Genomic DNA, 57,671 nt, shown 5'->3' with positions numbered 1-57,671 from the left:
GCGTGTTGGCGCTGGGCTTCGGATTCATGCACTACGTTGGCGTTGACGGCGGTATTCATAGGGGCGATTTCCTTGTTAATTCAATAGGGGCGGGTCAGACCATCATCAGCAGCACGGCGACAAAAATGCTGCCGGCGGAGAAGGTCATGGTCCGAGACGACCAGGTGTTGAACCAACGTTGAAAGCTGGCGAGATCACGGGTCAGGGATGTCGGTTGGCGAGTCCAGGATTGTTGGTCGAGGCGGAAGAACACGTAGATCTTCACCAGCGCACCGACGATCTGGTTGTAATACAGAATCGCTGGGTAAGCCGGGCCGATGCGGTGACCGGAACACGACAACAGCAACGTCAGGATCAGGCGGGTGATGCCGATCCACAGCAGGTAAACGAGGATGAACGCGGTGCCGTATTTGAAGCTGGCGATGAGCGCCACGGTCAGGCCGAGCAAGGAGGTCCACATCGACACGCGTTGGTCGAACAGCACCACCGAGGTGAACGCGCCGAGACGTTTCACACCCAGGCCCAGCGCTCGCGAGTTCTGCCGCAGGTTGTTGCCGTACCAGCGGAACATCAGTTTGCGGCTGGCCTTGATGAAGCTCTTTTCCGGCGGGTGTTCAACGGTGTTGATCGCCGCGTCAGGCACGTAGAAAGTGTCGTAGCCGAGGCGCATCAGGCTGAACCAGCTCGACTTGTCGTCGCCGGTCAAAAACTTGAAACGACCCAGACGCCAGTGTTGCAGCGAGTCGCTTTCAACGTCGGCGATGAATTCCGGGTTGGTCACCACAGTGGCGCGGAACACCGACATACGACCGGTCATGGTCAGTACGCGTTTGGACAGGGCCATCGAGCACATGTTGATGTGGCGCTGGGCGAAACGCAGCTTGTGCCATTCGCTCATGATGTAGCCGCCGCGCACTTCGCAGAACTCGTTGGTGGTCAGGCCGCCGACGTTGCCGAACAGCTGGAACCACGGCACGGTCTTGCGCACGGTGCCTTCGCCGAGCACGGTGTCGCCATCGATCACGGCCACCACGGCGCGGTCGTCCGGCAGGTGACGGGAGATCGCGCGGAAACCATAGGCCAGGCCATCACGTTTGCCGGTGCCGGGAATGCGCACGAAGTCGAGCTTGACGCGGTCGGGCGGATTCATCCGTGCCCACAGTGCCTTGACCAGCAGCTCATCGGACATTTCGACGATCGAGCAGACCACGGTGGTCGGCAGTTCGCAGTCGATGGCTTCGCGGATCACCGAGCTGTAGACCTGCGCGGTGGTGAGCGCGTCGATCCGGAAACTGGTGACCATCAGGAACACATGCGACGGGTCCGCCGCCTTACCCAGCTTGCGCACTTTGCGGCGCAGGTGCGGGTAAACGATGTAGAGAAAAATCATGCCGCGCACAAAGTGCGTTGCACCCATCGAGTAGCGCCAGATACCCACGGCGCCAATCAGGAAAATGAAGTCCTTCGACTCGGAGTCGAATGTGGACGTGGGCAGCATCAAGGCCAGGCCCATCAGCAGACTGAGATAAAAAAGCCAGCCGGCTGATTGCAGAAAAAAATGTTTGAGCTTGCTCATCAGCGTCATCCGAAGGTAAGGGAGGCTTCAAGCTGCAAGCTCCGAGCTGCAAGTCCTGCAGCTCGAAGCTTGTCGCTTAGGTCTGCATTACCAGCAGATACCCTCGGTGCGCGTACCGGCGTCGGTGGCTTTGGCCATGAAGCCGACCAGGTCGATGACCTGTTTGCCGTGCGGCGCTTGCTGGGCCAACGGGCGGAACTTCTCGTCGCGGTTACCAAGGATGATCACGTCGGAGTTGTCGATCACCGAATCGAAGTCCGCGTTGAGCAGGGACGAAACGTGCGGGATCTTCGACTCGATGTAGTCCTTGTTCGCGCCGTGAACTCGGGCGTACTCGACGTTGCTGTCGTAGATGCTCAGGTCGTAACCCTTGCCGATCAGCATCTCGGCCAGTTCTACCAGCGGGCTTTCGCGCAGGTCGTCGGTGCCGGCCTTGAAGCTCAGACCGAGCAGAGCGACTTTGCGTTTGTCGTGGCTTTCCACGATGTCGAAGGCGTTCTGCACTTGCGATTCGTTGCTGCGCATCAGCGAGTTGAGCAGCGGCGCTTCGACGTCCAGCGAGCCGGCGCGGTAGGTCAGGGCGCGCACGTCTTTTGGCAGGCACGAACCGCCGAAGGCGAAGCCTGGGCGCATGTAGTACTGGGACAGGTTGAGGGTCTTGTCCTGGCAGACCACTTCCATCACTTCACGGCCATCGACGCCGACCGCTTTGGCGATGTTGCCGATCTCGTTGGCGAAGGTCACTTTGGTTGCGTGCCAGACGTTGCAGGTGTACTTGATCATCTCGGCGACGGCGATGTCCTTGCGGATGATCGGTGCGTCGAGTTCTTCGTACAGCGATTGCAGAACGTCGCCCGAGGCCTTGTCGAACTCGCCGATGACGGTCATCGGTGGCAGGTCGTAGTCGGCGATCGCGGTGGATTCACGCAGGAACTCAGGGTTGACCGCAACGCCGAAGTCGACGCCGGCTTTCTTGCCCGAGCAGTCTTCGAGAATCGGGATCACCACGTTGGCAACAGTGCCCGGCAGTACGGTGCTGCGCACGACGATGGTGTGGCGAGTGGTTTTTTCACGCAGGACAAAACCGATCTCGCGGCATACCGCTTCGATGTAGTTCAGTTCGAGGTCGCCGTTCTTCTTGCTCGGCGTACCGACGCAGATCATCGACAGGTCGGTGTCGCGAATCGCCTCGGCGAAGTTGGTCGTGCCACGCAGACGACCGGTCTGGATACCCTGTTGCAGAAGTTCGCCCAGGCCCGGTTCAACAATCGGCGATTTGCCGGCATTGATCATGTCGATCTTGTCTTTGGCAACATCGACGCCAACTACGTCATGGCCCCGTGCAGACAGGCAACCGGCACATACTGCGCCAACGTAACCCAAACCAAATATGCTGATGCGCATCGCAATTACCTCTGTATATATCAGGCCTTAGAGGGCCGGAGTTAATGGTGTTCAGCGTTCATTAGTGCACTCGAAAGTGCGGCATACAGGCGCCACAATGCCGTGTGCAGGCATACTAAGTTTCGAGTGTCTAAATAAGTGCACTCAAGATGTGCGTAACCAGGCCTTGTTGTTATGACGTGCCCTGTTATGCATCCGATCTTCTTTGGAGAAGACTCTTGTGCAATCGTCTTGCGCGCTCGATGTCGGGATGAAAGTCCAGTAAATCAAGCGGTTGGGTGCTCAGGCGAGCACGTTTATAAGGGCGCGGCCATGGCCTTTGTAGGGGATATTAATGGTGCGTATCTCCTGTCCATCGTCTGTTTTGAGACTAGTTAGTCATCTAGGCAAGTTGCTGTGACAACTTGGTTACATGGCCATCTGCTCCGCGTAAGTTATCTCGTACAAACTCGGCGAGAATCGTTACCGGTGGTATGAGCTATGCATTCGGACGAAGTTCCTGTCCGCTCATCGCGAAATCTGAAATTTCTTGAAATATTGTCAGAGATGGCACTAGTCTCAATTTGATAGCACTTTCGTTTTCGACCTTTAATAACAGGCGAAAAATCACGTTAGATAGTTTTGTGCCACTACAGTGAAAAAATTTAGGTGCCACTACTGAAAAAAATGATCAGTGTCGAGTGAAACTAATCTTAGAAAAGACAGGGAGGTTTTTCTGACGCCAGTAAAATGGCGAAATGTGGCGAGGGTTTTTTGACATCGTGCGAGCTGCACGACTCTTGATATTAAGAGTCGTGCATTAGGCATGCCTTATTCGGGGGCGTGGTCGCGCAGAAATACCAGATTGTCCGGTTTCGAATGCTCGGCGCTGTAGCGATAACCCTGCACATCGAACTGCTTGAGCATGGCAGGATCGTTGATCTTTTCCTGGATCACAAAACGGCTCATCAGGCCTCGGGCCTTTTTCGCGTAGAAGCTGATGATCTTGTACTGGCCGTTCTTCTGATCCTTGAACTCGGTGTTGATGATCCGCGCGTTCAGGGCCGTGCGTTTGACCGCCGAGAAGTACTCGTTGGACGCAAGGTTGAGCAGCACATCGTCGCCCTGATCGACCAGCGCTTCGTTCAGCCATTCGCTGATGCGCGTGCCCCAGAAAGCGTACAAGTCCTTGCCCCGGGCGTTGGCCAGTTTGGTGCCCATTTCCAGGCGATACGGTTGCATCAGGTCGAGCGGGCGCAGCAAGCCATAGAGGCCGGAGAGCATGCGCAGGTGTTTTTGCGCGTAATCGAAATTGGCTTCACTGAAGGATTGCGCGTCGAGACCGGTGTAGACGTCACCCTTGAACGCGAGCAGCGCCTGCTTGGCGTTCTCCGGGGTGAACGCGGGTGTCCAGCTGCCGAAACGCGCGGCGTTGAGCCCGCCGATCTTGTCTGACACGTGCATCAGTTCGCTGATCTGCGCCGGCGTCAGGTCGCGCAGTTGCTGGATCAGTTCCTGCGAGTGGTCAAGGTATTGCGGCTGGGTGAAGCGCTGGGTCGCCGGCGGTGTTTCGTAATCGAGGGTCTTGGCGGGGGAAATCACCATCAGCATGAAGTCGTCTCCTTTAATCGTGGGGGCGATTCTAGGGGGTTGTCCGAGTTGACTCCAGCTATGGGGGTTATAGGTCGGGGTTAGCAGGGGCATTTGCGACGGTTGGTGGATTTTTTCCCTCACCCTAACCCTCTCCCAGAGGGAGAGGGGACCGACCGTGTTGTTCTCGAGTAATACATCGACCTGAGATATCCAGTCGAACTCAGGTTTGAAAACATGAAGATCGGCTCCCTCTCCCTCCGGGCGGTCCGACGTTTCGGGAGGGCTGGGGTGAGGGCGGCGTCCTTCAGCCTTGCACATCAGCTATAGTGCCGCGCGGGTTTTGTTATGGAGACATCCCTTTTGCGCATTGTTCTTTTATTCACCGCGTGGCTGTTGAGCGTCGGTGCCGTCGCGGCGCCGGGCGATGTGGCGACGCTGGATCGCAGCACATGGCCAGAGCAGCTCAGCAACCCGACGCTGTTTGACGTGGCCTCACGGGCGGAAATCCTCATGTTCGCCCGTGTCCTGCTGGGCACTGAGTCGATGGACGAGGCTGCTCTGGGTCCGCGTCTGGGCTTGCGCACGGTCAACATCGATGCGGTCAATATTCTGCGTCAACGCCTCTGGCAGCGTCTGCTGGCCAACTACAACTACGCCCAGCAAAGCTGTGATCAGGACGCCTCGTTCTGTTTCCTTGTCGAAGACCTGCCGACGCTGCGCGAGCAAGCCGCCAAGTTCGTGGTCAGCGACGACAGTTATTACACCAAGTGGGCCGAACCGAGCCGGATCTTCCATGTGCAATATCTCGACGAGTTGCTGCGCAAGGCCGCTCTGTCCCCACAGACCAGCAACGAATTCGATCGTTTCGGAGACTACGAGCGCAACGGCGACGAGATGCACGACCGCCTGTTTCTGCTGACGTTCGACAGCGCCGCCAACCTGCAACCGGACAACACCGGTTGGCTCACCGAATACCTGCGCAAGGCAAACCTGAGCGGCACATTCTTTGTCTTGGGCAAGGATATTCAGGCGCGGCTGGCTGATCGCTCGGTCAGCAGCCTGCAAGCAGAGTTCTCGAAACAGTGCGTCGGCGTTCAAGGTTGGGAGTTCCGCTCCCACAGCCACTGGCAGGACTGGCAGGATTCAGTGCGGCGTAGCGCTGATCTGGTGAAGAACAAGTTGCCGGAAAACTACGTGCCGCTGTTCCGTCCGCCGGAAGGGCAGCGCCGCAGCGATGCGCAAGGTTTCTTCAACACCCAGGGCCTGCAAGTGGCGCTGTGGGACATCGATGCCCAGGACGGCGCGGGCAAACTCAAGGGCGCGCCGAGTGCGCAGCGGGTGCTGACCCTGATGCTGTTGTGGCGCCACGGGGTAATCAATTTCAACATGAAACAAGACGCGGTGAAGACCTCGTTGCCGTGGCTGATCACGCAAACCGCGCAAAGCGGCATCGGTTGGGAGGACTGTCAGGACGCGTTTCGCTGAGAAACGGCAAAAGCCCGGAAACATTGGGCTTGGGGCGATTTTTTACGGAATTTCGGTGCAGGCGGACTTCCGACTTTAGCGGGCTATGGACAGTCCGCCAAGGGCTTTTCGTCACTCTGCAAAATAAACTTAAAAAAACCGTCAAAGTACTTTTTTATGTCATCGGTTTTGGAGTATTACGAAGACAGACCGCCGAAACCTGCAACACAGGTGGCGTCTTCCAAGACCCGTTTGTTTGCAGTCACTTGAATCTCCGCAGGTGAGATTTCGGCAGTCACTTCGAGGCGCAGCACCGCTCAGGTATTGCGTCTACTGGCTCTGACAAAGGTGACCGAGTATGGATGATCACGGACGTAGCCCTTCCTCCAACCAGCCAATCCTTTATGTACTCGATACCAACGTATTGATTCACGATCCAAACGCCCTGCTGAATTTCGAAGAACACCACGTCGCGATCCCGATGACCGTGCTTGAAGAGCTGGACAAGCTCAAGAGCGGGCATCACAGCGTGGCCGCTGAATGCCGTCAGGCCATCCGGCTGATCGACAAGACCCTGGGCGATGCGTCCCCGGAAGATGTCGAGCTGGGTGTGCCGATCCAGCGCGGCAAAGGCGGGCCGAAGGGCTTGCTGTCAATTCTGATGAGCAAGCAGGCCGAATCGAATCTGATTCTGCCCGAGCACCTGAACGACAACAAAATCATCAACCAGCTGATCGACCTGCACACCCGCGACCCGAAAAAACCGGTGGTGCTGGTCACCAAAGACATCAACATGCGCCTCAAGGCGCGCGCCTGTGGCATCGATGCCGAGGATTACAGCACCGACCAACTGGTCGATGATGTGTCCCTGCTGCCCAACGGCTACCACAACATGACCGGCTCCTTCTGGGACCGCGTGAGCAAGGTCGACACCCGTCAGGATCACGGCCGCACCTGGCATCAAGTGCAACTGATCGACAACCTGCCGGCAGTGCACATCAACGAGTTCATCATTGACGAACAGGGCTTTGTCGGCTGGATCAAGGAGATCGATGAGGCCAAGCTGCTGATCCTCGACCTGCATCAGGAACCGCTGCTGCATCAAGAGGCCTGGGGGCTCAAGCCTCGCGACATTTATCAAAGCCTGGCGCTGTACGCGTTGCTGGATCCGGACATTCATCTGGTCAATCTATCGGGGGCCGCAGGCTCCGGTAAAACCATTCTGGCGCTGGCCGCGGCGATCGAGCAGACCATGGTCAGCAAGCGTTATCGCCGCATCATTGCCACCCGCAGCGTGCAGGGTCTGGACCAGGAAATCGGCTTCCTGCCCGGCACCGAAGCGGAAAAAATGGAGCCTTGGCTGGGCGCCATCACCGACAACCTCGAAGCCTTGCACATGGATGACGAAAACACCCATGGCAGCGTCGATTACATCCTCAGCAAAGTGCCGTTGCAGTTCAAATCGCTCAACTACATTCGCGGTCGCAGCTTCCAGCAGAGCCTGATCCTGATCGACGAATGCCAGAACCTCACGCCGCACCAGATGAAAACCATCATCACCCGTGCCGGCGCCGGTTCCAAAGTGGTGTGCCTGGGCAACCTCGCACAGATCGACACCCCTTACCTGTCCGCGACCAGCTCCGGGCTGACCTACCTGACTGAACGCTTCAAGGATTTCCCCAACGGTGTGCACATCACCCTGCAAGGGGTGCCTCGCTCGATTCTGGCTGAATACGCCGAATCGCATTTGTAACCCTTCACCCAAAACCGGGCGGCCTAACAGCCGTCCGGTTTTTTTATGCCCCTGCACAAATCCCAATGTAGGAGCTGCCGAAGGCTGCGATCTTTTGATCTTGTTTTTAAAAATCAAAGTCAAAAGATCGCAGCCTTCGGCAGCTCCTACACGATGAACACCATATTCGTGCGTGCGGAAATTTGACCCGCAGGTTTACAATCCACGCTCCTGATCAGGAGTAATCCCGTGCTGACTCATCTCGATTCCCAAGGTCGCGCCAACATGGTCGACGTCACCGAAAAAGCCGTGACGTTCCGTGAAGCGACGGCCCAAGCGCTGGTGCGCATGCTCCCCGCAACGCTGCAGATGATCGTCAGCGGCGGCCACCCAAAGGGTGACGTGTTCGCCGTGGCGCGCATTGCCGGCATTCAAGCGGCGAAGAAAACCAGTGATCTGATTCCCCTCTGCCACCCGCTGATGCTCACTGGCGTCAAAGTCGAACTCAGCGCTGATGGCGAAGACACCGTGCGTATCGTCGCCCGCTGCAAACTGTCCGGGCAGACCGGCGTCGAGATGGAAGCGCTGACCGCCGCCAGTGTCGCCGCGCTGACCATCTACGACATGTGCAAAGCCGTCGATCGTGGCATGACCATCGAAAGCGTGCGCTTGCTGGAGAAGGTCGGCGGCAAGAGCGGCCACTTTCAAGCGGAGCAGCCATGAACCTGACCGTGAAGTTTTTTGCCCGTTACCGTGAAGCGCTGGGTGTGGACTCGCTGAAGGTTGAGGGTGATTTCGCTACCGTCGATGACGTGCGAGCACATGTTCTTCAAATGCAGGCGCAACGTGACGGCGCTGAGGTGCTGAGCGAACAAAACCTGATGTGTGCACGCAACGAAGACCTCTGCCAGCTCGACGAACCAGTGACCGATGGCGACGAAGTGGCGTTTTTCCCTACCGTGACCGGAGGCTGAACCATGGCGATTCGCGTGCAGGCCACGCCGTTCGATCCGGGCGCTGAAGTCAACGCGATGCACGCGGCCAATGTCGGCGTCGGCGCAGTGGTGAGTTTTGTCGGCTACGTGCGCGATTTCAACGATGGCCTGGATGTAGCGGGAATGTTCCTCGAGCACTATCCGGGCATGACCGAAAAAGCCCTCGGCAAGATCGCCAGCGAAGCCGAGCAGCGCTGGCCGCTGTTGAAGCTGGAAGTGCTGCATCGCATCGGTGCACTGGAACCGGGCGAACCGATCGTGTTTGTCGGCGCTGCCAGTGCCCATCGCCAGGCCGCCTTCGATGCTTGTGCCTTCGTCATGGACTACCTGAAAACCCGTGCACCGTTCTGGAAGAAAGAAAACACCAGCGACGGCCCGCGTTGGGTTGAGGGGCGGGACAGCGATCATGCCGCTGCGGATCGCTGGAAGAAGTAAATCAAAAGATCGCAGCCTTCGGCAGCTCCTACATTGGGTCGGCATACCCCTGTAGGAGCTGCCGAAGGCTGCGATCTTTTTGCTTCTGCCCCGAATTGACGATTTGTACATATAAGTCCAAGATGGATTTACAAGTACAACATGCTTCAATCTTGCCGCTCGAAGCTCCCCGCTAGCAGCTGCTCTTCTTCATCTTGCCAAACCAACAACAACCCGCGAGAGAACGAATATGAAGAAACTCCCCCTCATCACCGGTCTGGCCCTCAGCCTGTTGGCCTCCGCCAGCGTGTTCGCCGCCGAGCAAACCCTGCGTATCGGCATCGAAGCCGCTTACCCGCCATTCGCCTCGAAAACCGATAAAGGTGAAATCGTCGGTTTCGACTACGACATCGGCAACGCTCTTTGCGCGCAGATGAAGGTCAAGTGCGTGTGGGTCGAAGGTGAGTTTGACGGCCTGATTCCTTCGCTGAAAGTGAAGAAAATCGACATGGCGCTGTCATCGATGACGATCAACGAAGACCGCAAGAAGTCGGTGGATTTCACTCACAAGTATTACTTCACTTCGTCACGCCTCGTGATGAAGGAAGGCGCCACCGTCGACGATCAATACGCCAGCCTCAAGGGCAAGAATGTCGGCGTGCAGCGTGCGACCACCACCGATCGTTATGCCACCGAGGTGTTCGAGCCGAAGGGCATCAACGTCAAGCGCTATAGCAACAACGAAGAGATCTACATGGATCTGGCGGCGGGGCGGCTGGATGCGATTTTTGCTGACACCATTCCGTTGAATGACTTTTTGTCGATGCCGCGTGGCAAGGGTTATGCGTTTGTCGGGCCTGAGTTGAAGGATCCGAAGTACGTGGGTGAGGGGGCGGGGATTGCGGTGCGCAAGGGCAATGCTGAACTGGTCAGCCAGTTGAATGGCGCCATTGATGGTATTCGCGCGAGTGGCGAGTACCAGAAAATTTCCGAGAAGTACTTCAAGTCCGACATCTACGGCGACTGATAGTCCGCTATCGCTGGCAAGCCAGCTCCCACAAGGATTTGCGGCGTACACAAAACCTGTGGGAGCTGGCTTGCCAGCGATGGCGTCAGAGAAATCACCGCAAATTTCTAGCCTTTCAATTCTTTCAAATGCTTGTACACCGTCGCCCGCCCCATGTTCAGCACATTGGCCACATAGTTCGAGGCACTCTTGCCCTTGAACGCTCCCTCGGCGTGTAGCGCCAGCACCAGTTCACGTTTGTGATCGCGAGTCAGCACATTCAGGCTCAGTTGCCGCTCGCGCAGCCAGGCGTGGAGGAAGGTGTTGATGCGCTCCTGCCAGTCATCGCGAAACAGTGAATCCGGTTGCGGGATCAGTTTGCTCGGTGAGAGGAACAGGTCCAGCGCTGCCTTGGCATTCTCGAACAGCGAAATATTCAGATTGATGCACAGCACCGCCAGCGGCAGGCCTTCGCTGTCGCGCAGGACGCTGCTCAGGCTACGGATCTTCTGACCATCCCAGTTAAGCTTTTCGTACGGGCCGATATTGCGGTCGCTGACATCCTCGCTGAGCATGTCTTCCAGTGACGAGTCGTCGCCGATCTCGCGTTTGGACAGGTTGTTGGCGATGTAGTCGACCTTCTGCGTGCGCAGGTCGTGCAGCACCACTTCGGCGTGCGGAAAGAACAGCGTGGCGATGGCATCGGCGATGGCGCGGAAGTTATCCAGCGCCGGGTCGAATTCAGGGGCGGTCATGACAGTGGAGCTCCAGGCAGCGTCAACGCCCCCGTGATCAGGAGGCGCTGCGAGTGTGCCGCAATCCGTTGGGCGCGTCATCCGGGTGGACGATCAGGCGAGGCGGGCAGGGGAGAGCATGGCGCTGCTCAGGCCGAACTGCAGCAAGTGCTCGGGCAGCGGCTGACCACGCACCAACGCCGCGCTGGCCTGGCCCATCGCCGGCGAAGTCTGGATGCCGTAGCCACCTTGCGCGGCGACCCAGAACAAACCTGGCACCTGCGGATCGAAACCGCTGAGCAGATCACCGTCGGCAACGAAACTGCGCAGCCCGGCCCAGGTGCGGGTCGGGCGGCGGATGGTCAGCGTCGTGGCTTCTTCGATCTGGTAGATGCCCATGGCGATGTCCAGTTCTTCCGGCTGCACATCGTGAGGTTCGACCGGGTCGGCGTTGGCGGGCGAGCCGAGGAACATGCCGGCGTCAGGCTTCATATAGAAGGATTCATCGAGGCTGACCAGCATCGGCCAGTGATGGATGTCGACGCCTTCGGGGCCGGCGAAAATAAACGCGGCGCGGCGTTTTGGTTGCAGACCCAGGGGCTTGGCGCCGGCCAGTGCGCCGATCTTGTCGGCCCAGGCCCCGGCGGCGTTGATGATCACGGGGGCGCTAAAGGTCTGGCCGTTGGTCTGCACGTGCCAGTGGCCTTCGGCATCGCGGCTGAGGCCGAGCACTTCGCAATCGGTATGCACTTCACCGTTATTGCGACGGACGCCGCGCAGGTAGCCCTGATGCAAGGCGTCGGTGTCGATGTCGCTGGCGCTCGGATCGTAGATCGCGCCGTGGACTTTTTCCCGACGCAGGATCGGTAGCCGCGCGCAGGCTTCGTCGGCGCTGAGCAGTTGCATCTCAGGCACCGTGGCTTTGGCGCTGAGGTATTGGTTATTGAGTTCGGCGGCGTCACCGCTGAAGTCGACGGTCATTTCGCCGCGCGGGGTCAGCAATGGGTGTTCGCAGAAACCGCTTGGCGGATTGTCGAAGAACGCCCGGCTGGCCTGCGTCAGTGCACGCACTTGCGGTGTGCCGTACGCGGCAGTGAACAGCGCGGCGGAGCGCCCGGTGGAGTGATAGGCCGGGTGGGATTCGCGTTCGAGCACGATCACTTTGCCGTGCGGCGACAGCCAGAAACCGGTGGAAGCGCCGGCAATCCCGCCGCCGATGATGATGAAATCTGCCTGGCTCATGAAAAACTCCAAAACTATCGGGGTTCTCTGGGGATCTGTCATTGGCAACTCCCCAATCGGAATGCGATCCCTGTAGGAGCTGCCGAAGGCTGCGATCTTTTGATCTGGTTTTTTAAGATCAAGATCAAAAGATCGCAGCCTTCGGCAGCTCCTACAGTGGTCAGTTGTTCAGGTGGTAAATCGCATTGGCCAGAGCAATATCTTCCAGGCCCAAGCCGATTGAGCGGAAAAACACGTGGCGGTCGTAATCCGGGCGCTGCACTTTTTCGCTGAGCAGATCGGCGAGGTCGCCGACAATCGAATCCTTGCTCCAGCCATGCTGTTCACTGGCAATCAACATCTCGCCCGCCGAACCCGGCGTGGTCAGACGATAGTCGCAGAACACCTGCATGTCGTTGAGGCTCTGCGGTGGAACTTCGTGGGCGCGTGGGGCGTTGGTGCTGATCGAAGTGATCAGGGCCGGCTTGCTCAATGCGGCAGGATCGATCACCGGTCCGGCAGACGAGGTGCAGAGCATGATCACATCGGCCTCGGCAAGGGCGGCTTCGCGGTTGTCGGCAATGTTCAGATCGGCAACGATGGCTTTCAACCGTGCCTGAGTATCAGCGTCTTCGAGCAGGGACGGTGAATGCACGCTGATGCTCTGCCAGTCACGCAGCGATTTCACATAGTGCAGATGCGCCTGCGCAACCTTGCCACTGCCGATGATTGCCAGTCGTGTGGCATTCAGCGGTGCGAGGGCGTCGACTGCCACTGCGGTAGTCGCTGCAGTGCGCGCGGTGGTCAGTTCACCGGCATCACACAACAGCAACGGCTGCCCGGTTTTCATCGACATCAACAATGTCCACGCGGTTACCAGCGCACCCTGCTCGCGAACGATGTACGGCGAGGTCTTCACGCCGTAAACCCCGTCCTCGGCCAACACGCCCAGATAGTTGATGAAGTCGCCGGCACCCTGCGGGAACTCCACCAGTTGCTGCGCTGGTTGCACGGCGTGTCCGGCAGCGAGATCGCGGAACAGCTTGCGCAGGATCTGCGGCACATCAATGCGCGCCAGCAGCTCGCGGGCCTGATGTTGGTCGATCACGTAGGGCGTACTGGACATATCAGGCTCCGGAGTCTGGGTATAAACTAATTTGTCTATTATGGACTTTTAGTTATCTCTCGCAAGCGCCTGATGAAATGCCGGACGAAAAAAAAGCGCAGTCCGTGGCCGGCTGCGCTTTTCCTTCAAGTGTCGCTTACTGCGGACGCTTGCGCTCGACCGCGCGCAACAGATGCGTCGGTGGCGTTTCGCAACTGATCTTGCGACCGAGCTTCTCTTCGATGGACGGCAACTGATAGGAGTCGTCTTCACCGGCGAAGCTGATCGACACGCCATCGGCGCCAGCACGACCGGTCCGGCCAATGCGGTGCACGTAGTCGTCCGGGACTTCCGGCAGGGTGAAGTTGATCACGTGGCTGATGCCGTCGATGTGAATGCCACGACCGGCCACATCGGTGGCGACAAGCACGCGAATCTTGCCTTCGCGGAAACCTTCGAGGGTCTTGATGCGTTTGTGTTGCGGCACATCGCCGGACAACTGCGCAGCATTCACACCGTCGCGCACCAGACGCTCTTCGATACGGCGCACTTCGTCCTTGCGGTTGGCGAAGACCATCACCCGCTCCCAGCCATTATCGTTGACCAGGTTGTAGAGCAATTTGTACTTGTCGGCACCGGCCACGGCGTAGATGTGTTGCTCGACGTTTTCGCTGGCGACGTTGGTGACTTCGATTTCGACGATGGACGGATCGGTCGTCCATTGCTTGGCCAGGTTCATCACGTCTTCGGTGAAGGTCGCGGAGAACAGCAGGGTCTGGCGCTCGGACTTCGGCGGGGTCTGGCGAATGATCTGGCGTACTTGCGGGATGAAACCCATGTCGAGCATGCGGTCGGCTTCGTCCAGCACCATCACTTCGACCATGTCCAGGTGCACGTCGCCGCGCTGGTTGAAGTCGAGCAGGCGGCCTGGGGTCGCCACGAGAATGTCGCAGTGACGCGCTTCGAGGTGCTTGAGCTGTTTGTCGAAGTCCATGCCGCCAACGAACGTCATGACGTTGAGACCGGTGTACTTGGTCAGGTCAGCGGCATCCTTGGCGATCTGCACCACCAGCTCACGGGTCGGCGCGATGATCAGCGCACGGGGTTCGCCCATGTAGCGTTCTTTCGGCGGCGGCGTTTGCAGCAGTTGGGTGATGATCGAGATCAGGAACGCGGCGGTCTTGCCGGTACCGGTCTGCGCGCGACCAATGGCGTCTTTGCCGGCGAGGGTGAAACCCAGCACCTGCGCCTGGATCGGCGTGCAGTACGGGAAGCCCAGATCCTGAATGGCATGCATCAGTTCTGGTGAAAGATTGAAATCGTGGAAGCGGGTTTTGCCTTCCTGTGGCTCGACAACGAAATCTTCGAGTTTCCACGGAATGACCGGGGCCTTGGGCTTTGGTTCGCGACGCGCTCTGGCCGGTTTCGGCTCTTCACTGCGCGCAGGCTCGGCGGCGATTGGCGCGGCCGGAGCGGGTTTCGGGTCTTGCTTCGGTGCTGCTACGGCAGCGGGGCGGTCGGCCTGGGGCGCATCGTTGCGATGACCGGGGGCGTGCGACGGCGCACTGGGAACTGGCGCGAGCTGCTCAGCCTCGCTTTTACCGAACATTTTCTTGAGTGCTTCGAGCACGGTCATCTCATCAATTGGTTAAGGAATGTACGCCGGCCAGTGTAATGCAAGAAACGGGCGCGGCGTAGTAGGAGGGATCAAAGGGTGATTTTAATCTCGACGCTTAGCGCAGGCGCTCACTCAACCAGACACCAATGTCGCGAATTTCCTCGGGTAACACTTCGTGCTCCATTGGGTATTCCTGCCATGTCACGGTGACACCATGCTTCACCAAATGCTCGTAGGCGCTGCGTCCCATCGAGTTCTGTACCACGCCGTCGAACTGACCGTGCAGGCATATCGCGGGAATCCGCTGCTGACTGGCTGAAAGTTGCATGTCATCGCTGAACGTCGGCGCATAGGTCGACAGAGCAAGTACGCCACCGAGTGCGCCTTGCCATTTCACAAAAGCGGTGTGCAAAACGACAGCGCCGCCCTGGGAAAAACCGGCAAGGAAAATCCGCGAGGCGTCTATTCCGCTGGCGCGCTGGTTTTCGATCAATTCGATGATGCGATCCGCCGACGCTTCCAGCTCATCACGGTCGATCGCTCGCGCCGGGCTCATGGCTTTAATGTCGTACCAGCTGGGCATGGCATATCCGCCATTTATGGTCACTGGACGCGTCGGCGCCTGCGGCAGCACGAAGCGTGTGCTCAGCAGGCTTTCCTGCAACGCTTCCGCTACCGGCAAGAAGTCGTAGCGGTCGGCGCCGAGGCCGTGCAGCCAGATCACGCAGGCGTCTGCGGGCTTAACAGGCTGAAGAATCAAGGGCTCGGTCATGTCTGCTCCAAATATGTGCGGGCGCTCTCAATAAGTGCGTGATTCGAGTGCGCGCCCGGTTGATCCGTTAAGAAGATGTCGCAAGGTTACAAGTTTTGCTATTGACCTGTCGCCGAATCGATTCCGTGACAGGTGTGGTACGGGCTTTGCTATGGAAGGTTCTGTACGAAGCATCCTACGCGTGGCGGTAACACTATCAGTGTACGACCCGCGACGGGATGGCAAAGAATCCGGTGATGGATGTTCGCCAATGGCCGCTACGGGCGCAGCGAACGTGAAAGGGCTACAGCCCGTTCGGCCGATTGGTGAGAAGTGAGTTGTCCATGATGTGGATTTTCTCCTACTAGACTCATAGCGAAGGTCTTACGTCGGTTGACCCCAAAAAAAGCCAACACGGGTCAACAACGCCTCAAAAGGGTGCGACTGGACTCAAGCTCCGACACAACAAGAGCAAAACTGGAGGTTTGAATGAAGATGTTGAAATCCACCCTGGCCATCGTGACTGCAGCAACAGTACTCGGTGTCAGCGGGTTCGCTCAGGCGGGTGCAACCCTGGATGCAGTGCAGAAGAAAGGTTTCGTGCAGTGTGGCGTGAGCGACGGTCTGCCGGGCTTCTCGGTACCGGACGCGACCGGCAAGATCCTCGGGATCGACGCTGACGTCTGCCGCGCTGTGGCCGCTGCCGTATTCGGCGACGCGACCAAGGTCAAATTCAGTCAGTTGAACGCCAAGGAGCGCTTCACCGCGCTGCAATCGGGCGAGATCGACATCCTGTCGCGCAACACCACCATGACCAGTTCGCGTGACGCGGGCATGGGCCTGAAATTCCCGGGCTTCATTACCTACTACGACGGCATCGGCTTCCTGGTGAACAACAAGCTGGGCGTGAAGAGTGCCAAAGAGCTGGACGGTGCAACCATCTGCATCCAGGCCGGTACCACCACCGAGCTGAACGTTTCCGACTACTTCCGTGGCAACGGTCTGAAATACACCCCGATCACTTTCGACACCTCCGATGAAAGCGCCAAATCGCTGGAATCCGGTCGTTGCGACGTGCTGACCTCCGACAAGTCCCAACTGTTCGCCCAGCGCTCCAAGCTGGCATCGCCGAAGGACTACGTGGTTCTGCCGGAAACCATTTCCAAAGAACCACTGGGCCCGGTCGTACGTAATGGCGACGACGAGTGGCTGGCCATCGTCCGTTGGGTTGGCTACGCGCTGCTCAACACCGAAGAAGCCGGCATCACTTCGAAGAACGTCGAAGCTGAAGCCAAATCGACCAAGAACCCGGACGTCGCCCGTATGCTCGGCGCTGACGGCGAATACGGCAAAGACCTGAAACTGCCGAAAGACTGGGTTGTGCAGATCGTCAAACAAGTCGGCAACTACGGCGAGATCTTCGAGAAAAACCTCGGCAAGAGCACTCCGCTGGAAATCGACCGCGGCTTGAACGCCCTGTGGAACAACGGCGGCATTCAGTACGCACCACCAGTGCGCTAATGGTTCTATCACCCGGCGGGCCAACCGCCGGGTGATGTTCTTGTTCCATTTTTTCCGGGGCACTTCATGCAAAATTCAATCGGCGCACCAAAGCAGAGGCTCAGCCTCAGCGATCCACGAGTGCGTGCGTGGCTATTCCAGATCATCACCGTTGTGGCGGTGGTCTCGCTGGGCTGGTACTTGTTCGACAACACGCAAACCAACCTTCAGCACCGGGGCATTACCTCCGGTTTCGGTTTTCTGGAGCGCAGTGCCGGATTCGGCATCGCTCAACACCTGATCGACTACACCGAAGCGGACAGCTATGCCCGCGTCTTTGTCATCGGTCTTCTCAATACCCTGTTGGTGACCGTGATCGGCGTGGTTCTGGCGACGATCCTCGGGTTCATCATCGGTGTGGCGCGGCTGTCGCAGAACTGGATCATCAGCAAACTGGCGACCGTGTATGTGGAAGTGTTCCGCAACATTCCGCCGCTGCTGCAAATCCTGTTCTGGTACTTCGCGGTGTTCCTGACCATGCCGGGGCCGCGCAACAGCCACAACTTCGGCGACACCTTCTTCGTCAGCAGCCGTGGCCTGAACATGCCAGCCGCGCTGGCGGCTGATGGTTTCTGGGCGTTCGTGATCAGCATCGTGGTGGCCATCGTCGGCATCGTATTGATGACCCGCTGGGCCAACAAGCGCTTTGAAGAAACCGGCGTGCCGTTTCACAAGTTCTGGGTCGGTCTGGCGATTCTGCTGGTGATCCCGACCTTGTGCGCACTGATCTTCGGCGCTCCGCTGCATTGGGAAATGCCCGAGCTTAAAGGCTTCAACTTTGTTGGCGGCTGGGTGCTGATCCCGGAACTGCTCGCGTTGACCCTGGCCTTGACCGTGTACACCGCGGCGTTCATCGCCGAGATCGTGCGTTCCGGGATCAAGTCGGTCAGCCACGGCCAGACCGAAGCCGCGCGTTCCCTCGGCCTGCGCAACGGCCCGACCCTGCGCAAAGTGATCATTCCGCAAGCTCTGCGCGTGATCATTCCGCCGCTGACCAGCCAATACCTCAACCTGGCGAAGAACTCCTCGCTGGCAGCCGGTATCGGTTACCCGGAAATGGTGTCGCTGTTCGCCGGCACGGTGCTTAACCAGACCGGTCAGGCGATCGAGGTGATTGCCATCACCATGAGCGTGTACCTGGCGATCAGTATCAGCATTTCCCTGCTGATGAACTGGTACAACAAGCGCATTGCGCTGATCGAGCGGTAAGGAAAAGCGCATGAGTACTCATACTTTCAAACCCGACATGCCCCCACCGAACAGCAGCATCGGCGTGGTGGCGTGGATGCGCGCGAACATGTTCTCCAGCTGGCTCAACACCCTGCTGACGCTGTTTGCGTTCTACCTGATTTATCTCGTGGTGCCGCCGATCCTCAGTTGGGCGATTGTCGATGCCAACTGGGTTGGCACCACCCGCGCCGACTGCACCAAGGAGGGCGCCTGCTGGGTGTTCATTCAGCAGCGTTTCGGCCAGTTCATGTACGGCTACTACCCGACGGAACTGCGCTGGCGTGTCGACCTGACTGTGTGGCTGGCGGTGATCGGCGCGGCGCCATTGTTCATCTCGCGCGTACCGCGTAAAGCGATCTACGGGCTGAGCTTTCTGGTGCTGTACCCGATCATTGCCTTCACCCTGCTGCACGGCGGTTTCGGTCTGACCCCGGTGGCAACCAGCCAGTGGGGCGGCCTGATGCTGACGCTGGTCATCGCCACTGTCGGTATCGCCGGTGCGTTGCCGCTGGGGATTGTGCTGGCGCTCGGGCGACGTTCGAACATGCCGGCGATTCGTGTGGTCTGCGTGACCTTTATCGAATTCTGGCGCGGCGTGCCGTTGATCACGGTGCTGTTCATGTCGTCGGTGATGCTGCCGCTGTTCCTGCCTGAAGGCATGAACTTCGACAAGCTGCTGCGGGCACTGATCGGCGTGATCCTGTTCCAGTCGGCCTATGTCGCCGAAGTGGTGCGCGGTGGTCTGCAAGCGATCCCCAAAGGTCAGTACGAAGCGGCTGCAGCGATGGGCCTCGGATACTGGCGTTCGATGGGCCTGGTGATTCTGCCGCAAGCCCTGAAGCTGGTGATTCCCGGCATCGTCAACACCTTCATTGCGCTGTTCAAGGACACCAGTCTGGTGATCATCATCGGCCTCTTTGACCTGCTCAACAGCGTCAAACAAGCCGCTGCCGATCCGAAATGGCTGGGCATGGCCACCGAAGGCTACGTGTTCGCCGCCCTGGTGTTCTGGATTTTCTGTTTTGGTATGTCGCGCTATTCCATGCATCTGGAACGCAAGCTCGACACTGGCCACAAGCGTTAGGAGTTCTGTAAATGAGTGAAGCAATCAAAAAGCCTGCAGGTTCTGAAGGCATTATTCAGATGCAGGGCGTCAACAAGTGGTACGGCCAGTTCCACGTGCTGAAAGACATCAACCTCAACGTCAAACAGGGCGAGCGTATCGTCCTGTGCGGGCCGTCGGGTTCCGGAAAATCGACAACGATTCGCTGCCTCAATCGTCTGGAAGAACACCAGCAGGGCCGCATCGTCGTCGACGGCGTGGAACTGACCAACGACCTCAAGCAGATCGAAGCGATCCGCCGCGAAGTCGGCATGGTGTTCCAGCATTTCAACCTGTTCCCGCACCTGACCATTCTGCAGAACTGCACCCTGGCGCCAATGTGGGTACGCAAGATGCCCAAGCGCAAGGCCGAGGAAATCGCCATGCATTACCTGGAACGCGTACGCATTCCGGAGCAGGCGCACAAGTTTCCGGGGCAACTGTCCGGTGGTCAGCAACAGCGTGTGGCGATCGCCCGCGCCCTGTGCATGAAACCGAAAATCATGCTGTTCGATGAACCGACTTCAGCGCTCGATCCGGAGATGGTGAAGGAAGTACTCGACACCATGATCGGTCTGGCTGAAGACGGCATGACCATGCTTTGCGTGACCCACGAAATGGGCTTTGCCCGTACCGTGGCCAACCGCGTGATCTTCATGGACAAGGGTGAGATCGTTGAACAGGCGGCGCCAAATGACTTCTTCGATAATCCGCAGAATGAGCGGACGAAGTTGTTCTTGAGTCAGATTTTGCATTGATGGTTTGTGTGTAAAAACAACCCGGCCTTGTGCCGGGTTTGTTTTTTGGAGTCAGGAAACGGTGAGGGTTTCGTGTTCCTTGTGCACGGTGTACTTGAACGCACCTCTCAAGTCAGCCCCTTCGGCCAAGACTTTCGCATCGGCAAGCAAGTGCGGGTAACGATCCAGCAGCCGCATCAAAAGCATCAACGCCTTCGGCGGCAGCAATTCGCCTCGTTCGTACCTGGAAAATGCGTTGTGGCCTCCACCTGACAGCAGTTGCACCGTCTCTTTTTGCGTCAGGTGCAATTTGCGCCGGATGCGCTTCATCTCGGAACCGATCATTTGTCTTGCAGCGATAACCAGCTCATCGCCTGCTTCCGTGTAACGATCAGCGCTATCGGTGCCGTCATCCCACTCGATTTCCCCGCACTGCCGGCATTCCCAGCCAGCGAGATCATCTACGCGGCGCTCCATGCCTTTGACACTCAGGGTCTCACCGCGACCCTCGAAATGCCTCATTCCCTCACGGGCACCACAGCTGAAACATTGCCGGGTTTTCATGGGTTTTTCTCCTTGAAGGAGATTACCGGTGCGCCGCCGGCAGGGCGGTATGTCACCTTGATGTAAATCTCCAGGCCTTTTGAGTTGATGTGATACACGTCCTGCCAGACTCGATGATCGTCATAGGTGGTCATCGATTTGTACAACATCCTGTTCTGCAACTCGAAAACGATCTCCTGCATTTCTGCGAAGCTAAAACCGAGATCGAGACCGGTTTTTTCCGCGGTCTTGGTGAAAGCTTGTCTGCCAAGTCGTCTGACTTCCGCCTTGATCACCGCCAAGTCGTAATGGGGTGTGTTCTTTTCCATAAGAAACCAAAACCCTGTCCCTGAAATTACCCTTAAAGGGTAATTTTGACCAATCGAAAATACCGCTTCATATGTCTCCGATTGACCCTAGGTGGTTGCCGTCCTACACGGGTCTGACTAACATGTCAGAAAATTCATCCTATGATTGGATGAAAGGGCCAATCCTATGTCAGATATTTCTCCACTCGTTAAGCGATCCCTGGTCGATCAGGCCTTGGATCAACTTCGTCAGCGCATCAACAGCGGTGCCTGGCAGGTCGGCGAGCGTTTGCCGACCGAACCCGAGCTGTGCGCCGAACTGGGCATCAGCCGCAACACCGTGCGCGAAGCCATGCGCGTATTGGCGTTTTCCGGGCTGATCGAGATTCGCCAGGGCGATGGCAGTTACTTGCGCGCAGTGGTCGATCCGATGGATACCTTGAAAGCGCTGTCGCAATGCTCGCTGGAACAGGCGCGGGAAACCCGCCACATCCTCGAAGTCGAAGCGATCGGTTTGGCGGCATTGCGCCGCACCGACGAAGACCTCGTCGCATTGCGTGAAGCGCTCGGCACCAGCGGCAGCCACTACCACGGCGATCTCGACACCTATATCGCCTGCGATCTGGTGTTTCACCGCCGTTTGGTCGACGCCGCGCACAACCCGACCCTCAGCGAGCTGTATCGCTACTTTTCCAGCATCGTCGGCGCGCAATTGCGCCAGACCCTGAACATCGTCCCGCGCCGTCAGGAAGTGTTCGACCTGCACATCGCGTTGCTCGATGCGGTCGAGCAACGCGACCCGGAACGGGCCAAAGCTTTGTCGAGGCAGTTGATCAATGAACCTTGAAACCGAGAAATCTATGTCCCGCAACGAGATATCCACAACCCCCAAGCGCACGGCAGAACTTGAAGAACTGTTGATCGACGCCGAGGCTGATGACGAACAAGTGCAACAAAGCCATCCGCTGGTACGCCGACCGTGGTTGTTGCTGCTCGGCTTGATTCTGGTGGCGCTGAACTTGCGTCCGGCGCTGTCGAGCATGGCGCCGCTGCTCAGCGATGTGTCGAAAAGTCTTGGCTTGTCGGCGGCTCAGGCCGGTCTGCTGACTACGCTGCCGGTGTTGTGCCTCGGTTTGTTTGCGCCACTGGCACCGATTCTGGCGCGACGTTTTGGTGCTGAGCGGGTGGTGCTGGGGATTTTGCTGACACTGGCCGGCGGGATCATTTTGCGCAGCAACTTCGGTGAGATCGGCCTGTTCGCCGGCAGCGTATTGGGCGGTGCGAGCATTGGCATCATCGGTGTTCTGCTGCCGGGCATCGTCAAGCGCGACTTCGCCAAACATGCCGGCACCATGACCGGCGTCTACACCATGGCGCTGTGCCTGGGCGCGGCGATGGCGGCCGGTTCCAGCGTGCCGCTCAGTGAGCATTTCGGTGGTAGCTGGGCGATGGGCCTGGGTTTCTGGGTGATTCCGGCGTTGGTTGCAGCGGTGTTCTGGTTGCCGCAAGTCGGGCAGAAACATGGCGCGCACAACGTCGCCTATCGCGTGCGCGGACTGTTGCGTGATCCGCTGGCCTGGCAGGTGACCTTGTACATGGGCCTGCAATCATCGCTGGCCTACATCGTCTTCGGCTGGTTACCGTCGATCCTGATTGGTCGTGGACTGACGCCAACCCAGGCCGGTCTGGTGTTGTCCGGTTCGGTGATCATTCAACTGGCCAGTTCACTGGCTGCGCCGTGGCTGGCCACTCGCGGCAAGGATCAGCGTCTGGCGATTGTGGTGGTGATGGCGCTGACCCTCGGCGGTCTGTTCGGTTGTCTGTATGCGCCGATCGAAGGGCTGTGGGGTTGGGCTATTCTGTTGGGGCTGGGGCAGGGCGGTACGTTCAGTCTGGCGTTGACCCTGATCGTGCTGCGTTCGCGGGATTCACATGTCGCGGCGAACCTGTCGAGCATGTCTCAGGGTTTTGGTTACACGCTGGCGTCGATGGGGCCGTTCGCGGTCGGCGTGGTGCATGACTGGACCGGCGGCTGGAATGCCGTCGGCTGGATCTTTGGCATCATCGGTACAGGTGCGATCATCGCCGGGCTTGGCGCCGGGCGTGCGCTGTACGTGCAAGTGCAAAGCGAGAAGATCTGACGCGGTTCAAACTGTAGGAGTGAGCCTGCTCGCGATAGCTTTATACCAGTCAACGTTGCGCTGACTGACACACCGCTATCGCGAGCAGGCTCACTCCTACATGGGTTTTGTGTACAGCGGGTATTCGGTTTGCGAATGCCGATAGTGTTTCTGCACATTGCAGATTATGGTGCTGGCACTCTGTACCTATCTTGGAGATTGCCCATGAGCGAAGCCCACGCCGCGTTGATCACCCGCTTCTACCAGGCCTTCCAGCGCCTGGACGCCGAAGCCATGGCCGCCTGCTACACCGACGATGTAGTGTTCAGCGACCCGGCCTTCGGCGAACTGCGTGGCCGCGATGCCGGCGACATGTGGCGCATGCTCACCACCCGCGCCAAAGACTTCTCGCTGACCTTCGACAACGTTCGTGCCGATGAACGCAGCGGCGGTGCACATTGGGTCGCAACCTACCTGTTCAGCCAGACCGGCAACGTCGTGGTCAACGATATCCAGGCCCGCTTCGTGTTCCGTGACGGCAAGATCTGCGAGCACCACGATCATTTTGATCTGTGGCGCTGGTCGCGTCAGGCGCTCGGTTTCAAAGGCCTGCTACTGGGCTGGACGCCGCTGGTGCGCAACGCCGTGCGCGCCCAGGCATTGAAGGGACTGAAGGCATTTCAGGCCGGTCGCTGATAAGATCGCCGCCTGTTTCCTACACGTCTAGATCCCGAAGTGACCAGCCTTAGCGAAAAATCTGTCGATGTCGCCGAACCCGTGAGCAAGTCCTGGTTCGTCTACCTCGTTCGCGCCGCCAATGGTTCGTTGTACTGCGGGATCAGTGATGACCCGGTGCGCCGCTTCGCCAAACATCAAAGCGGCAAAGGTGCACGGTTCTTCCTCTCCAGCCCGGCGATGGCGCTGGTCTATACCGAGTTGTGCCGCGACAAGGGCGATGCGTTGCGTCAGGAACGCTTGATCAAAAAGCTCAAGAAAAGCGCAAAGGAATGCCTAGTTGCGTCTTATCAATCTGACTGATTGGTTCCCATCAGGCAGATCTGTAGGCTGCTAAGCAAATGCGCGCTAAGCTGCTGGCTCACTATCTGAGCGGCGGAGCCGAGCATGTCCGAGTTGATTCTGCACCACTACCCGACCTCCCCATTTGCCGAGAAGGCCCGCCTGCTGCTGGGTTTCAAAGGCTTGTCGTGGCGCTCGGTGCATATTTCGCCGGTGATGCCGAAACCGGATCTGACCGCGCTGACTGGCGGCTACCGCAAGACACCGGTGTTGCAGATTGGCGCTGACATCTATTGCGACACATCGTTAATCGCGCGGCGCCTGGAGCAGGAAAAGGCTTTGCCGGCGTTCTTCCCTGAAGGTCAGGAGTTCACCTCCGCGAGTTTTGCCACTTGGGCTGATTCGGTGGTGTTCCAGCATGCCGTGAGTCTGGTGTTCCAGCCGGAATCGGTTGCCGTGCGTTTCGCCAAGCTGCCACCGGAAGCGATCAAAGCTTTTATCGCCGACCGTGCCGGTCTGTTCAGTGGTGGCAGCGCCACGCGTTTGTCTGCCGAACAAGCCAAGCATCAGTGGCCGACGATCATGGCGCGGCTGGAGCAGCAGTTGCAACGCGAGCAGGGTGACTTTCTGTTTGGCGAGCCGTCGATTGCCGACTTCGCATTGGCGCATCCGCTGTGGTTCCTCAAGGCCACTCACGTCACTGCACCGCTGGTGGATGAGTATCCGGCGGTTTCGGCATGGCTGAGTCGAGTGTTGGGCTTCGGTCATGGCGCGGCGAGTGCGATGACCTCCGAAGAGGCGCTTGAGGTTGCACGCAACGCGACGCCGGCGGCTTTGCCTGGCGAGCAGTTTGTAGATCCGAACGGTTTCAAGGCTGGTCAGCAAGTGGCGATTGCCGCGACGGATTACGGGGTTGATCCGGTGGTGGGTGAGTTGCTGTTTGCCGGCAGCGAAGAGTTGATCATTCGGCGCGAAGACGAGCGCGGCGGCGTGGTGCATGTGCACTTCCCGCGTTTTGGATTCCGTATCGAAGCCCGCTGATCTCTCAAGTCTGTAGCAAAACTTTGTAGGAGTGAGCCTGCTCGCGATAGCGGTGTGTCAATCGGCGGATTTATCGACTGACACACCGCTATCGCGAGCAGGCTCACTCCTACAGGTTATTTCAGGGCGGCGAGGATTTCGTCCGGGTCGAATCCGCGAATCAATGTGCCGTTAACGTCAATCAGCGGAATCCCGCGCCCACCCAATGCCTCATACGCCTTGCGCGCCTCGGCATCCTTCTCGATATCGAACTCCTTGAACGCAATCCCCTTGCTGTCGAGAAAGCGTTTGGTCTGCTTGCAGTAGCCGCACCAGTCAGTGGCGTAGAGCACGACATTGGCCTGCGCCCGTGTCTGCTCCGAGACCATTTGTGACGGGTTGAACACCCGCTCGATCTTGCCCCAGTTCTGATAGACCACCACCACCAGCAGAACCAGTGCAACTTTCTTCAGCACATTGCCGAGCATCAGTTACGCCGCTTCAACTGATCGGTGAGCGACGTTGGCAGGCCTTTGATCACCAGGGTGCCAGCCTCTTCGTCGTATTCGATCTTCGAACCCAGCAGGTGCGCTTCAAAGCTGATCGACAGGCCTTCGGCGCGGCCGGTGAAGCGGCGGAATTGATTCAGGGTGCGTTTGTCCGCCGGAATTTCAGGCGACAGGCCGTAGTCCTTGTTGCGGATGTGATCGTAGAAGGCTTTCGGGCGTTCTTCGTCGATCAGCTCGGACAACTCTTCCAGACCCATCGGTTCGCCGAGTTTGGCCTGGCTGCTGGCGTAATCGACCAGGGTCTTGGTCTTCTCGCGAGCGGATTCTTCCGGCAGGTCTTCGCTCTCGACGAAGTCGCTGAAAGCCTTGAGCAGAGTCCGGGTCTCGCCCGGGCCGTCGACGCCTTCCTGGCAGCCGATAAAGTCGCGGAAGTATTCCGAAACCTTTTTGCCGTTCTTGCCCTTGATGAACGAGATGTATTGCTTGGACTGCTTGTTGTTCTGCCATTCAGAGACGTTGATCCGCGCCGCCAGGTGCAACTGACCTAGGTCGAGGTGGCGCGACGGGGTCACGTCCAGTTCATCGGTCACTGCCACGCCTTCGCTGTGGTGCAGCAGGGCGATGGCCAGGTAATCGGTCATGCCTTGCTGATAGTGGGCGAACAGCACGTGTCCGCCGACCGACAGATTCGACTCTTCCATCAGTTTTTGCAGGTGTTCGACCGCGACTTTGCTGAACGCAGTGAAGTCCTTGCCGCCCTCCATGTATTCCTTCAGCCAGCCGCTGAAGGGGAACGCGCCGGACTCCGGATGGAACAGGCCCCAGGCTTTGCCCTGTTTGGCGTTGTAGCTCTCGTTGAGGTCGGCGAGCATGTTTTCGATGGCTGCAGACTCGGCCAGTTCCGTGTCACGGGCGTGCAGAACTGCGGGTGTGCCGTCGGGTTTTTTGTCGATCAGGTGGACGATGCAATGACGGATCGGCATGGGCTTCTCGGCTGTTGGAAGGGAGGAGGGCAGGCTCCCCCGAAAAAGCGCCCAGTGTACCGCAACCACTGGTTTTGGCGCGGGTTGTAGGGCAAAACCGGGGCGCGCTCTGGCGCTTATGCAGTTTTTTACCGATTTAGCGCAATAAAGCTGACCAAATGGGTAGCTAGAGGCGGATATTTCCCCGGCTCTGTGCTAGTTTTGCCCGGTCTTACGCGAAGTCACTGCGTTAAGCGTGCAATCAGCATTTGTCAGGTCGAACCAAACCCTGATTTCGGTATCTATAACCCGACTCGTCGTGGTTATCGCCGAGGGTGCCAGATCCAGAAGATCGGGCTCGATGGCTGACACTGCACTCTGCAATCCATATGAATTTGATAGGGAAGGAACACTACATGGCTCTTACTAAAGACCAACTGATCGCCGACATCGCTGAAGCTATCGACGCGCCGAAAACCACCGCGCGTAACGCTCTGGACCAACTGGGCCAAATCGTTGCCGATCAGCTGGAAAACGGCGGCGAAATCACCTTGCCAGGTATCGGCAAGCTGAAAGTGACCGAGCGTCCTGCCCGCACTGGCCGTAACCCTTCGACTGGCGCTGCCATCGAAATCCCTGCTAAGAAAGTGATCAAGCTGGTTGTGGCCAAAGGCCTGACCGACGCTGTGAACAAGTAAGACGCAGCGATAAAAAAACCGTGCACCGGAGCGATCCGGGCACGGTTTTTTTGTGTCTGCGATTTGGCGAGGAATGACACCGCCTTGTAGGAGCTGTCGAGTGAAACGAGGCTGCGATCTTTTGATCTTGTTCTTCAGGATCAGGATCAAAAGATCGCAGCGTGCCGCAGCTCCTACAGGGGCATCTGCGCAGCTATCAGCGAACCCAGCGCTCGCGGCGCCAGATCTGCTGCTCGGACTTGGTCTGGAAGGTCCAGGCGACGAAACGGCTCTGCTTCTGGCCCTGAGACATCTCCACGACCTGGCTTTCCAGCACTCCGGCCTTCTTCAGCGCGGTTTCAATGGCCGGCAGGTTCGACGCTTTCGACACCAAGGTGCTGAACCACAGCACTTTATGCTGGAAATTCGCGCTCTCGGCGATCAATTGCGTCACGAAGCGCGCTTCACCGCCTTCACACCACAGCTCAGCCGACTGGCCGCCGAAGTTCAGCACCGGCAGTTTGCGTTTCGGGTCGGCCTTGCCCAGTGCGCGCCATTTGCGCTCGCTGCCCTTGGTCGCTTCATCCATCGAGGCGTGGAACGGCGGGTTGCACATGGTGAGGTCGAAGCGCTCGCCCGGCTCCAGCAAGCCGATCAGGATGTGCTTGCGGTTTTCCTGCTGACGCAGCTGGATAACCTTGCTCAGATCGTTGGACTGGACGATGGCTTTGGCTGCGGCCACGGCGGTCGGATCGATCTCCGAACCGAGGAAGTGCCAGCGGTATTCGCTGTTACCGATCAGCGGATACACGCAGTTGGCACCCATGCCGATGTCCAGCACGTTGACGATCGCACCGCGCGGGACCTTGCCGTCGTTCATGCTGGCCAGCAAATCCGCAAGGAAGTGCACGTAATCGGCACGGCCCGGAACAGGCGGGCAGAGGTAATCTGCCGGGATGTCCCAATGCTGGATGCCATAGAACGACTTGAGCAGCGCCCGGTTGAACACGCGCACCGCATCGGGGCTGGCAAAGTCGATGCTTTCCTTGCCGTACGGGTTGGTGATCACGAACTTCGCCAGTTCCGGCGTGGTCTTGATCAGCGCCGGGAAGTCGTAACGACCCTGATGGCGATTGCGCGGGTGCAGGCTGGCCTTTTCACGCGGCTCGACGGTCTTGGCCGGGGTCGCGGTGTCAGGCTTCTTGCGCGCAGGTTTGGGTGTGCGGGGGGCGTTCATGGGCGTGGTCGATTCGGGTATGGCTGAAAGTGGCGGGTATTGTCCCACATTGATGAGCCATGCGCCGAACCTGTGACCCATGACCTTGGACTTGGGGATTTTGATTTATGTAGGAGCTGCCGAAGGCTGCGATCTTTTGATCTTGATCCTGAAAAACAAGATCAAAAGATCGCAGCCTTCGGCAGCTCCTACAGGGGAAGGTGGCGGGAACCATAAAAAAGGGAGGCCACCTGGGCCTCCCTTTTTTATTGCGATTTACCAGTTACAGGCTGGCAATCCGCGCATGCTGCTCGGCCAGTTTGCCCAGGGCTTGTTCAGCCTCGGCCAGTTTGGCGCGTTCTTTTTCGATGACTTCGGCCGGGGCCTTGTCGACGAAACCGGCGTTGGACAGTTTGCCGCCAACGCGCTGGACTTCGCCCTGCAAACGCAGGATTTCCTTGTCCAGACGCGCCAGTTCAGCGCCCTTGTCGATCAGGCCGGCCATTGGTACCAGCACTTCCATCTCGCCAACCAGTGCGGTGGCGGACAGCGGCGCTTCTTCGCCGGCCTTCAGAACAGTGATCGATTCCAGTCGCGCCAGTTTCTTCAGCAGCGCTTCGTTCTCGGTCAGACGGCGCTGGTCTTCAGCGCTGACGTTCTTCAGGTAGATTGGCAGCGGTTTGCCCGGGCCGATGTTCATTTCGCCACGGATGTTACGCGTGCCGAGCATCAGTTCCTTGAGCCATTCGATGTCGTCTTCGGCCGCGGGATCGATGCGCTCTTCGTTGGCCACTGGCCACGCTTGCAGCATGATCGTCTTGCCCTGAATACCAGCCAGCGGCGCGATGCGCTGCCAGATTTCTTCAGTGATGAACGGCATGAACGGATGCGCCAGACGCAGCGCCACTTCCAGTACGCGAACCAGCGTGCGGCGGGTGCCGCGCTGACGTTCAACCGGCGCATTCTCGTCCCACAGCACTGGCTTGGACAGTTCCAGGTACCAGTCGCAGTACTGGTTCCAGATGAACTCGTACAGCGCTTGTGCTGCCAGGTCGAAACGGAACTGATCGAGTTGACGGGTCACTTCGGCTTCGGTGCGTTGCAGCTGCGAGATGATCCAGCGATCCGCCAGGGACAGCTCGTAGGCTTCGCCGTTCTGGCCGCAGTCTTCGCCCTTGTCCAGAACATAGCGCGCGGCGTTCCAGATCTTGTTGCAGAAGTTGCGATAGCCTTCGACGCGGCCCATGTCGAACTTGATGTCGCGACCGGTCGAGGCCAGCGAGCAGAAAGTGAAGCGCAGGGCGTCGGTGCCGTAGCTGGCGATGCCGTCGGCGAACTCCTCGCGGGTCTGCTTCTCGATCTTCTTCGCCAGTTTCGGCTGCATCATGCCGGAGGTGCGCTTCTGCACCAGCTCTTCCAGCTCGATACCGTCGATGATGTCCAGCGGATCCAGGACGTTGCCCTTGGACTTGGACATCTTCTGGCCCTGGCCATCGCGTACCAGCCCGTGCACATAAACAGTCTTGAACGGAACCTGCGGGGTACCGTCCTCGTTCTTGATCAGGTGCATGGTCAGCATGATCATCCGGGCAACCCAGAAGAAAATGATGTCGAAGCCCGTCACCAGCACGTCGGTGGAGTGGAATTTCTTCAGGAATTCGGTCTGCTCAGGCCAGCCCAGGGTGGAGAACGTCCACAGGCCGGAACTGAACCAGGTGTCGAGTACGTCGTTGTCCTGTTGCAGCGCTACGTCCGGGCCGAGGTTGTGCTTGGCACGCACTTCGGCTTCGTCGCGACCGACGTAGACCTTGCCCGACTCGTCGTACCAGGCGGGAATCCGGTGGCCCCACCACAGCTGACGGCTGATGCACCAGTCCTGGATGTCGCGCATCCACGAGAAGTACATGTTTTCGTACTGCTTCGGTACGAACTGGATGCGACCGTCTTCAACGGCAGCAATCGCAGGCTCGGCCAAAGGTTTGGTCGACACGTACCATTGGTCGGTCAGCCACGGCTCGATGATGGTGCCGGAGCGGTCGCCTTTCGGCACTTTCAACGCGTGATCGTTGACGCTGACCAACAGGCCGGCGGCGTCGAACGCAGCCACGATCTGCTTACGGGCTTCGAAACGCTCGAGACCGGCGTACTCGGCCGGGATCTGGCCATCAATGCTGTCGTTCAGCGTGCCGTCGAGGTTGAACACCTGGCAGGCCGGCAGTACGTGGGCGTTCTTGTCGAAGATGTTCAGCAGCGGCAGGTTGTGGCGCTTGCCGACTTCGTAGTCGTTGAAGTCGTGGGCCGGGGTGATTTTCACGCAGCCGGTGCCGAATTCAGGATCGCAGTAATCGTCGGCGATGATCGGGATGCGGCGGCCAACCAGTGGCAGCTCGACAAATTTGCCGATCAGGGCCTGGTAGCGCTCGTCGTTCGGGTTAACCGCGACGGCGGAGTCGCCGAGCATGGTTTCCGGACGGGTGGTCGCGACGATCAGGAAGTCGTTGCCGTCAGCGGTTTTTGCGCCGTCAGCCAGCGGGTACTTAAGGTTCCACAGGAAACCTTTCTCGTCGTGGTTTTCCACTTCGAGGTCGGAAATCGCCGTGTGCAGTTTGGTGTCCCAGTTGACCAGACGCTTGCCGCGATAGATCAGACCGTCTTCGTGCAGGCGCACGAAGGCTTCTTTAACGGCTTCCGAGAGGCCGTCGTCCATGGTGAAGCGCTCGCGGCTCCAGTCAACGGACGAGCCGAGGCGGCGGATCTGGCGGCTGATGTTGCCGCCGGACTGATCCTTCCATTCCCAGACTTTCTCGAGGAATTTTTCGCGGCCCAGATCATGGCGATTCTGGCCCTGGGCTTCGAGTTGACGCTCCACCAGCATTTGCGTTGCGATACCGGCGTGGTCGGTGCCCGGCTGCCACAGGGTGTTGCGACCCTGCATGCGGCGGAAACGGATCAGGGCGTCCATGATCGCGTTGTTGAAACCGTGCCCCATGTGCAGGCTGCCGGTGACGTTCGGCGGCGGGATCATGATGGTGTAGGAGTCGCCCGCGCCTTGCGGGGCGAAGTAGTTCTCGGACTCCCAGGTGTTGTACCAGGAAGTTTCAATGGCGTGCGGCTGGTAGGTCTTATCCATGCGCGGCGGGACCCTATTGGCATTAATTCAGGAAAAGCCGACGAGTATAGCGGGGCATGGGGCCGAGGGCGAGCGGGGCGGGCCGGATGGAGATCTAAATGTAGGAGCTGCCGAAGGCTGCGATCTTTTGATCTTGTCTTTAAAAAACAAAGGCCAAAAGATCGCAGCCTGCGGCAGCTCCTACACGGGACGGGTTATTCGTACTGACTCAGCAGCCGTTCCATCCGCGCATCGAGGCGGCGTTTGATTTCGGTTTCGATGTGCGGCGCGAAGTCGTCGATCACGTCTTGCAGGATCAATTGCGCGGCGGCGCGTAGTTCGCTGTCGAGGTGGAGCAGGGCGTCCGGGCCTTTATTCACAGGTGCCACAGGTTGCGCGGCGGGTGTCGGGGCTGGCGCGGGTGATGGTTCGACAGCAGCCGGCTCGGCGCCGACAGAGTCAAACAACATCGGAATCTGTTCCTGTTCGCCGTCGTCGACCGTGTCGGTCAACAGCGGTGGTTGCAGGTTGTCGTCGCCGAGCAACTGGCGAATCGATTCGAGATCGTCCAGCAGGTGTGTTGGCTTTTGCTGCGGTTTCGGAGTGTCCATTGGAATGCTCAGAGTCGCTGTAAACGGTGATCTTGCAGAGGATAGCCCTGTTCGCGGTAGAAACGGAAACTCTCCCGCGCGGCCGCCCGAATCGTCGGATCTTCGACCACCACTTCCGCCACCCGGGCGAATTTGCTGGCGAAGGCCGGGACTTTCAGATCGAGATTGACCAGTAAATCCTGATGCTGACCGCAGTCGTCACCCAACCCCAGCACAATCAAACCGTCCGGTTCACTGTCAGCCGGGCCGTGAGGCACGAACGTTTCGCCCTTGAATGTCCACAGGCGCGCATCGAGATCGTCACGCTGAGCCGCATCGCTGCAATGCAGATAGATGCGATGGCCCATGCGCCAGGCTTTCTCGGTGAGTTTGCAGGCAAAATCCAGGCGAGCCGACGGGTCGGCGCTGGGCAGGATGTAAAAATCGACTTTGGTCATTGCGGTTCCAGAGCGGCAAGCGGCGTCACCCGAGAGTGACGCCGCCCATCAGCGGGTTCAGGCTTTGGCGCGATCCAGCAGGTACTGGGTCAGCAGAGGTACTGGACGGCCAGTGGCGCCCTTGTCCTTGCCACCGCTGGTCCATGCGGTGCCGGCGATGTCCAGGTGCGCCCAGTTGAGGTTTTTGGTGAAGCGTGAGAGGAAGCACGCGGCGGTGATCGTGCCGGCCTTCGGCCCGCCAATGTTGGCGATGTCGGCAAACGGGCTGTCCAGTTGTTCCTGGTACTCGTCGAACAGCGGCAGTTGCCAGGCGCGGTCGTCAGCGGCTTTACCGGCGCTGAGCAGTTGGCCGATCAGTTCGTCGTTGTTGCCCAGCAGACCCGAGGTGTGCGCACCCAGTGCGACGACGCAAGCGCCGGTCAGGGTGGCAATGTCGATCACCGCTTGTGGCTTGAAGCGCTCGGAGTAGGTCAGCGCATCGCACAGCACCAAACGGCCTTCGGCGTCGGTGTTGAGGATTTCCACGGTCTGGCCGCTCATGGTGGTGACGATGTCGCCTGGACGTGTCGCGTTGCCGCTCGGCATGTTTTCCGCGCAGGCGAGGATGCACACCAGGTTGATCGGCAGTTTCAGCTCAAGCACGGCGCGCAGGGTGCCGAACACGGAGGCAGCGCCGCCCATGTCGTATTTCATTTCGTCCATGCCGGCGCCTGGCTTCAGGCTGATGCCGCCGGTGTCGAAGGTGATGCCTTTTCCGACCAGTGCGTACGGCTTCTCGGATTTCTTGCCGCCGTTGTATTGCATGACGATCAGGCGCGGCGGCTGCTCGCTGCCTTGGCCGACGGCGTAGAACGAGCCCATGCCCAGGGATTTGATCTTCTTCTCGTCGAGGACTTCGACTTTCAGATCCTTGAACTCTTTGCCGAGGTTCTTCGCTTGTTCACCGAGGAAGGTCGGGTGGCAGATGTTCGGCGGCAGGTTGCCCAGATCGCGGGTGAAGGCCATGCCATTGGCAATCGCGGTCGCGTGGTTCACGGCGCGTTGCACTTCGGCTTGCGCAGCCTTGATGGTCAGCAGGGTGATTTTTTTCAGTGCGCGCGGTTCGGCTTTCTGGCTCTTGAACTGGTCGAAGGTGTATTCGCCGTCCACCAGGGTTTCCGCCAGCAGACGGGTTTTACCGTAGCTGTCGCGGTTTTTGACAATAATTTCATCCAGCGCCAGCACGGCGTCGCTGCCGCCCAGGCCCTTCAGGGTGTTGAGGATGCCGGCAACGATTTTGCGGAACGGGCGGTCACCCAGTTCTTCATCCTTGCCCACACCGACCAGCAGCACGCGCTCGGCTTTCAGGTTTGGCAGGCTGTGCAGCAACAGGCTCTGGCCGACCTTGCCGGCCAGATCGCCACGCTTGAGAACGGCGCTGATCGCGCCACCGCTGAGTTCGTCGACCTGTTTGGCGGCGACACCGAGTTTGCGGCCTTCACCGACGGCAACCACCAGGGTGGCGGTTTTCAACGTTTCTGGGCCAACGCTTTTTACAACCAGTTCCATGTCCGGATCCCTGAATGAATGGTCAACACGCAGGCGTTCGACGGTGTCCGCAGTCGCCTGCTTATAGATAGAAGAGGCGCAGGCCAAAGCCTGCGACAAGGGCCGCAGTTTGAACCTCGCTCCCCGCGCCTGACAACCCTAGGGGGTGTTCTCAATTAGTTTTCACACCGCGTTGTCGCCTTAAAGCCAGCCAGGCAAGGCGCAGGCCGCTGGGAATGGTTGTTCCCTTTCCAAGGCCTGCAACGCAGACTGGCCGGCTTTAAGGCACAACCCGAAGGGCCGGGCCTGCTGTTGTGCAGGGCTGCGTTGCTCGAAGCTTATTTGGAATGACCAAACCACGCTTCTCGCGCCTTGCCCTGCACAACAGCAGACCCGGCGCGGTGTGAAAACTAATTGAGAACGCCCCCTAGGTTGTACGATCTGCAAAGGATTACAGACATGGATGAGTGTGCGCAGTGACAGGCGCCTCCAATCACAGGATAATGCCGCATCTTTTTTCGACGGCTCTGCGTTGCGGGCCGGTCGATGTGTTTGCTTGTTTGGCCGCCTTAGCCTGACAACCCTGGAGTGTCTGGTTTGATCGTCTTCCGTTATCTGTCCCGCGAAGTCCTGTTGACCCTCAGCGCCGTGAGTGCCGTGCTGTTGGTCATCATCATGAGCGGTCGCTTCATCAAATACCTCGCTCAGGCCGCTGCCGGTCAGCTCGATCCGGGCTCGCTGTTCCTGATCATGGGCTTTCGTCTGCCGGGGTTTCTGCAACTGATTCTGCCGCTGGGCCTGTTCCTCGGGATCCTGCTGGCCTACGGTCGTCTGTATCTCGAAAGCGAGATGACCGTGCTGTCGGCCACCGGCATGAGCCAGCAGAAGCTGTTTCGCATGACCTTGTTTCCAGCGACCCTGGTTGCGCTGGTGGTGGCATGGCTGAGCCTTGGGCTGGCCCCACAAGGCGCCAACCAGTTCCAGTTGCTGCTGAACAAGCAGGACGCGCTGACCGAATTCGATACCCTCGAGCCGGGACGCTTCCAGGCCCTGCGTGACGGCACCCGGGTGACCTACACCGAAACCCTGAGTGACGATCGCGTCAACTTGGGTAGCGTGTTCATTTCGCAGAAGAACCTCGGCGCCGATCAAAAGGATCGCGGGATTTCCGTGCTGGTGGCTGAAAGCGGTCGCCAGGAAGTGCGCCCCGACGGCAACCGCTATCTGATCCTCGATAACGGCTACCGCTACGACGGCAGTCCGGGTCAGGCCGATTACCGTGCCATTCATTACGAAACCTACGGCGTGCTGTTGCCCAAGCCGGACGTCAGCGAAGAAGTCACCGATCGCGACGCCATGCCGACCTCGTCTCTGCTGGGCAGCGATGACATTCGCTCGAAAACCGAACTGCAATGGCGTTTGTCCCTGCCGCTGCTGGTATTTATCGTGACCTTGATGGCGGTGCCACTGTCGCGAGTCAATCCGCGCCAAGGGCGTTTCCTCAAGCTGCTGCCGGCGATTCTTCTTTATATGGCTTACCTGACCATCCTGATTGCCGCCCGCGGCGCCCTTGAAAAAGGCAAGATCCCGCCGGCCCTTGGCCTATGGTGGGTGCACGCGATCTTCCTGTTCATCGGTCTCGGCCTGCTCTATTGGGAGCCGCTACGCCTGAAGATGGCCAGCCGTCGCTCCGCAGCGCTGGAGGTGGCCCGTGGTTAAACTCGATCGCTACATCGGCAGCAGCGTGTTCATGGCGATCATTGCCGTGCTCGCCATCATTCTCGGCCTGGCGACGCTGTTCGCCTTCATCGATGAGATGGGTGACGTCAGCGAAACCTACACCCTCGTTGATGTCCTGAGCTTCGTACTGCTGACCGCGCCGCGCCGTCTCTACGAAATGCTGCCAATGGCCGCATTGATCGGCTGCCTGATCGGCCTCGGCAGTCTGGCCAGCAGCAGTGAGCTGACGGTCATGCGCGCTGCAGGCGTGTCCATCGGCCGTATTGTCTGGGCTGTAATGAAGCCAATGCTGGTGCTGATGCTGGCCGGTGTGCTGATCGGCGAGTACGTTGCTCCGGCAACCGAAAGCATGGCGCAGGCCAATCGCTCGCTGGCGCAAGGCAGCGGCGACGCGCAGAGCGCCAAACACGGTATGTGGCACCGTCAGGGTGAAGAATTCATCCACATCAACGCCGTGCAACCGAACGGCCTGTTGTATGGCGTGACCCGCTATCACTTCGACAAGGAGCGCCATCTGCTGAGTTCGAGCTTCGCCAAGAAGGCCGAGTTCGACGGCAATAAGTGGCAACTCACCGACGTTGCCACCACGCTGTTCCATGAGCGCAGCACGGAAGTCGTCAATACCCCGAGTGAGCAATGGGACGTGGCGTTGAGCCCGCAATTGCTCAGCACCGTGGTCATGGCGCCGGAATCGCTGTCGATCAGTGGCTTGTGGGGTTACATCCACTACCTGTCCGAGCAAGGCCTGAGCAACGGCCGTTACTGGCTGGCATTTTGGGTCAAGGTGTTGCAGCCGTTGGTCACTGCCGCTCTGGTGTTGATGGCGATCTCCTTCATCTTCGGTCCGTTGCGTTCGGTGACTCTCGGTCAGCGCGTGTTCACCGGTGTTCTGGTGGGCTTCACCTTCCGTATCGTCCAGGATTTGCTCGGCCCGTCGAGCCTGGTGTTCGGTTTCTCGCCGCTGTTCGCGGTACTGGTGCCGGCCGGGGTTTGTGCGCTGGCGGGTGTCTGGCTGCTGCGAAGAGCCGGTTGATGACAGGCGATTGACCTGTGCTTTAAACCTCGAAAACGCCTCGGTCGACAGATCGGGGCGTTTTTGCATGCAATCCGGGTGACAGGCGAACGTGACGCTTGCGCCGTGTATCAGGTACAATTCCCGGCTATTTTTCGGCGGGCTATGCCTGCAGCCTTTTTGAGTGTTGATCCGTGAGTGATTTGAGTCATATCCGCAATTTCTCCATCATCGCCCACATTGACCATGGCAAGTCGACGCTGGCCGATCGCTTCATCCAGATGTGCGGCGGCCTGGCCGAGCGTGAAATGGAAGCCCAGGTACTGGATTCCATGGATCTGGAGCGTGAACGCGGGATCACCATCAAGGCCCACAGCGTTACCCTCTATTACACCGCCAAAGACGGCATCAAGTATCAGCTGAACTTCATTGACACCCCGGGCCACGTCGACTTCACCTACGAAGTCAGCCGTTCCCTGGCCGCGTGTGAAGGTGCCTTGCTGGTGGTCGATGCGGGTCAGGGTGTTGAAGCCCAGTCCGTGGCCAACTGCTACACCGCCATCGAGCAGGGCCTTGAGGTCATGCCGGTGCTGAACAAGATCGACCTGCCGCAGGCCGATCCTGAGCGCGTCAAGGACGAGATCGAGAAGATCATCGGCATCGACGCCACCGACGCCGTCACCTGCAGCGCCAAAACCGGCCTGGGTGTCGATGAAGTGCTCGAGCGCCTTGTGCAGACCATTCCTGCGCCGACCGGCAACATCGAAGATCCGCTGCAAGCGTTGATCATCGATTCCTGGTTCGACAACTACCTGGGCGTTGTCTCCCTGGTGCGCGTGCGTCATGGTCGCGTGAAGAAGGGCGACAAGATCCTCGTCAAGTCCACCGGCAAGATCCACCTGGTCGACAGCGTTGGCGTGTTCAACCCGAAACACACCGCCACCGCTGACCTCAAGGCCGGCGAAGTGGGCTTCATCATTGCCAGCATCAAGGACATTCACGGTGCACCGGTCGGTGACACCCTGACCCTGAGCTCTACCCCGGACGTTGAAGTGCTGCCCGGCTTCAAACGCATCCAGCCGCAGGTTTACGCCGGTCTGTTCCCGGTCAGCTCCGACGACTTCGAGGATTTCCGCGAAGCGCTGCAGAAGCTGACCCTCAACGACTCGTCGCTGCAATACACCCCGGAAAGCTCCGACGCACTGGGCTTCGGCTTCCGTTGCGGCTTCCTCGGCATGCTGCACATGGAAATCATCCAGGAGCGCCTTGAGCGCGAGTACAACCTGGACCTGATCACCACGGCGCCGACGGTAATCTTCGAGCTGGTGCTGAAAACCGGTGAAACGATTTACGTCGACAACCCGTCCAAGCTGCCGGATGTGTCGTCGATCGAAGACATGCGCGAGCCGATCGTGCGGGCCAACATTCTGGTGCCGCAGGAACACTTGGGCAACGTCATCACCCTGTGCATCGAGAAGCGTGGCGTTCAAGTCGACATGCTGTTCCTCGGCAATCAGGTGCAAGTCACTTACGACCTGCCGATGAACGAAGTGGTCCTGGACTTCTTCGACCGTCTCAAATCCACCAGCCGTGGCTATGCTTCGCTGGATTACCATTTCGATCGTTACCAATCGGCTAATCTGGTGAAACTGGACGTGCTGATCAACGGCGACAAGGTCGATGCCCTTGCATTGATCGTGCACCGTGACAACTCGCACTACAAAGGTCGCCAGTTGACCGAGAAGATGAAAGAACTGATTCCTCGTCAGATGTTCGACGTAGCCATTCAGGCCGCCATCGGTGGTCAGATCGTTGCCCGGACAACCGTCAAGGCGCTCAGAAAGAACGTATTGGCCAAATGCTACGGTGGTGACGTCAGCCGTAAGAAGAAACTGCTCGAGAAGCAAAAGGCCGGTAAGAAACGCATGAAGCAGGTCGGCAACGTGGAAATTCCACAAGAAGCCTTCCTTGCCGTGCTCAGGTTGGATAGTTAGGTCCTATGTCACTAAATTTCCCGCTGTTGCTGGTCATCGCCGTGTTCGTCTGCGGCCTGTTGGCGTTGCTTGATCTGTTGATCCTGGCACCGCGTCGGCGTGCTGCCATTGCCTCTTATCAAGGCAGCGTCAGCCAGCCTGACGGGGTGGTCGTTGAAAAACTGAATAAAGAGCCGCTGCTGGTCGAATACGGCAAGTCGTTCTTCCCGGTGTTGTTCATCGTGCTGGTACTGCGCTCGTTCCTCGTGGAGCCGTTCCAGATCCCTTCGGGCTCGATGAAACCGACCCTGGATGTCGGCGACTTCATTCTGGTGAACAAGTTTTCTTACGGGATCCGCCTGCCGGTGATCGACAAGAAAATCATCGAAGTCGGTGATCCGCAGCGCGGCGATGTGATGGTGTTCCGCTACCCGAGCGATCCGAACGTCAACTACATCAAGCGTGTAGTGGGTCTGCCGGGTGACACGGTGCGTTACACCGCCGACAAGCGTCTGTTTGTGAACGGCGAGTCGATTGCCGAGCAGATGGTCGGCGCCGAGCCGGGCACGCTGGGCAGCGCCGAACTGTACAAAGAGAAACTGGGCGCCGCCGAGCATCTGATCCGCAAGGAAATGAGCCGCTACCGCGCCACGCCGGATCGCTCGTGGACAGTGCCTGCCGGGCACTACTTCATGATGGGCGACAACCGCGACAACTCGAATGACAGTCGCTACTGGGATGATCCGAACATTCCCAAGGATCTGCTGGGCATGGTTCCCGACCAGAATATCGTCGGCAAGGCCTTCGCGGTCTGGATGAGCTGGCCAGAACCGAAACTCAGTCACCTGCCGAATTTCTCGCGGGTTGGCCTGATCAAGTAATCACACACGGCGCTGTTGACCACAGCGCCGAATGCATTTCTGGAGTCGGCACAATCGGCTTCGCAATCGCCAGGATTTAATTTTTGAACACAGCGTTAATTGTCCCAGGCCTGCGCCGCATCCCGGCGATGGCAGTGGAATCCAGCCACGAACTCAGCGTGGGTAAACCGTGAGCGTTTCTCTAAGCCGTCTCGAGCGTCAGCTCGGTTACACCTTCAAGGACCAGGAGCTGATGCTGCTGGCTCTGACGCACCGCAGTTTTGCCGGGCGCAACAACGAACGCCTGGAATTCCTTGGCGATGCCATCCTCAACTTCGTTGCCGGCGAGGCGCTGTTCGATCGCTTCCCGCTGGCCCGCGAAGGCCAGTTGTCGCGTTTGCGCGCACGTTTGGTAAAAGGTGAGACGCTGGCCGTACTGGCGCGCGGTTTCGACCTTGGCGATTACCTGCGACTGGGTTCCGGCGAGTTGAAAAGCGGCGGTTTCCGTCGCGAATCGATTCTGGCCGACGCCCTCGAAGCCTTGATCGGCGCGATCTATCTCGACGCCGGCATGGACATGGCGCGTGAGCGCGTGCTGGCCTGGCTGGCCGGTGAGTTCGAAGGCCTGACGCTGGTCGACACCAACAAGGATCCGAAAACCCGCCTGCAGGAACACCTGCAATCGCGCGGTTGCGATCTGCCACGCTACGAAGTGGTAGATATCCAGGGCGAGCCGCACTGCCGAACCTTCTTCGTCGAGTGCGAAGTTGTCTTACTGAATGAAAAAAGCCGAGGTCAGGGTGTGAGCCGTCGTATTGCCGAACAGGTAGCGGCCGCCGCAGCACTGATTGCCCTGGGCGTGGAGAATGGCAATGACTGATACAAACGCAACTCGCTGTGGCTATGTTGCCATCGTCGGCCGTCCCAACGTTGGCAAGTCCACGTTGCTGAACCACATCCTTGGCCAGAAGCTCGCGATCACTTCGCGCAAGCCGCAGACCACTCGCCACAATATGCTCGGGATCAAAACCGAAGGTGACGTGCAGGCGATCTACGTCGACACCCCCGGCATGCACAAGGGTGGCGAAAAGGCCCTGAACCGCTACATGAACAAAACCGCTTCGGCGGCGTTGAAAGACGTCGACGTGGTGATCTTCGTGGTCGATCGCACCAAGTGGACCGACGAAGACCAGATGGTTCTTGAACGCGTGCAGTACGTGACGGGTCCGCTGATCGTCGCGCTGAACAAGACCGACCGCATCGAAGACAAAGCCGAGCTGATGCCGCACCTGAGCTGGTTGCAGGAACAACTGCCGAACGCGCAGATCATTCCGATTTCGGCGCAACACGGGCACAACCTTGACGCGCTGGAAAAGGTCATTGCCGATCATCTGCCGGAGAACGATCACTTCTTTCCGGAAGACCAGATCACCGACCGCAGCAGCCGTTTCCTCGCCGCTGAACTGGTGCGCGAGAAAATCATGCGCCAGATGGGCGCTGAGCTGCCGTACCAGATCACCGTCGAGATCGAAGAGTTCAAGCAGCAGGGCAAAACCCTGCACATCCACGCCTTGATCCTCGTTGAACGTGACGGCCAGAAGAAGATCATCATTGGCGACAAGGGCGAGCGCATCAAACGCATCGGCACCGAAGCGCGCAAGGACATGGAGCTGCTGTTCGACTCCAAGATCATGCTCAACCTGTGGGTCAAGGTGAAGGGCGGCTGGTCCGACGACGAGCGTGCGCTGCGTTCGCTGGGTTACGGCGACCTGTAAGCGATTCGAAGATCAAAAGATCGCAGCCTTCGGCAGCTCCTACAATGTCTTGTTTACACCTGTAGGAACTGCCGAAGGCTGCGTTTTTTTTTTGCAATCCCGACCGGGAAAAACGTCATGTCGCAAAACCCGCCTCCTGCCCAACCCGCCTACGTCCTGCATTCTCGCGCCTACCGCGAAACCAGTGCGTTGGTGGATTTCCTCACGCCGCAAGGTCGGCTGCGGGCGGTGTTGCGCAGTGCGCGGGGCAAGGCCGGGACATTGGCGCGGCCGTTCGTGTCGCTGGAAGTGGAGTTCCGCGGCAAGGGCGAGCTGAAGAATGTCGGGCGCATGGAGAGTTCTGGCACCTCTGCCTGGCTCAACGGCGAAGCGCTGTTCAGCGGTCTCTATCTCAATGAGTTGCTGATTCGTTTGCTGCCCGCTGAAGACCCGCATCCGGGCGTATTCGATCACTACGCCGCGACTTTGCTAGCGCTGGCTGAAGGTCGACCGCTGGAGCCATTGCTGCGCTCCTTCGAGTGGCGACTGTTGGACGATCTCGGTTACGGCTTTTCGTTGAATACCGACGTCCATGGCGAGCCCGTCGCGCCAGACGGTCTCTATCGTCTGCAAGTGGATGCGGGGCTTGAGCGGGTCTTCCTGCTGCAACCCGGCCTGTTCAACGGCGTCGAATTACTGGCCATGGCCGAAGCCGACTGGACCGCGCCCGGTGCGCTGTCCGCCGCCAAGCGCTTGATGCGGCAGGCCTTGGCCGTTCATTTGGGCGGTCGCCCTCTCGTCAGTCGTGAGCTGTTTCGCAAGCCCTAAGGGTCTGTTTACGTCTGGAAGCGGCGCAACGGGCGCTGGCTGTGCGCAGGGCCGCGTTGCTCGGAACTCATTTGGCGCAACCAAACTTCGTTCCTCGCGCCTTGCCCTGCACTCAGCCAGCATCCCGTTGCCGCCGCGCCCAGACGTAAACAGACCCTTCACCGTGTATGCTGTGCGCCGAATCTTTTTCTTCAGGAGCGCGCATCCGTGACCACCAGTAATCGCATTCTTCTTGGCGTGAACATCGACCACGTCGCCACCCTGCGTCAGGCCCGTGGCACGCGCTACCCGGATCCGGTCAAGGCTGCGCTGGACGCGGAAGAGGCGGGCGCTGATGGCATTACCGTGCACCTGCGTGAAGACCGCCGGCACATTCAAGAGCGCGACGTACTGCTGCTCAAGGATGTGCTGCAAACCCGCATGAACTTTGAAATGGGCGTTACCGAAGAAATGATGGCGTTCGCCGAACGCATCCGTCCGGCACACATTTGCCTGGTCCCGGAAACCCGTCAGGAACTGACCACTGAAGGCGGTCTGGATGTAGCGGGGCAGGAAGAGCGCATCAAGGCAGCAGTTGAACGTCTGTCGAAGATCGGCAGCGAAGTGTCGCTGTTCATCGATGCCGACGAGCGTCAGATTGCGGCGTCGAAGCGTGTTGGCGCTCCAGCCATCGAGTTGCACACCGGTCGTTACGCCGATGCCGAAACCCCGACCGAAGTGGCTGAAGAATTGAGGCGTGTGGCGGACGGTGTGGCGTTTGGTCTGGCTCAGGGCCTGATCGTTAACGCGGGTCACGGCTTGCATTACCACAACGTTGAAGCCGTAGCGGCAATCAAGGGTATCAACGAACTGAACATCGGCCATGCGCTGGTGGCACATGCGTTGTTCGTCGGCTTCAAGTCTGCAGTATCGGAAATGAAGGCGCTGATTCTGGCGGCCGCTCTCAAGGGCTAAGATCAAAAGATCGCAGCCTTCGGCAGCTCCTACAGGTGTACGCATAACCCTGTAGGAGCTGCCGAAGGTTGCGATCTTTTGCTTTTAAAGCGGGGCAGGTTCTTGCGCGGGTTTTGACTTGTCGATGCCGGGCACATGCAAATTGCCTTCAGCCACTTGATCACCCTCAAGCTGCGGCTGCGTCACCCAGGTCAAAATGTCGTAGTAACGACGAATGTTCGCCACAAAATGCACCGGCTCGCCGCCTCGGGCGTAGCCATAACGCGTCTTGCTGTACCACTGCTTCTGGGAAAGGCGCGGTAGGATCTTCTTCACGTCCAGCCATTTGTCCGGGTTCAACCCTTCCTTGGCCGTCAGCTTGCGCGCGTCATCCAGATGACCGCTGCCGACGTTGTACGCCGCCAGGGCGAACCACGTGCGATCCGGTTCCTTGATCGAATCGTCGAGCTGGTCCTTCATATAAGCCAGGTACTTGGCGCCGCCCATGATGCTCTGCTTCGGATCGAGGCGGTTGGACACACCCATCGCCTGAGCGGTGTTCTGTGTGAGCATCATCAGCCCGCGCACACCGGTTTTCGAGGTGACGGTCGGCTGCCACAGCGATTCCTGATAACCAATGGCTGCCAGCAGGCGCCAGTCGACTTTCTCTTTCTTCGCGTAATTCTTGAAGTGCTGTTCGTATTTCGGCAGGCGCTGCTGCAAGTGCTGGGCGAAGGTCGTGGCACCCATGTAGCCGAGGACATCGACGTGGCCGTAATAACGATCCTTCAAGCGTTGCAGGGTGCCGTTCTTCTGCACCTTGTCCAGATACGCGTTGATTTCGTTGAGCAGGCTATTGTCTTCTCCCGGGCCGACCGCCCAGCTCTGGCTGCGCGCATCGCCAAGGTCGAAGGCCACGCGAATATTGGTGAAATACACCTGGTTCATCGCCACTTCGTTGGAGTCGACCAGGGTCAGGTCAATCTGCCCTTCATCGACCATGCGCAGCAGGTCGACCACTTCAACCGCATCGGACTCTTCATATTCAATGCCGGGGAATTTCTTTTTCAGCTCCGCCAGTTGTTCGGCATGGGTACTGCCTTTGAGCACCATAATCTTCTTGCCGACCAGATCACCCGGGTCGGTCGGCCGCGACTGGCCGTTGCGATAGATGATCTGCGGGGTGACTTCAAGGTAGGAGTGCGAGAAGCGCACCTGTTTCTTGCGCTGTTCGCTGCTGACCAGACCGGCGGCAGCCAGCACCGGGCCATTCGGTTTGCCGATCTGGTCGAACAGGTCGTCGAGGTTGTCGGCGGTCTCGATCTTCAGCTCGACACCCAAATCGTCGGCGAAGCGCTTCACCAGCTCGTATTCGAAGCCGGTTTCACCGCTGCGATCCTGAAAGTAGGTGGCGGGGCTGTTACGGGTAATCACCCGCAGCACACCATCCTCCTTTACGCGCTCGAGTGTGTTGGGTTTATCAACACAGCCACCGAGCATCAGGAAGAGTCCGGTTGCGATCAGCCATTTGGCGTACCGCGGACGCAAAGCCGTTGGGAAAAACATCTGCGCAGTATACGCAAACGGCCACGGGCGCCATATCTCGACAGTGCAGGGCGAGTCTGCTAGCGATCACAAAATAGGACGAAACCCCACAGAAACGGGCCTTTACGGCTTTTTGTTACAGTAAAAATAAGCGGCCTCTGAATGGTTGATTTACCTGACTCTGAAGTCGGAAACACAGATTGATATCCGAGTGCAACCGTGCGTAGCGTTTCGGGTGATGTTGAGGGCGGTTTAGGCTAGAATGCACGGCCTCAAAGCACACCCCTTCCCGAGGCTGTCCCGAAGATGTTGATCCTGCGCGGCGCTCCTGCCCTTTCTGCCTTTCGCCACAGCAAACTCCTTGAGCAACTGAGCCAGAAGGTTTCAGCTGTCAGTGGCCTGTATGCTGAATTCGCTCACTTCGCCGAAGTCACCGGCGTCCTGACCGGCGACGAACAGCAGGTGCTAGCGCGCCTTCTGAAGTACGGCCCAAGCGTTCCGGTACAAGAGCCGACCGGTCGTCTGTTTCTGGTGTTGCCGCGTTTCGGCACCATTTCGCCATGGTCGAGCAAGGCCAGCGACATCGCCCGCAACTGCGGCCTGAGCAAGATCCAGCGTCTGGAGCGCGGTATCGCCTTCTACGTTGCCGGTCAGTTCAGCGAAGCCGAAGCCCAGCAGATTGCCGATGTACTGCATGACCGCATGACGCAAATCGTGCTGGCCAACCTCGAACAGGCCGCCGGTCTGTTCAGCCACGCCGAGCCGAAGCCGCTGACTGCAATCGACATCCTTGGTGGTGGTCGCGCCGCGCTGGAAAAAGCCAACACCGAGCTGGGCCTGGCCCTGGCCGAAGACGAGATCGACTATCTGGTCAACGCCTTCAACGGCCTCAAGCGCAACCCGCACGACATCGAACTGATGATGTTCGCCCAGGCCAACTCCGAGCACTGCCGCCACAAGATCTTCAACGCCAGTTGGGATATTGATGGCGAGAACCAGGAAAAAAGCCTGTTCGGCATGATCAAGAACACCTACGTGATGCACAGCGAAGGCGTTCTGTCGGCTTATAAGGACAACGCCTCGGTGATCGTCGGCAACGTTGCCGGCCGTTTCTTCCCGAATCCTGAAACCCGCCAGTACGGCGCGGTGCAGGAGCCGGTGCACATCCTGATGAAGGTTGAAACCCACAACCACCCGACCGCGATCGCTCCGTTCCCGGGCGCGTCTACCGGTTCCGGTGGCGAGATCCGTGATGAAGGTGCAACCGGTCGTGGCGCCAAGCCAAAAGCCGGCCTGACCGGTTTCACCGTGTCCAACCTGCAGATCCCGGGCTTCGAACAGCCGTGGGAAGTGCCGTACGGCAAGCCTGAGCGCATCGTTACCGCGCTGGATATCATGATCGAAGGCCCGCTCGGCGGCGCGGCGTTCAACAACGAATTCGGTCGTCCGGCCCTGACTGGCTATTTCCGTACCTTCGAACAGTCGATCACCACTCCGCACGGTGACGAAGTTCGTGGTTACCACAAGCCGATCATGTTGGCTGGCGGCATGGGCAACATCCGTGAAGAGCACGTCAAGAAAGGCGAGATCGTCGTTGGCTCCAAGCTGATCGTCCTCGGCGGCCCGGCGATGCTCATCGGTCTGGGCGGCGGCGCGGCCTCCTCGATGGCCACCGGCACCAGCTCGGCGGATCTCGATTTCGCTTCCGTGCAGCGTGAAAACCCTGAAATGGAGCGTCGCTGCCAGGAAGTCATCGACCGTTGCTGGCAACTGGGTGACAAGAACCCGATCAGCTTCATCCACGACGTCGGCGCGGGCGGTCTGTCCAACGCCTTCCCGGAGCTGGTCAACGACGGCGACCGCGGTGGCCGTTTCGAACTGCGCAACATTCCAAACGACGAGCCGGGCATGGCCCCGCACGAAATCTGGTCCAACGAATCCCAGGAACGTTACGTTCTGGCGGTCGGCCCGGAAGACTTCGAGCGCTTCCAGGCGATCTGCGAACGCGAGCGTTGCCCGTTTGCAGTAGTCGGTGAAGCCACCGCTGAACCGCAACTGACCGTGACCGACAGCCACTTCGGCAACAACCCGGTGGACATGCCGCTGGAAGTGTTGCTGGGCAAAGCACCGCGCATGCACCGTTCGGTGGTTCGTGAAGCTGAGCTGGGCGATGACTTCGATCCGTCGAACCTCGACATCACCGAATCCATCGAGCGCGTTCTGCATCACCCGGCCGTGGCGAGCAAGAGCTTCCTGATCACCATCGGCGACCGCACCATCACCGGCCTGGTTGCCCGTGACCAAATGGTTGGCCCGTGGCAGGTTCCGGTGGCCGACGTTGCCGTCACCGCTACCAGTTTCGACGTTTACACCGGTGAAGCCATGGCGATGGGCGAGCGCACTCCGCTGGCATTGCTGGATGCCCCGGCGTCGGGCCGCATGGCCATCGGCGAAACCCTGACCAATATCGCTGCTTCGCGCATCAACAAGATCTCCGACATCAAACTGTCGGCGAACTGGATGTCCGCTGCCGGTCACCCGGGCGAAGACGCGCGTCTGTACGACACCGTGAAAGCGGTCGGTATGGAACTGTGCCCTGAGCTGGGCATTACCATTCCGGTGGGCAAGGACTCGATGTCCATGGCCACTCGCTGGAACGATAACGGCGAAGAAAAAACCGTGACCTCGCCGATGTCGCTGATCGTGACCGGTTTCGCGCCAGTGGCTGACATCCGTCAGACCCTGACCCCGGAACTGCGCATGGACAAGGGCACCACCGACCTGATCCTGATCGACCTCGGTCGCGGTCAGAACCGTATGGGCGCTTCGATCCTTGCACAGGTACACGGCAAGCTCGGCAAACACGCGCCGGACGTCGATGACGCCGAAGACCTGAAAGCCTTCTTCGCGGTGATCCAAGGCCTCAACGCCGACGGTCACCTGCTGGCTTACCACGACCGTTCCGACGGTGGTCTGCTGACTTCTGTAGTGGAAATGGCCTTCGCCGGCCACTGCGGTCTGAGCCTGAACCTCGACAGCGTTGCCGAGTCCTCGTCCGAAATCGCTGCGATCCTGTTCAACGAAGAACTGGGTGCGGTGATCCAGGTTCGTCAGGACGCCACGCCAGACATCCTTGCGCAATTCAGCGCGGCCGGTCTGGGCGACTGCGTGTCGGTGATCGGTCAGCCGATCAACAATGGCCAGATCAACATCACCTTCAACGGTGACACCGTGTTCGAAGGCCAGCGTCGTCTGCTGCAACGTACCTGGGCTGAAACCAGCTACCAGATCCAGCGTCTGCGTGACAACGCCGACTGCGCCGAGCAAGAGTTCGACGTGCTGCTGGAAGAAGACAACCCGGGCCTGAGCGTCAAGCTCAGCTACGACGTCAACCAGGACATCGCCGCGCCTTACATCAAGAAAGGCATCCGCCCACAGGTTGCCGTGCTGCGTGAGCAGGGCGTCAACGGTCAGGTGGAAATGGCTGCCGCGTTCGACCGTGCCGGTTTCAACGCGATCGACGTGCACATGAGCGACATTCTCGCCGGCCGTGTCGACCTGAACGAGTTCAAAGGTCTGGTGGCCTGCGGTGGTTTCTCCTACGGCGACGTGCTCGGTGCCGGTGAGGGCTGGGCCAAATCGGCACTGTTCAACAGCCGCGCCCGCGATGCGTTCCAAGGCTTCTTCGAGCGTAACGACAGCTTCACCCTCGGCGTGTGCAACGGTTGCCAGATGATGTCCAACCTGCACGAGCTGATCCCGGGCAGCGAGTTCTGGCCGCACTTCGTGCGCAACCGTTCCGAGCAGTTCGAAGCCCGTGTGGCGATGGTTCAGGTTCAGGAATCGAACTCGATCTTCCTGCAGGGCATGGCCGGTTCGCGTATGCCGATCGCCATTGCTCACGGTGAAGGTCACGCCGAATTCTCCAGCGAAGAAGCACTGCTGGAAGCCGATCTGTCGGGTTGCGTGGCGATGCGTTTCGTCGACAACCACGGCAAGGTCACCGAGCGTTATCCGGCCAACCCGAACGGCTCGCCGCGCGGGATTACCGGTCTCACCAGCCGTGATGGCCGTGTGACGATCATGATGCCGCACCCGGAGCGTGTGTTCCGTGCCGTGCAGAACTCGTGGCGTTCGGAAGACTGGAACGAAGATGCACCGTGGATGCGTATGTTCCGTAACGCGCGCGTCTGGGTTAACTAAGGCCTGTGTACAAGCTCGCTTTTTTTGTTCCCGACAGTCATGTCGAAGTGGTCAAAGGGGCTGTGTTCGCTGCCGGTGGTGGGCGAATCGGTGACTATGACCACTGTGCGTGGCAGGTGCTTGGGTCTGGCCAGTTTCGACCTTTGGACGGCAGTCAGCCGTTCATTGGTGAAGCGGGGCAGATCGAGCGGGTTGAGGAATGGAAGGTTGAGCTGGTGGTGGCGGATGAGTTGATCGTTGCTGCTGTAGCGGCGTTGAAGCTCAGTCATCCCTACGAGACACCGGCTTATGAGGTGTGGCGGCTGGAAGATTTCTGATCTTTCTTGCTGCTGAAACAGGAAACCCGCTGAGAGTGATTTCAGCGGGTTTTTTGTGGCCGGTAATTTAGCTTACGGCCGTCATGCCCTTGTCCTCTTTAAGCATATTGATCAGCGTCTGCAGATACTTGAAACGCAGGTCTTTCTTGCCCCATCGATCAATGTAAAGCAGGCCTTTGTCATCCACCTGGATGGGGGTGGTGACGATGTTGCCGGTGCCGGACTTGTGCACCAGTGTGGTTTCGCCCGGGCTGGGATGTTCGATCAGAAAGTCGCCCGGTTTGATCAGCTTGCCCCGGTCGACAGGCAAAACCGGTGTAGCTTTGTTCATTCCGGCAACAGCGATCTCCATCGTAAAATCGCCGCGTAACGCCCAAGTGCCACTGCCGGAGGGGGATTGCGAAATTTCCCATGCCCCGCGATGGACACCCCTGGCCAATTCAGGCGCAGCATCACGTATATGCAGGCCGGCGGCACCGAGGGTATCGGCCAGGCCCGGCACGCCTAGGTTGTAATTGGTATGGGCGCTGCCAACAAAGGCCACCCATTTGTGCGGCCCGTGTGCCAGCTGGTCGGCCTCGATCACCCGGGTCGCGAAATAACTGAACATCTGGTTTCGTGACAGGTTCCGGTCATATAAACCTTTGAGATGGTAGCTGGCGGTGCAATCGAGCGCCCTGATGCGCAGGTTGTATTTCGCGGCGGCCTGAACCACTTCAGTGTAAGTATCGTTACCGGTGTAGAGAGGCATGTGGCCGCTATCCTGATCACTCAAAAAGGTCTTGAGTCGCTCGGGCATGCGATGGGTGCGGTAAAAACGATCCAGGTCGGCCTGGTGCAGATCGGTCATCAGATGCTCCATATACAGCGTTTCGTACCCGGCCTCCTTGAGTGCCTTCATGTGGATCTTGAGTTGCGCCTTGCTCGATACATGGCTATGCGCCTCGCCGATCACCAGATTCAGACGACTGTCGGCCATTTGGCTTAAAAAAGCCTTGAAATCGGTGTCATCGACAATCTGCGGCAATTTGGCGGCTGGAGGGGGAACGAAGGCGAGGAAAGCGTCGCTCGCCGTTTTCTCCAGGCGTGCGCGGCTGGCGAGAAAGGCATCGTAGGCCTGCGCCTGCTTTTGTCCTACCGGACGGTATCTGGGGTCCATTGGGTAGGGCTCTCTGCGCAATTGAGCAACGTCATCACGCATCGACACAGGTATGTCGAATTCGCTGAAGTGCTGAGCGTTGGGAGCGCCCGCTTCTGGTAGCTGAGGAAGTGGCCGCCGGGCCTTGTATGACGTGGCCAAGGCGACATGATAATCGCCTTTGGCCGTGGCATCGCCAGCGATGGCGCCGGGTAAGTCCACGCCAGTGCGTGCAGGCTGCCCCAGAGCGATATCCTCGATACGGACCGCGACGGCGTCGTGCAGGTCGGCCAGACCTGGCGTGTTATCAAACGTGGTCATGCGTGAATGGTCGGTCAGGGCAATCCAGCGTTCGTCAGGTCCGTCGGCCATATCGGCGGCAATGGTTTTGTACGAGTAGAAATTCCTGACACTGTTGTTGCGCTGGGTCAGTGGCGAAACGTCGCTCATCAGCAAGGCTCCGTCCAGGTTGTAACTGGTCGAGGCGTCCAGTGCTTTGACCTTCAAACCCTTTTCTCGAGCCGTGCGCAACAGCGCCACGTAGGAAAATGGCGCTTCGGGTCCATGGCCCAGCGCGGCATCGACTGCGGTCAGATGCGTTTTGATGTGCTTCCAGGATTTTCCTCGGTTGAACCTTTCCAGTTTGACGTTGAAGACGTCGCCCGGCAGGTATTCCACGTAGATGCACTTGAAACCCCTGTCGATCAGCGCGTCCATATCGTTGATCAGTACCTGTTTGCTGGCGACGGAGCCAGGCTCGGCTCCGATCACCAGATTTTTTTGGGTGAAGGCATCGCCGCCGATCAACTGGGCAAATGAGGTGTCGCTGGCGACAGTGGGGACTTCGGCGCGAACGGGCAGAGGCGCGAGTTGTTCAAAGTGACGCGTAGCATCCGTGGTCAGTTTTTCGACTTGTTGCTGGTAGGTCTTGCGTGTGGAGGCGAGTTCCTCGACTGCGCCGTAGAGATAGGGCTGGGGTGAAGAACCCATGTAGTCCTGACCCTTTTTGATTATGTCTTCTCGGGTTTGCGGGTTCATCACCATTTCGATCCGGCCCCAGTATTTGGGCGGCATGCCATAGTCTTTGTGCGGGCCGGGTGTCTGCGGCACAGGTTCGTATTTCGGTGCACCGCCCGACACGCCACTGCGCACCATCACGCCGTCAGAGTTGGGCATGGCCTGGATCCCGGTCGACAAAAATCTGCCGGTTTCAGGGTCCAGGCGATGGAGCAAGTAACGACCGACGGCATCAGTCTTGTGCGATGCCCACAGCGGCCGGCCTTTATAAACCACCGGTCGCATGTCCGATGACGGCGCAGTGGGTTCAAGTTGATCGATCAGGGCCATGACCCGCGCCTGCTCGTTGGCGGCGCTGCCCGCGGTCAGGCGTAGGGGGCGGTTGACGGGATTGAGTGAGCGCAGGGCGGGACGCAGATCGGTCAATACCGCACCGGCACTGTTGAACAGATAACCGAGGAAATGTTGGAACGCTTCGCTGTTTTTTCCCTGGCGATAAGCATGCAGAGCGAGCATGGCGTCTTTGAATGCCAGCAGCAGGCCGGTGCTCAGACTCAACAGCGGAAAGGGCGCAGTGGCAATGGCGGTGACCCATTCGACACACGTCCAGATCAGGCCGGAAATCATCTCGGTGCGGCCGGTGGTGGTGGCGTGAACGTTGTCGATCTTGCGCTGCAGTTTCATGTTGTATAAACCCTGGCGCAGGTCGCTGACTGGCGTCACCGCGCGGGTCGAGTCGTAACGTGCAAGGCTGGATGTGGTTTTGTTGATATCCTCGGGCAGGCTATTTTTCGCGGCTTCGAGGAATGTGCGAATCCTGGCCTGGGATTCAACGCTCACCCGCCGGGTGAAATACTCGATCATGCCGTCCTGCTGTTTCAGCAGGTAATTGAACAGTCTGGCTTCGCGAAAGCTGACGCCATCGGGAGCACCAGGGGTGTAGAGCAGAACCGGGTTTTTGTCATGGCTGAACAGCCAGCTGTCGAGGACCCATTCACCGTCGATCATCAGTCGGTGAATCGGGTAGTTTTTTTGCCTCTGCCTGGATGTGTCACCCATGCTGTCGATACTCTGCTCCAGCCATACCAGATCATTGCTGGCGATATGGCCTTGCAGACGGCATTCCAGTGCCGCGTATTTCATCTGGCGCTGGGTAATGGCCAGTGTCGTATTGCGCCTGAAATCGTAACCCTCGCTTGCCGGGTCTTGCAGGTCTTTTTTGACCTTGGCGGTGTATCGTTCACCGATCCAGACGCCCCTGACCGAGCGCGCAACATTCTGCGCGGTCAGGTGGCTGATATCGATCCCCGGTGGCCCTTTGAAGCGCGCCGAGCGCGAAAATTTTTCATCGAGAAAACCGATGCCGTCGGCATACCCGTCGCGGTACAAGCGGGTGTAGTTCACCGGTTCCGGCGTCGCCGAACGCACGATAGAGAGCGGCGAGTAGGCCCAGACAGTATCCGGGTCAACATCGTTGGCCGGGCGCTTGAGCAATTGGTTCAGGCTTTTTTTCGCTTGTTCATGCACGAACGCCTCAAAGCCTGGAAAGCGGCTGTCCGATAGCTTGTGTCTGGCGAAAGCCTGCGACGTGCCCTCGGCCTCTTCAGATAATGTCGACAGCTTTCTGCGGTTGGCAATTGTGGTCGTGCGATACCACACGGGAGTGCCGAAATCATAGTCGTCGATCCGAGTCGCCAAGATGTGGTCGGCCATAGCCCGAAGGCAGACGAGATGATTGCCGGAGTTTTCGAAGGTGACCTTTTTGTGTTCCTGGTCCTCTGGCTTGAGGCTCAGACCGGAGAGCACTTTGTGCAGGCTTTGACGAAAACGCAGGGGGGCACGGCTGATCAGGTAGCCGGCCATGCTGTTGGCGTCATCGCTGTGCCCGGCCCAACCAAGGATATGGGTCTGGCATTCAAGTTCGCTGGCGAACGCCTGGAACTGCCGTTCTCGTGGCGCTTGTGGTGTACAGAGCAATACGCGTGTAACGGCACCGGCGCTGTCGCTTTGTCGGAGTACCCACAGATCCTGTAATTGCGCGCCGTGCAGGGCCAACGTCGCGGCACGCAGGCGTGAGTCGCTGGCGCTGCGCAGGTCGCGGATAAGCTGCAAGTCACTGTCGAACAAATGGCCCTGCAGCACTGCTGTGCGAGCGAGCGCGAGGATTCGTTGATCCAGCATGTGCTCGAGGGCTGGCCTTATGGTCGAGCGCGCCTGCATCTCCTTCTGCAAATGGTTGAAGTCGATGCGCGGCTGCAGCTTCAACGCCTGCTCGACAAGCCATGCTGGCGTAACGTCCGAGTACGATGCCGGCAGGGGCGCATCGTTGTAGGTGAGGGTGGTATGGCTGAGAAACTCCGAACCCGACAATTCATCGCCGGTATGCGGTCCGCGCAGGGACAGATCGATCAGGTTGCGCCGATGCTCAAAGACACCGTACCCGGCTACCCGACGATCAGTGCTGATATGCAGGTTTTGGGGATCCAGATCATCGATTTCCAGATCGTCGCTGAGACACTCAAGCCATTGATGCCGGGCCAGTGCCATCAGGCTGGCCGCCGGTCCCATCAAATCGAGCAGTGTTTGCCGTGCCTGATGGTAGTTGCCTGCCTGCTGCGCCAGCTCGGTCTGTTTCATTGTGCTGGCGCTGCGATACCAATCCGGAGCGCTGTTGCGCAGGTGGCGTTCGAATAAGATTTGCGCTCGCAGTTCCAGGCGCTGCGTGAGGTCCGGCAGTGAGACCGCGATGGCCCGATCGAGGGCCGCCAGCAGCAGTGCAACGTCTTGTTGCGGGTTGTCGTCAAAGCTCAACGCGCGCTCGATGTCCTGCATGCGTTTATCGATCAAGGCATCGTAGGTATGTTCAAACAATGGTTTGCTGTCGATCGGCGTCAGTTGCAGCGGCCAGATCCCTGCGGCGCCGACGTTGTGATAACGCGTCGGCAACAAATGCAGGAATCCGTCGGGGCCCGCGGCTTTTTTGAGGTAATCAAGCAAATGGCTATCGAGGTCGGCCAGAGAGTCGAAGTACTCAATGCCTCTTGTCGGCGTAAACAGCACAACATAGCCGACGCTTTGATCAGTCAAAAGGTCGCTGACCCTGGGGCGGTCCTTTTCAGTGATCACAAAGGCGCCGGCCAGCTCGACGGTGATTCCCTGATAACCGAACTGCAGAGCGTACATGGCCGGACGCAGCATTGGCCCAAGTGTCGTTTTTTCCAGAAGTGCACCGGCTTGCGGATGCAGCAGACGATCCTTTACAGCCTGTCGCGCCTCGTGGCCGATGGCGGTGAAGCCAGCGTCGTACTTCAAAAATGTCTTGGCGGGTTTGCCATCGATCAGATCGCGAAGATCCATATTGATCAATTGCGTGTTGAGCCTGATCTTGAGTGTCGCGATCAGCTTCTTCCCGGCATCGCTGTGCAGGTCACTGGTTGCCAGTGCCTGATAAAGCGCACGGCTACGCTGCAGGAAGTGTTCACGGTAGGTGTTCAACTGCTCGTTCAGGCGCTTCAGGTACGCCTGCTCGGCCGTCGGTGGCTGTTCAGAGAGCAGCGGGGGCTCGATCTTGAAAAGGTGGTGGCCGATCTGATTGAGATCGTTTCTGACCTCTTCGGGCGTGGCTACAGCGGAAGTGCTCATCGGCACAGCCTCCATGCTGGTGGGAAGAGTCTTCAGCATGGCGAGGATGGCGGTGGCAGTGGTGGTACATATGTATTGAAGGACGCCCGCGCACCAGGTGTTGTCTGTCGCGCGCAAGGTTCGGCGAGCGGGGGCGTGCCGCCGAACTCGCTATAAGTCCGGCGCGTGCACCCTCATGTCAGGCCCTGGCACCGACCTCGATGCGATTGACCAAGTTCTCCAGCGCGCCACTCAGACTCGCTGCTTTATCGCCCACCAGCAGATGCCAGATCCCGCCTTCCAGCTGGCTGACACCCTGACAACCCAGTGCTTTCAACTTTGCCTCAGACAAGGCCGTGCCATCCGCCAATTGCAGGCGAATCCGCGTCATCGCAATGCAGTTCAGTTGCAGCACATTGTTGCCGCCGCCCAGGGCATTCAGCCATTGCTGCGCTTCAAAACCGGCGACCATCACTGCTGTTGGCTCATCAGCGGCAACAGCGGTTTCCATCAGGACTGCACGCCCCAGCGCCGGCATCGCCAGGCGAATCTCATCAGCAATACTGTCCGCCATTGGACCGACAACCACCTGCAAACTTCCACCCTTGCCCGGACGCACAACCGCCATCGCCCCCAGCGCTTTCAGCTCAGCATCCGACGCCTTGTTGCGATCGACCATCTCCAGGCGCAACCGCGTAGTGCAGGCGCCAACGGTGACCAAATTCTCCGCCCCACCCAATGCCTTGATGTAAGCCCCGGCACGTTCGTTCTCGGTAAGAACAGTTTTCTCAGCCGTTGCCACATCCTCCCGCCCCGGCGTCTTCAGATTGAAGCGACGAATACAGAAATCAAACACCGCGTAATACACCACGGCATAGGCCAGCCCGACCGGGATCACCAGCCAGCCGTTGGTCGAACGACCCCAGCCCAGGACCATGTCGATAAAGCCGCCGGAGAAGGTGAAGCCGAGGTGAATGTTCAGCGCGTTGGTAATCGCCATCGACAACCCGGTCAGCAGCGCATGCAGCAAATACAACAGCGGCGCCAGAAACATGAAGGCGAATTCGATCGGCTCGGTCACCCCGGTCAAAAACGAAGTCAAAGCCATCGACAGGAAAATCCCGCCCATCACTTTGCGGCGTTCCGGCAGGGCGTTGCGATACATCGCCAGACACGCCGCCGGCAGGCCGAAGATCATCATCGGGAACATGCCGGTCATGAACTGGCCGCCCTTCGGATCACCGGCGAAGTAGCGCGACAGGTCGCCGGTCACCAATGCCCCGGTAGTTGGGTCGGTGAAGTTGCCGAACACAAACCACGCCATGTTGTTGAGGATGTGGTGCAGTCCGGTGACGATCAGCAGGCGGTTGAACACGCCAAACACGAACGCGCCAATGCTGCCGCTTTCCATCATCAGCGCGCCGAAGGCGTTGATGCCGTGCTGGATCGGCGGCCAGATATAACCGAACACCACGCCCAGACCGACCGCCGCGAACCCGGTGACAATCGGCACAAACCGTCGACCACCAAAGAATGCGAGGTACTCCGGCAGCTTGATGTCCTTGAAGCGGTTGTACAGCGCGCCGGCCATCAGGCCGCTGACGATACCGGCGAGCATGCCCATGTTGATGGTTGAATCGAGCACCTTGAGCGTGGAGATCATCACCAGATAACCGATTACCCCGGCCAGACCGGCAGTACCGTTGTTGTCCTTGGCAAAACCGACCGCGATGCCGATGGCGAAGATCATTGCCAGGTTGGCGAAGATCACTTGACCGGCGTCGTGGATGATCGCGATGTTCAGCAGGTCGGTGTCACCCAGACGCAGCAGCAGACCGGCAATCGGCAGGATCGCGATCGGCAGCATCAGCGCGCGGCCGAGGCGTTGCAGGCCTTCGATGAAGAGTTGATACATGGCGTTTGTCCTTGTTGTTTTTGTTAGCGCAGTGGCCAATGTTGATGACAGGCGTGGCGCACGGCGGCGGCGCTGCTCAGCTTGAGCAGGTCGCGGCTGAGGCGCTGGCATTCGGCTTCGTGCACCTGGCGCACGCGATCCTTGATTTCACCGATTTGCACCGGGCTGACCGACAATTCGGTAACGCCCAGACCAATCAGTACCGGCGTCGCCAGCGGGTCGGAGGCGAGGGCGCCGCAGACGCCGACCCAACGCTTGTGGACTGCCGCGCCTTCGCAGGTCATGGCGATCAGGCGCAGCAGCGCCGGGTGCAAGGCGTCGACGCGGGCAGCCAGACCTGCGTGATCGCGATCCATGGCCAGGGTGTACTGCGACAGATCGTTGGTGCCAATCGAAAGGAAGTCGGCGTGTTCGGCGAGTTGTTCGGCTTGCAGAGCGGCGGCGGGGACTTCGATCATCACGCCGATTTCCGGGCGCTGACTGACACCGAGTTCCAGGCACAGCGCATCGACGCGTTGACGGATGTGCAGCAGCTCAT

General features: G+C 59.0%; 48 protein-coding genes (2 of these 48 running past the window's edge). 26 read left to right on the top strand and 22 right to left on the bottom strand.

The features are described from left to right. The 4 genes from ACM6IN_RS20255 to yaaA all read right to left on the bottom strand — a co-directional run. Nucleotides 1-59, bottom strand: partial view of an alginate biosynthesis protein Alg44 gene (locus ACM6IN_RS20255; RefSeq protein ID WP_007914303.1) — the 5' end (the start) only. It extends 1,111 nt beyond the left edge of the window; 59 of the gene's 1,170 nt are visible here — the first part of the coding sequence; the start codon lies at nt 57-59; its stop codon lies beyond the left edge, outside the window. Between the two features lie 35 nt (nt 60-94). Continuing rightward, nucleotides 95-1,576, bottom strand: coding sequence for a mannuronan synthase (gene alg8 / locus ACM6IN_RS20250; RefSeq protein WP_007914304.1), 1,482 nt, complete (start codon nt 1,574-1,576; stop codon nt 95-97). Between the two features lie 87 nt (nt 1,577-1,663). Then, nucleotides 1,664-2,980 (bottom strand): nucleotide sugar dehydrogenase, encoded by a 1,317-nt coding sequence (locus ACM6IN_RS20245; RefSeq protein ID WP_007914305.1) that lies wholly within the window; start codon nt 2,978-2,980, stop codon nt 1,664-1,666. Between the two features lie 810 nt (nt 2,981-3,790). Next, nucleotides 3,791-4,570, bottom strand: a complete 780-nt coding sequence (gene yaaA / locus ACM6IN_RS20240) for a peroxide stress protein YaaA (protein ID WP_414916595.1) — start codon at nt 4,568-4,570, stop codon at nt 3,791-3,793. A 342-nt stretch (nt 4,571-4,912) separates the two neighbouring features. On the opposite strand from yaaA, the gene ACM6IN_RS20235 reads away from it, so the two are divergent. From ACM6IN_RS20235 to ACM6IN_RS20210, 6 genes are all read left to right on the top strand, one after another. Then, complete coding sequence (locus ACM6IN_RS20235; RefSeq protein WP_095112623.1) at nt 4,913-6,037, top strand: polysaccharide deacetylase family protein; 1,125 nt, start codon at nt 4,913-4,915, stop codon at nt 6,035-6,037. A gap of 337 nt (nt 6,038-6,374) precedes the next feature. Further along, the gene (locus ACM6IN_RS20230) at nt 6,375-7,769 is read left to right on the top strand and encodes a PhoH family protein (protein WP_007914309.1); all 1,395 of its coding nucleotides are present in this window, start codon (nt 6,375-6,377) and stop codon (nt 7,767-7,769) included. Nucleotides 7,770-7,997: 228 nt separating this feature from the next. After that, complete coding sequence (gene moaC / locus ACM6IN_RS20225; RefSeq protein ID WP_007914310.1) at nt 7,998-8,471, top strand: cyclic pyranopterin monophosphate synthase MoaC; 474 nt, start codon at nt 7,998-8,000, stop codon at nt 8,469-8,471. After that, complete coding sequence (locus ACM6IN_RS20220) at nt 8,468-8,722, top strand: MoaD/ThiS family protein (RefSeq protein ID WP_007914311.1); 255 nt, start codon at nt 8,468-8,470, stop codon at nt 8,720-8,722. The genes moaC and ACM6IN_RS20220 overlap by 4 nt, the downstream gene beginning before the upstream one ends. A gap of 3 nt (nt 8,723-8,725) precedes the next feature. Then, nucleotides 8,726-9,178, top strand: coding sequence for a molybdopterin synthase catalytic subunit MoaE (gene moaE, locus ACM6IN_RS20215; RefSeq protein WP_007914312.1), 453 nt, complete (start codon nt 8,726-8,728; stop codon nt 9,176-9,178). 229 nt (nt 9,179-9,407) lie between these two features. Continuing rightward, nucleotides 9,408-10,184 carry an ABC transporter substrate-binding protein gene (locus ACM6IN_RS20210; protein ID WP_007914314.1) on the top strand — a complete coding sequence of 259 codons (777 nt, stop codon included), beginning with the start codon at nt 9,408-9,410 and terminating at the stop codon, nt 10,182-10,184. 107 nt (nt 10,185-10,291) lie between these two features. Here the strand turns inward: ACM6IN_RS20210 and ACM6IN_RS20205 are convergent, their stop codons facing one another. The 5 genes from ACM6IN_RS20205 to ACM6IN_RS20185 form a co-directional block, all read right to left on the bottom strand. Then, the gene (locus ACM6IN_RS20205) at nt 10,292-10,918 is read right to left on the bottom strand and encodes a transcriptional regulator (protein WP_007914317.1); all 627 of its coding nucleotides are present in this window, start codon (nt 10,916-10,918) and stop codon (nt 10,292-10,294) included. 93 nt (nt 10,919-11,011) lie between these two features. Then, nucleotides 11,012-12,139, bottom strand: coding sequence for an NAD(P)/FAD-dependent oxidoreductase (locus tag ACM6IN_RS20200; RefSeq protein WP_414916594.1), 1,128 nt, complete (start codon nt 12,137-12,139; stop codon nt 11,012-11,014). Between the two features lie 160 nt (nt 12,140-12,299). Next, nucleotides 12,300-13,244: an ornithine cyclodeaminase family protein gene (locus ACM6IN_RS20195; RefSeq protein ID WP_095112607.1), complete on the bottom strand. Its 945-nt coding sequence runs from the start codon at nt 13,242-13,244 to the stop codon at nt 12,300-12,302. Between the two features lie 136 nt (nt 13,245-13,380). Then, the gene (gene rhlB / locus ACM6IN_RS20190) at nt 13,381-14,859 is read right to left on the bottom strand and encodes an ATP-dependent RNA helicase RhlB (protein ID WP_007914326.1); all 1,479 of its coding nucleotides are present in this window, start codon (nt 14,857-14,859) and stop codon (nt 13,381-13,383) included. Nucleotides 14,860-14,956: 97 nt separating this feature from the next. Further along, on the bottom strand, nt 14,957-15,613 hold the full coding sequence (locus tag ACM6IN_RS20185; RefSeq protein ID WP_007914327.1) for an alpha/beta hydrolase: 657 nt from the start codon (nt 15,611-15,613) through the stop codon (nt 14,957-14,959). A 468-nt stretch (nt 15,614-16,081) separates the two neighbouring features. Between ACM6IN_RS20185 and ACM6IN_RS20180 the strand changes: the two genes are divergently transcribed. The 4 genes from ACM6IN_RS20180 to ACM6IN_RS20165 all read left to right on the top strand — a co-directional run bounded on the left by ACM6IN_RS20180 (nt 16,082) and on the right by ACM6IN_RS20165 (nt 20,242). Further along, nucleotides 16,082-17,113: an amino acid ABC transporter substrate-binding protein gene (locus ACM6IN_RS20180; RefSeq protein ID WP_007914328.1), complete on the top strand. Its 1,032-nt coding sequence runs from the start codon at nt 16,082-16,084 to the stop codon at nt 17,111-17,113. Between the two features lie 66 nt (nt 17,114-17,179). Then, nucleotides 17,180-18,361 (top strand): amino acid ABC transporter permease, encoded by a 1,182-nt coding sequence (locus ACM6IN_RS20175; protein WP_007914329.1) that lies wholly within the window; start codon nt 17,180-17,182, stop codon nt 18,359-18,361. Nucleotides 18,362-18,371: 10 nt separating this feature from the next. Then, nucleotides 18,372-19,466 carry an amino acid ABC transporter permease gene (locus ACM6IN_RS20170; RefSeq protein WP_007949911.1) on the top strand — a complete coding sequence of 365 codons (1,095 nt, stop codon included), beginning with the start codon at nt 18,372-18,374 and terminating at the stop codon, nt 19,464-19,466. 11 nt (nt 19,467-19,477) lie between these two features. Beyond that, a complete protein-coding gene (locus ACM6IN_RS20165) occupies nt 19,478-20,242 on the top strand; it encodes an amino acid ABC transporter ATP-binding protein (RefSeq protein WP_007914351.1) in 765 nt (254 codons plus the stop codon). A 51-nt stretch (nt 20,243-20,293) separates the two neighbouring features. Here the strand turns inward: ACM6IN_RS20165 and ACM6IN_RS20160 are convergent, their stop codons facing one another. Both ACM6IN_RS20160 and ACM6IN_RS20155 read right to left on the bottom strand, forming a co-directional pair. After that, entirely contained in the window at nt 20,294-20,785 is a 492-nt protein-coding gene (locus ACM6IN_RS20160) for a type II TA system antitoxin MqsA family protein (RefSeq protein ID WP_007914353.1), read from the bottom strand. Further along, nucleotides 20,782-21,093, bottom strand: a complete 312-nt coding sequence (locus tag ACM6IN_RS20155; protein ID WP_414916593.1) for a type II toxin-antitoxin system MqsR family toxin — start codon at nt 21,091-21,093, stop codon at nt 20,782-20,784. The genes ACM6IN_RS20160 and ACM6IN_RS20155 overlap by 4 nt, the downstream gene beginning before the upstream one ends. A 166-nt stretch (nt 21,094-21,259) precedes the next feature. On the opposite strand from ACM6IN_RS20155, the gene ACM6IN_RS20150 reads away from it, so the two are divergent. The 5 genes from ACM6IN_RS20150 (at nt 21,260) to ACM6IN_RS20130 (ending at nt 25,250) form a co-directional block, all read left to right on the top strand. Next, nucleotides 21,260-21,919 carry a FadR/GntR family transcriptional regulator gene (locus ACM6IN_RS20150; RefSeq protein WP_414916592.1) on the top strand — a complete coding sequence of 220 codons (660 nt, stop codon included), beginning with the start codon at nt 21,260-21,262 and terminating at the stop codon, nt 21,917-21,919. Continuing rightward, the gene (locus tag ACM6IN_RS20145) at nt 21,909-23,213 is read left to right on the top strand and encodes a CynX/NimT family MFS transporter (protein ID WP_077571231.1); all 1,305 of its coding nucleotides are present in this window, start codon (nt 21,909-21,911) and stop codon (nt 23,211-23,213) included. Before ACM6IN_RS20150 ends, ACM6IN_RS20145 begins: the two co-directional genes overlap by 11 nt. Nucleotides 23,214-23,417: 204 nt before the next feature. Then, complete coding sequence (locus tag ACM6IN_RS20140; RefSeq protein WP_007909058.1) at nt 23,418-23,888, top strand: nuclear transport factor 2 family protein; 471 nt, start codon at nt 23,418-23,420, stop codon at nt 23,886-23,888. A 39-nt stretch (nt 23,889-23,927) separates the two neighbouring features. Beyond that, complete coding sequence (locus ACM6IN_RS20135; RefSeq protein WP_414916591.1) at nt 23,928-24,230, top strand: GIY-YIG nuclease family protein; 303 nt, start codon at nt 23,928-23,930, stop codon at nt 24,228-24,230. An 84-nt stretch (nt 24,231-24,314) separates the two neighbouring features. After that, nucleotides 24,315-25,250 carry a glutathione S-transferase family protein gene (locus ACM6IN_RS20130; protein ID WP_007909055.1) on the top strand — a complete coding sequence of 312 codons (936 nt, stop codon included), beginning with the start codon at nt 24,315-24,317 and terminating at the stop codon, nt 25,248-25,250. Between the two features lie 116 nt (nt 25,251-25,366). Here ACM6IN_RS20130 and ACM6IN_RS20125 read toward each other — a convergent pair whose 3' ends face one another. Together ACM6IN_RS20125 and yejK are read right to left on the bottom strand one after the other, a co-directional pair. Beyond that, nucleotides 25,367-25,717: a glutaredoxin family protein gene (locus ACM6IN_RS20125; protein ID WP_095112594.1), complete on the bottom strand. Its 351-nt coding sequence runs from the start codon at nt 25,715-25,717 to the stop codon at nt 25,367-25,369. Further along, nucleotides 25,717-26,721: a nucleoid-associated protein YejK gene (yejK, locus tag ACM6IN_RS20120; RefSeq protein ID WP_007909053.1), complete on the bottom strand. Its 1,005-nt coding sequence runs from the start codon at nt 26,719-26,721 to the stop codon at nt 25,717-25,719. Before yejK ends, ACM6IN_RS20125 begins: the two co-directional genes overlap by 1 nt. A gap of 395 nt (nt 26,722-27,116) precedes the next feature. On the opposite strand from yejK, the gene ACM6IN_RS20115 reads away from it, so the two are divergent. Beyond that, nucleotides 27,117-27,398: an HU family DNA-binding protein gene (locus ACM6IN_RS20115; protein ID WP_003221909.1), complete on the top strand. Its 282-nt coding sequence runs from the start codon at nt 27,117-27,119 to the stop codon at nt 27,396-27,398. A 196-nt stretch (nt 27,399-27,594) separates the two neighbouring features. Here the strand turns inward: ACM6IN_RS20115 and rlmF are convergent, their stop codons facing one another. The 5 genes from rlmF to ACM6IN_RS20090 all read right to left on the bottom strand — a co-directional run bounded on the left by rlmF (nt 27,595) and on the right by ACM6IN_RS20090 (nt 34,298). Beyond that, nucleotides 27,595-28,614: a 23S rRNA (adenine(1618)-N(6))-methyltransferase RlmF gene (rlmF, locus tag ACM6IN_RS20110; protein ID WP_038357670.1), complete on the bottom strand. Its 1,020-nt coding sequence runs from the start codon at nt 28,612-28,614 to the stop codon at nt 27,595-27,597. A 262-nt stretch (nt 28,615-28,876) separates the two neighbouring features. Next, entirely contained in the window at nt 28,877-31,723 is a 2,847-nt protein-coding gene (locus ACM6IN_RS20105) for a valine--tRNA ligase (RefSeq protein ID WP_414916590.1), read from the bottom strand. 194 nt (nt 31,724-31,917) lie between these two features. Then, nucleotides 31,918-32,313, bottom strand: a complete 396-nt coding sequence (locus tag ACM6IN_RS20100) for a DNA polymerase III subunit chi (RefSeq protein WP_414916589.1) — start codon at nt 32,311-32,313, stop codon at nt 31,918-31,920. Between the two features lie 8 nt (nt 32,314-32,321). After that, nucleotides 32,322-32,750, bottom strand: a complete 429-nt coding sequence (locus ACM6IN_RS20095) for a DNA polymerase III subunit chi (protein WP_414916588.1) — start codon at nt 32,748-32,750, stop codon at nt 32,322-32,324. Nucleotides 32,751-32,807: 57 nt separating this feature from the next. Next, nucleotides 32,808-34,298, bottom strand: a complete 1,491-nt coding sequence (locus tag ACM6IN_RS20090; protein ID WP_007950052.1) for a leucyl aminopeptidase — start codon at nt 34,296-34,298, stop codon at nt 32,808-32,810. 576 nt (nt 34,299-34,874) lie between these two features. Between ACM6IN_RS20090 and lptF the strand changes: the two genes are divergently transcribed. The 8 genes from lptF to pdxJ all read left to right on the top strand — a co-directional run bounded on the left by lptF (nt 34,875) and on the right by pdxJ (nt 43,398). Then, nucleotides 34,875-35,996 carry an LPS export ABC transporter permease LptF gene (gene lptF, locus ACM6IN_RS20085; RefSeq protein WP_007909044.1) on the top strand — a complete coding sequence of 374 codons (1,122 nt, stop codon included), beginning with the start codon at nt 34,875-34,877 and terminating at the stop codon, nt 35,994-35,996. Beyond that, nucleotides 35,989-37,050: an LPS export ABC transporter permease LptG gene (gene lptG / locus ACM6IN_RS20080; protein ID WP_007909032.1), complete on the top strand. Its 1,062-nt coding sequence runs from the start codon at nt 35,989-35,991 to the stop codon at nt 37,048-37,050. The genes lptF and lptG overlap by 8 nt, the downstream gene beginning before the upstream one ends. 173 nt (nt 37,051-37,223) lie before the next feature. Then, nucleotides 37,224-39,023 (top strand): translation elongation factor 4, encoded by a 1,800-nt coding sequence (gene lepA, locus ACM6IN_RS20075; RefSeq protein WP_007909029.1) that lies wholly within the window; start codon nt 37,224-37,226, stop codon nt 39,021-39,023. A gap of 5 nt (nt 39,024-39,028) precedes the next feature. Next, the gene (gene lepB / locus ACM6IN_RS20070; RefSeq protein WP_007909027.1) at nt 39,029-39,883 is read left to right on the top strand and encodes a signal peptidase I; all 855 of its coding nucleotides are present in this window, start codon (nt 39,029-39,031) and stop codon (nt 39,881-39,883) included. 169 nt (nt 39,884-40,052) lie between these two features. Further along, nucleotides 40,053-40,742 carry a ribonuclease III gene (gene rnc / locus ACM6IN_RS20065; protein ID WP_016986099.1) on the top strand — a complete coding sequence of 230 codons (690 nt, stop codon included), beginning with the start codon at nt 40,053-40,055 and terminating at the stop codon, nt 40,740-40,742. Beyond that, a complete protein-coding gene (gene era, locus ACM6IN_RS20060) occupies nt 40,735-41,637 on the top strand; it encodes a GTPase Era (RefSeq protein WP_007909024.1) in 903 nt (300 codons plus the stop codon). The genes rnc and era overlap by 8 nt, the downstream gene beginning before the upstream one ends. Before the next feature lie 117 nt (nt 41,638-41,754). Beyond that, on the top strand, nt 41,755-42,444 hold the full coding sequence (gene recO / locus ACM6IN_RS20055; protein ID WP_038357692.1) for a DNA repair protein RecO: 690 nt from the start codon (nt 41,755-41,757) through the stop codon (nt 42,442-42,444). 207 nt (nt 42,445-42,651) lie between these two features. Further along, on the top strand, nt 42,652-43,398 hold the full coding sequence (gene pdxJ, locus ACM6IN_RS20050) for a pyridoxine 5'-phosphate synthase (protein WP_123375703.1): 747 nt from the start codon (nt 42,652-42,654) through the stop codon (nt 43,396-43,398). Between the two features lie 84 nt (nt 43,399-43,482). Here pdxJ and mltF read toward each other — a convergent pair whose 3' ends face one another. Then, a complete protein-coding gene (mltF, locus tag ACM6IN_RS20045) occupies nt 43,483-44,943 on the bottom strand; it encodes a membrane-bound lytic murein transglycosylase MltF (protein ID WP_081498726.1) in 1,461 nt (486 codons plus the stop codon). Nucleotides 44,944-45,228: 285 nt separating this feature from the next. Here mltF and purL point away from each other — a divergent pair, with 285 nt between their 5' ends. Next, nucleotides 45,229-49,125, top strand: a complete 3,897-nt coding sequence (gene purL / locus ACM6IN_RS20040; RefSeq protein ID WP_123375702.1) for a phosphoribosylformylglycinamidine synthase — start codon at nt 45,229-45,231, stop codon at nt 49,123-49,125. A 5-nt stretch (nt 49,126-49,130) separates the two neighbouring features. Then, entirely contained in the window at nt 49,131-49,442 is a 312-nt protein-coding gene (locus ACM6IN_RS20035) for a YqfO family protein (protein ID WP_007909019.1), read from the top strand. A 67-nt stretch (nt 49,443-49,509) separates the two neighbouring features. Here ACM6IN_RS20035 and ACM6IN_RS20030 read toward each other — a convergent pair whose 3' ends face one another. The 3 genes from ACM6IN_RS20030 to ptsP form a co-directional block, all read right to left on the bottom strand. Then, a complete protein-coding gene (locus tag ACM6IN_RS20030) occupies nt 49,510-55,239 on the bottom strand; it encodes a toxin (protein ID WP_414916587.1) in 5,730 nt (1,909 codons plus the stop codon). Nucleotides 55,240-55,417: 178 nt separating this feature from the next. Beyond that, complete coding sequence (nagE, locus tag ACM6IN_RS20025) at nt 55,418-57,133, bottom strand: N-acetylglucosamine-specific PTS transporter subunit IIBC (RefSeq protein ID WP_414916586.1); 1,716 nt, start codon at nt 57,131-57,133, stop codon at nt 55,418-55,420. Between the two features lie 23 nt (nt 57,134-57,156). Then, nucleotides 57,157-57,671, bottom strand: the 3' end of a protein-coding gene (gene ptsP / locus ACM6IN_RS20020) for a phosphoenolpyruvate--protein phosphotransferase (protein WP_414916585.1). The gene runs 1,999 nt beyond the window's last position; 515 of the gene's 2,514 nt are visible here — the last part of the coding sequence; its start codon lies off the right edge, out of view — the gene reads right to left on this strand; the stop codon is at nt 57,157-57,159.

Source organism: Pseudomonas sp. IT-P395 (genome assembly GCF_949767675.1).
GTDB lineage: Bacteria > Pseudomonadota > Gammaproteobacteria > Pseudomonadales > Pseudomonadaceae > Aquipseudomonas.
Note: the sequence above shows the minus strand (reverse complement) of the source record. Positions and strands in the feature narration are given on the sequence as shown.

Coding starts and splice junctions, on each gene's coding strand:
- ACM6IN_RS20105 (WP_414916590.1), bottom strand. CDS start 31,723: ATGGATAAGACCTACCAGCCGCACGCCATTGAAACTTCCTGGTACAAC.
- ACM6IN_RS20160 (WP_007914353.1), bottom strand. CDS start 20,785: ATGAAAACCCGGCAATGTTTCAGCTGTGGTGCCCGTGAGGGAATGAGG.
- ACM6IN_RS20155 (WP_414916593.1), bottom strand. CDS start 21,093: ATGGAAAAGAACACACCCCATTACGACTTGGCGGTGATCAAGGCGGAA.
- ACM6IN_RS20150 (WP_414916592.1), top strand. CDS start 21,260: ATGTCAGATATTTCTCCACTCGTTAAGCGATCCCTGGTCGATCAGGCC.
- ACM6IN_RS20205 (WP_007914317.1), bottom strand. CDS start 10,918: ATGACCGCCCCTGAATTCGACCCGGCGCTGGATAACTTCCGCGCCATC.
- ACM6IN_RS20140 (WP_007909058.1), top strand. CDS start 23,418: ATGAGCGAAGCCCACGCCGCGTTGATCACCCGCTTCTACCAGGCCTTC.
- alg8 (WP_007914304.1), bottom strand. CDS start 1,576: ATGAGCAAGCTCAAACATTTTTTTCTGCAATCAGCCGGCTGGCTTTTT.
- era (WP_007909024.1), top strand. CDS start 40,735: ATGACTGATACAAACGCAACTCGCTGTGGCTATGTTGCCATCGTCGGC.
- nagE (WP_414916586.1), bottom strand. CDS start 57,133: ATGTATCAACTCTTCATCGAAGGCCTGCAACGCCTCGGCCGCGCGCTG.
- ACM6IN_RS20145 (WP_077571231.1), top strand. CDS start 21,909: ATGAACCTTGAAACCGAGAAATCTATGTCCCGCAACGAGATATCCACA.
- ACM6IN_RS20095 (WP_414916588.1), bottom strand. CDS start 32,750: ATGACCAAAGTCGATTTTTACATCCTGCCCAGCGCCGACCCGTCGGCT.
- ACM6IN_RS20165 (WP_007914351.1), top strand. CDS start 19,478: ATGAGTGAAGCAATCAAAAAGCCTGCAGGTTCTGAAGGCATTATTCAG.
- yejK (WP_007909053.1), bottom strand. CDS start 26,721: ATGCCGATCCGTCATTGCATCGTCCACCTGATCGACAAAAAACCCGAC.
- recO (WP_038357692.1), top strand. CDS start 41,755: ATGTCGCAAAACCCGCCTCCTGCCCAACCCGCCTACGTCCTGCATTCT.
- ACM6IN_RS20195 (WP_095112607.1), bottom strand. CDS start 13,244: ATGTCCAGTACGCCCTACGTGATCGACCAACATCAGGCCCGCGAGCTG.
- ACM6IN_RS20170 (WP_007949911.1), top strand. CDS start 18,372: ATGAGTACTCATACTTTCAAACCCGACATGCCCCCACCGAACAGCAGC.
- purL (WP_123375702.1), top strand. CDS start 45,229: ATGTTGATCCTGCGCGGCGCTCCTGCCCTTTCTGCCTTTCGCCACAGC.
- ACM6IN_RS20115 (WP_003221909.1), top strand. CDS start 27,117: ATGGCTCTTACTAAAGACCAACTGATCGCCGACATCGCTGAAGCTATC.
- ACM6IN_RS20130 (WP_007909055.1), top strand. CDS start 24,315: ATGTCCGAGTTGATTCTGCACCACTACCCGACCTCCCCATTTGCCGAG.
- yaaA (WP_414916595.1), bottom strand. CDS start 4,570: ATGCTGATGGTGATTTCCCCCGCCAAGACCCTCGATTACGAAACACCG.
- ACM6IN_RS20245 (WP_007914305.1), bottom strand. CDS start 2,980: ATGCGCATCAGCATATTTGGTTTGGGTTACGTTGGCGCAGTATGTGCC.
- ACM6IN_RS20230 (WP_007914309.1), top strand. CDS start 6,375: ATGGATGATCACGGACGTAGCCCTTCCTCCAACCAGCCAATCCTTTAT.
- ACM6IN_RS20030 (WP_414916587.1), bottom strand. CDS start 55,239: ATGAGCACTTCCGCTGTAGCCACGCCCGAAGAGGTCAGAAACGATCTC.
- ACM6IN_RS20220 (WP_007914311.1), top strand. CDS start 8,468: ATGAACCTGACCGTGAAGTTTTTTGCCCGTTACCGTGAAGCGCTGGGT.
- lepB (WP_007909027.1), top strand. CDS start 39,029: ATGTCACTAAATTTCCCGCTGTTGCTGGTCATCGCCGTGTTCGTCTGC.
- ACM6IN_RS20100 (WP_414916589.1), bottom strand. CDS start 32,313: ATGGACACTCCGAAACCGCAGCAAAAGCCAACACACCTGCTGGACGAT.
- ACM6IN_RS20180 (WP_007914328.1), top strand. CDS start 16,082: ATGAAGATGTTGAAATCCACCCTGGCCATCGTGACTGCAGCAACAGTA.
- ACM6IN_RS20090 (WP_007950052.1), bottom strand. CDS start 34,298: ATGGAACTGGTTGTAAAAAGCGTTGGCCCAGAAACGTTGAAAACCGCC.
- ACM6IN_RS20200 (WP_414916594.1), bottom strand. CDS start 12,139: ATGAGCCAGGCAGATTTCATCATCATCGGCGGCGGGATTGCCGGCGCT.
- rlmF (WP_038357670.1), bottom strand. CDS start 28,614: ATGAACGCCCCCCGCACACCCAAACCTGCGCGCAAGAAGCCTGACACC.
- ACM6IN_RS20185 (WP_007914327.1), bottom strand. CDS start 15,613: ATGACCGAGCCCTTGATTCTTCAGCCTGTTAAGCCCGCAGACGCCTGC.
- rhlB (WP_007914326.1), bottom strand. CDS start 14,859: ATGACCGTGCTCGAAGCACTCAAGAAAATGTTCGGTAAAAGCGAGGCT.
- ACM6IN_RS20175 (WP_007914329.1), top strand. CDS start 17,180: ATGCAAAATTCAATCGGCGCACCAAAGCAGAGGCTCAGCCTCAGCGAT.
- mltF (WP_081498726.1), bottom strand. CDS start 44,943: ATGTTTTTCCCAACGGCTTTGCGTCCGCGGTACGCCAAATGGCTGATC.
- ACM6IN_RS20210 (WP_007914314.1), top strand. CDS start 9,408: ATGAAGAAACTCCCCCTCATCACCGGTCTGGCCCTCAGCCTGTTGGCC.
- moaE (WP_007914312.1), top strand. CDS start 8,726: ATGGCGATTCGCGTGCAGGCCACGCCGTTCGATCCGGGCGCTGAAGTC.
- ACM6IN_RS20125 (WP_095112594.1), bottom strand. CDS start 25,717: ATGCTCGGCAATGTGCTGAAGAAAGTTGCACTGGTTCTGCTGGTGGTG.